General features: G+C 52.2%; 60 protein-coding genes (2 of these 60 cut by a window edge). 21 read left to right on the forward strand and 39 right to left on the reverse strand.

The genetic code is table 11. The features are described from left to right. The 4 genes from CGZ75_RS23050 to CGZ75_RS23065 form a co-directional block, all read left to right on the forward strand. On the forward strand, window positions 1-310 hold the 3' portion of the coding sequence (locus tag CGZ75_RS23050) for a hypothetical protein (protein ID WP_089526717.1). 203 nt of this gene lie to the left of the window's left edge; the window shows 310 of its 513 coding nt (coding positions 204-513); its start codon lies off the left edge, out of view; it ends in the stop codon at window positions 308-310. An 87-nt stretch (window positions 311-397) separates the two neighbouring features. After that, window positions 398-718, forward strand: coding sequence for a hypothetical protein (locus tag CGZ75_RS23055; protein WP_089526719.1), 321 nt, complete (start codon window positions 398-400; stop codon window positions 716-718). Window positions 719-892: 174 nt separating this feature from the next. Continuing rightward, complete coding sequence (locus CGZ75_RS23060) at window positions 893-1,264, forward strand: DMT family transporter (RefSeq protein WP_089526721.1); 372 nt, start codon at window positions 893-895, stop codon at window positions 1,262-1,264. Window positions 1,265-1,297: 33 nt separating this feature from the next. Then, the gene (locus tag CGZ75_RS23065; RefSeq protein ID WP_089526723.1) at window positions 1,298-1,612 is read left to right on the forward strand and encodes a DMT family transporter; all 315 of its coding nucleotides are present in this window, start codon (window positions 1,298-1,300) and stop codon (window positions 1,610-1,612) included. Between the two features lie 58 nt (window positions 1,613-1,670). On the opposite strand, the gene CGZ75_RS23070 is transcribed toward CGZ75_RS23065, so the two are convergent. Genes CGZ75_RS23070 through CGZ75_RS23095 form a run of 6 tightly spaced genes read right to left on the reverse strand, consistent with a single transcriptional unit; the run spans window position 1,671 to window position 7,196 of the window. Continuing rightward, window positions 1,671-2,552, reverse strand: a complete 882-nt coding sequence (locus CGZ75_RS23070; RefSeq protein WP_089526724.1) for a cytochrome D1 domain-containing protein — start codon at window positions 2,550-2,552, stop codon at window positions 1,671-1,673. A 28-nt stretch (window positions 2,553-2,580) separates the two neighbouring features. After that, window positions 2,581-3,492 (reverse strand): beta-propeller fold lactonase family protein, encoded by a 912-nt coding sequence (locus CGZ75_RS23075; RefSeq protein ID WP_089526726.1) that lies wholly within the window; start codon window positions 3,490-3,492, stop codon window positions 2,581-2,583. A 35-nt stretch (window positions 3,493-3,527) separates the two neighbouring features. After that, complete coding sequence (locus tag CGZ75_RS23080; RefSeq protein WP_089526728.1) at window positions 3,528-4,397, reverse strand: cytochrome D1 domain-containing protein; 870 nt, start codon at window positions 4,395-4,397, stop codon at window positions 3,528-3,530. A 29-nt stretch (window positions 4,398-4,426) separates the two neighbouring features. Further along, the gene (locus tag CGZ75_RS23085; protein ID WP_089526731.1) at window positions 4,427-5,338 is read right to left on the reverse strand and encodes a YVTN family beta-propeller repeat protein; all 912 of its coding nucleotides are present in this window, start codon (window positions 5,336-5,338) and stop codon (window positions 4,427-4,429) included. 12 nt (window positions 5,339-5,350) lie between these two features. Next, entirely contained in the window at window positions 5,351-6,250 is a 900-nt protein-coding gene (locus CGZ75_RS23090; RefSeq protein ID WP_089526732.1) for a YVTN family beta-propeller repeat protein, read from the reverse strand. Beyond that, the gene (locus CGZ75_RS23095; RefSeq protein ID WP_089526734.1) at window positions 6,243-7,196 is read right to left on the reverse strand and encodes a YVTN family beta-propeller repeat protein; all 954 of its coding nucleotides are present in this window, start codon (window positions 7,194-7,196) and stop codon (window positions 6,243-6,245) included. Before CGZ75_RS23095 ends, CGZ75_RS23090 begins: the two co-directional genes overlap by 8 nt. 785 nt (window positions 7,197-7,981) lie before the next feature. On the opposite strand from CGZ75_RS23095, the gene CGZ75_RS23105 reads away from it, so the two are divergent. Next, complete coding sequence (locus CGZ75_RS23105) at window positions 7,982-9,376, forward strand: TraB/GumN family protein (RefSeq protein ID WP_089526738.1); 1,395 nt, start codon at window positions 7,982-7,984, stop codon at window positions 9,374-9,376. A 156-nt stretch (window positions 9,377-9,532) separates the two neighbouring features. Then, entirely contained in the window at window positions 9,533-9,961 is a 429-nt protein-coding gene (locus CGZ75_RS23110) for a copper amine oxidase N-terminal domain-containing protein (protein ID WP_089526740.1), read from the forward strand. Between the two features lie 389 nt (window positions 9,962-10,350). Here the strand turns inward: CGZ75_RS23110 and erpA are convergent, their stop codons facing one another. Then, complete coding sequence (gene erpA / locus CGZ75_RS23115) at window positions 10,351-10,710, reverse strand: iron-sulfur cluster insertion protein ErpA (protein WP_089526742.1); 360 nt, start codon at window positions 10,708-10,710, stop codon at window positions 10,351-10,353. Window positions 10,711-11,301: 591 nt separating this feature from the next. On the opposite strand from erpA, the gene mqnE reads away from it, so the two are divergent. After that, window positions 11,302-12,405 (forward strand): aminofutalosine synthase MqnE, encoded by a 1,104-nt coding sequence (gene mqnE, locus CGZ75_RS23120; RefSeq protein WP_089526744.1) that lies wholly within the window; start codon window positions 11,302-11,304, stop codon window positions 12,403-12,405. Window positions 12,406-12,472: 67 nt separating this feature from the next. Continuing rightward, window positions 12,473-13,540 carry an NAD(P)/FAD-dependent oxidoreductase gene (locus CGZ75_RS23125; protein ID WP_089526746.1) on the forward strand — a complete coding sequence of 356 codons (1,068 nt, stop codon included), beginning with the start codon at window positions 12,473-12,475 and terminating at the stop codon, window positions 13,538-13,540. Window positions 13,541-13,550: 10 nt separating this feature from the next. Here the strand turns inward: CGZ75_RS23125 and CGZ75_RS23130 are convergent, their stop codons facing one another. Further along, window positions 13,551-13,823 carry a YuzB family protein gene (locus tag CGZ75_RS23130; protein WP_176444991.1) on the reverse strand — a complete coding sequence of 91 codons (273 nt, stop codon included), beginning with the start codon at window positions 13,821-13,823 and terminating at the stop codon, window positions 13,551-13,553. Window positions 13,824-13,944: 121 nt separating this feature from the next. Between CGZ75_RS23130 and CGZ75_RS23135 the strand changes: the two genes are divergently transcribed. Next, entirely contained in the window at window positions 13,945-14,190 is a 246-nt protein-coding gene (locus tag CGZ75_RS23135; RefSeq protein ID WP_089526748.1) for a NifU family protein, read from the forward strand. 99 nt (window positions 14,191-14,289) lie between these two features. On the opposite strand, the gene CGZ75_RS23140 is transcribed toward CGZ75_RS23135, so the two are convergent. From CGZ75_RS23140 to CGZ75_RS23215, 16 genes are all read right to left on the reverse strand, one after another. Continuing rightward, a complete protein-coding gene (locus tag CGZ75_RS23140; RefSeq protein WP_089526979.1) occupies window positions 14,290-15,075 on the reverse strand; it encodes an SDR family oxidoreductase in 786 nt (261 codons plus the stop codon). Window positions 15,076-15,099: 24 nt separating this feature from the next. Further along, the gene (locus tag CGZ75_RS23145) at window positions 15,100-15,822 is read right to left on the reverse strand and encodes a Cthe_2314 family HEPN domain-containing protein (RefSeq protein ID WP_089526750.1); all 723 of its coding nucleotides are present in this window, start codon (window positions 15,820-15,822) and stop codon (window positions 15,100-15,102) included. Window positions 15,823-15,854: 32 nt separating this feature from the next. After that, window positions 15,855-17,627 (reverse strand): UbiD family decarboxylase, encoded by a 1,773-nt coding sequence (locus CGZ75_RS23150; protein ID WP_089526752.1) that lies wholly within the window; start codon window positions 17,625-17,627, stop codon window positions 15,855-15,857. Beyond that, window positions 17,627-18,553, reverse strand: a complete 927-nt coding sequence (locus CGZ75_RS23155; protein ID WP_089526754.1) for a COX15/CtaA family protein — start codon at window positions 18,551-18,553, stop codon at window positions 17,627-17,629. The genes CGZ75_RS23150 and CGZ75_RS23155 overlap by 1 nt, the downstream gene beginning before the upstream one ends. A 496-nt stretch (window positions 18,554-19,049) precedes the next feature. Beyond that, on the reverse strand, window positions 19,050-19,397 hold the full coding sequence (locus CGZ75_RS23160) for a thioredoxin family protein (protein WP_089526755.1): 348 nt from the start codon (window positions 19,395-19,397) through the stop codon (window positions 19,050-19,052). A gap of 21 nt (window positions 19,398-19,418) precedes the next feature. After that, a complete protein-coding gene (locus CGZ75_RS23165; RefSeq protein WP_089526757.1) occupies window positions 19,419-21,026 on the reverse strand; it encodes a copper amine oxidase N-terminal domain-containing protein in 1,608 nt (535 codons plus the stop codon). A gap of 119 nt (window positions 21,027-21,145) precedes the next feature. Next, window positions 21,146-22,825, reverse strand: a complete 1,680-nt coding sequence (locus CGZ75_RS23170; RefSeq protein ID WP_089526759.1) for a putative polysaccharide biosynthesis protein — start codon at window positions 22,823-22,825, stop codon at window positions 21,146-21,148. Between the two features lie 275 nt (window positions 22,826-23,100). After that, window positions 23,101-23,829: a ThuA domain-containing protein gene (locus CGZ75_RS23175; protein WP_089526761.1), complete on the reverse strand. Its 729-nt coding sequence runs from the start codon at window positions 23,827-23,829 to the stop codon at window positions 23,101-23,103. Window positions 23,830-23,902: 73 nt separating this feature from the next. Continuing rightward, window positions 23,903-24,385 (reverse strand): DUF456 domain-containing protein, encoded by a 483-nt coding sequence (locus tag CGZ75_RS23180; protein ID WP_089526980.1) that lies wholly within the window; start codon window positions 24,383-24,385, stop codon window positions 23,903-23,905. 2 nt (window positions 24,386-24,387) lie between these two features. Then, complete coding sequence (locus CGZ75_RS23185; protein WP_245851096.1) at window positions 24,388-25,146, reverse strand: Cof-type HAD-IIB family hydrolase; 759 nt, start codon at window positions 25,144-25,146, stop codon at window positions 24,388-24,390. A gap of 221 nt (window positions 25,147-25,367) precedes the next feature. Further along, window positions 25,368-26,246 (reverse strand): metal ABC transporter permease, encoded by an 879-nt coding sequence (locus tag CGZ75_RS23190; protein ID WP_089526982.1) that lies wholly within the window; start codon window positions 26,244-26,246, stop codon window positions 25,368-25,370. 7 nt (window positions 26,247-26,253) lie between these two features. Then, window positions 26,254-27,195 carry a metal ABC transporter permease gene (locus CGZ75_RS23195; protein WP_245851098.1) on the reverse strand — a complete coding sequence of 314 codons (942 nt, stop codon included), beginning with the start codon at window positions 27,193-27,195 and terminating at the stop codon, window positions 26,254-26,256. Next, window positions 27,192-27,944, reverse strand: a complete 753-nt coding sequence (locus tag CGZ75_RS23200) for a metal ABC transporter ATP-binding protein (RefSeq protein WP_089526763.1) — start codon at window positions 27,942-27,944, stop codon at window positions 27,192-27,194. The genes CGZ75_RS23195 and CGZ75_RS23200 overlap by 4 nt, the downstream gene beginning before the upstream one ends. Beyond that, on the reverse strand, window positions 27,944-28,849 hold the full coding sequence (locus tag CGZ75_RS23205) for a metal ABC transporter solute-binding protein, Zn/Mn family (protein ID WP_089526984.1): 906 nt from the start codon (window positions 28,847-28,849) through the stop codon (window positions 27,944-27,946). Before CGZ75_RS23205 ends, CGZ75_RS23200 begins: the two co-directional genes overlap by 1 nt. Window positions 28,850-29,197: 348 nt before the next feature. Next, the gene (locus CGZ75_RS23210; protein WP_089526765.1) at window positions 29,198-30,424 is read right to left on the reverse strand and encodes a transglutaminase domain-containing protein; all 1,227 of its coding nucleotides are present in this window, start codon (window positions 30,422-30,424) and stop codon (window positions 29,198-29,200) included. A 31-nt stretch (window positions 30,425-30,455) separates the two neighbouring features. Next, window positions 30,456-30,884 carry a hypothetical protein gene (locus CGZ75_RS23215; RefSeq protein WP_089526767.1) on the reverse strand — a complete coding sequence of 143 codons (429 nt, stop codon included), beginning with the start codon at window positions 30,882-30,884 and terminating at the stop codon, window positions 30,456-30,458. A 202-nt stretch (window positions 30,885-31,086) separates the two neighbouring features. Here CGZ75_RS23215 and CGZ75_RS23220 point away from each other — a divergent pair, with 202 nt between their 5' ends. Then, complete coding sequence (locus CGZ75_RS23220; RefSeq protein ID WP_089526768.1) at window positions 31,087-32,340, forward strand: MFS transporter; 1,254 nt, start codon at window positions 31,087-31,089, stop codon at window positions 32,338-32,340. 663 nt (window positions 32,341-33,003) lie between these two features. Continuing rightward, entirely contained in the window at window positions 33,004-33,378 is a 375-nt protein-coding gene (locus CGZ75_RS23225) for a toprim domain-containing protein (protein WP_089526770.1), read from the forward strand. Window positions 33,379-33,489: 111 nt separating this feature from the next. Here the strand turns inward: CGZ75_RS23225 and CGZ75_RS23230 are convergent, their stop codons facing one another. From CGZ75_RS23230 to cyoE, 4 genes are all read right to left on the reverse strand, one after another. Further along, window positions 33,490-35,913 (reverse strand): bifunctional diguanylate cyclase/phosphodiesterase, encoded by a 2,424-nt coding sequence (locus CGZ75_RS23230; protein ID WP_176444993.1) that lies wholly within the window; start codon window positions 35,911-35,913, stop codon window positions 33,490-33,492. Window positions 35,914-36,065: 152 nt separating this feature from the next. Beyond that, window positions 36,066-36,998, reverse strand: coding sequence for an AEC family transporter (locus CGZ75_RS23235; RefSeq protein ID WP_089526774.1), 933 nt, complete (start codon window positions 36,996-36,998; stop codon window positions 36,066-36,068). Window positions 36,999-37,280: 282 nt separating this feature from the next. After that, on the reverse strand, window positions 37,281-37,916 hold the full coding sequence (locus CGZ75_RS23240) for an SCO family protein (RefSeq protein ID WP_089526776.1): 636 nt from the start codon (window positions 37,914-37,916) through the stop codon (window positions 37,281-37,283). Window positions 37,917-38,085: 169 nt separating this feature from the next. After that, window positions 38,086-38,988 (reverse strand): heme o synthase, encoded by a 903-nt coding sequence (cyoE, locus tag CGZ75_RS23245; protein WP_245851100.1) that lies wholly within the window; start codon window positions 38,986-38,988, stop codon window positions 38,086-38,088. A gap of 285 nt (window positions 38,989-39,273) precedes the next feature. Here cyoE and CGZ75_RS23250 point away from each other — a divergent pair, with 285 nt between their 5' ends. Then, window positions 39,274-39,693, forward strand: a complete 420-nt coding sequence (locus CGZ75_RS23250) for a cell wall hydrolase (protein WP_089526779.1) — start codon at window positions 39,274-39,276, stop codon at window positions 39,691-39,693. Window positions 39,694-39,729: 36 nt separating this feature from the next. Continuing rightward, window positions 39,730-40,212: a spore coat protein GerQ gene (gerQ, locus tag CGZ75_RS23255; RefSeq protein ID WP_245851102.1), complete on the forward strand. Its 483-nt coding sequence runs from the start codon at window positions 39,730-39,732 to the stop codon at window positions 40,210-40,212. A 2-nt stretch (window positions 40,213-40,214) separates the two neighbouring features. Here the strand turns inward: gerQ and CGZ75_RS23260 are convergent, their stop codons facing one another. Then, a complete protein-coding gene (locus CGZ75_RS23260; RefSeq protein WP_089526781.1) occupies window positions 40,215-40,511 on the reverse strand; it encodes a hypothetical protein in 297 nt (98 codons plus the stop codon). A 158-nt stretch (window positions 40,512-40,669) separates the two neighbouring features. On the opposite strand from CGZ75_RS23260, the gene CGZ75_RS23265 reads away from it, so the two are divergent. Then, window positions 40,670-41,656, forward strand: coding sequence for a metal-dependent hydrolase (locus CGZ75_RS23265; protein ID WP_089526783.1), 987 nt, complete (start codon window positions 40,670-40,672; stop codon window positions 41,654-41,656). Between the two features lie 187 nt (window positions 41,657-41,843). Here CGZ75_RS23265 and CGZ75_RS23270 read toward each other — a convergent pair whose 3' ends face one another. Beyond that, the gene (locus tag CGZ75_RS23270; RefSeq protein ID WP_089526785.1) at window positions 41,844-42,062 is read right to left on the reverse strand and encodes an alpha/beta-type small acid-soluble spore protein; all 219 of its coding nucleotides are present in this window, start codon (window positions 42,060-42,062) and stop codon (window positions 41,844-41,846) included. A gap of 126 nt (window positions 42,063-42,188) precedes the next feature. On the opposite strand from CGZ75_RS23270, the gene CGZ75_RS23275 reads away from it, so the two are divergent. Beyond that, window positions 42,189-42,371 carry a DUF5325 family protein gene (locus CGZ75_RS23275; protein WP_089526787.1) on the forward strand — a complete coding sequence of 61 codons (183 nt, stop codon included), beginning with the start codon at window positions 42,189-42,191 and terminating at the stop codon, window positions 42,369-42,371. Between the two features lie 162 nt (window positions 42,372-42,533). On the opposite strand, the gene trpS is transcribed toward CGZ75_RS23275, so the two are convergent. After that, the gene (gene trpS / locus CGZ75_RS23280) at window positions 42,534-43,517 is read right to left on the reverse strand and encodes a tryptophan--tRNA ligase (protein WP_089526986.1); all 984 of its coding nucleotides are present in this window, start codon (window positions 43,515-43,517) and stop codon (window positions 42,534-42,536) included. A gap of 468 nt (window positions 43,518-43,985) precedes the next feature. Between trpS and CGZ75_RS23285 the strand changes: the two genes are divergently transcribed. The 3 genes from CGZ75_RS23285 (at window position 43,986) to CGZ75_RS23295 (ending at window position 45,643) form a co-directional block, all read left to right on the forward strand. Continuing rightward, entirely contained in the window at window positions 43,986-44,987 is a 1,002-nt protein-coding gene (locus tag CGZ75_RS23285) for a permease (RefSeq protein WP_089526789.1), read from the forward strand. A 12-nt stretch (window positions 44,988-44,999) separates the two neighbouring features. Continuing rightward, the gene (locus CGZ75_RS23290; RefSeq protein ID WP_089526791.1) at window positions 45,000-45,326 is read left to right on the forward strand and encodes a DUF1980 domain-containing protein; all 327 of its coding nucleotides are present in this window, start codon (window positions 45,000-45,002) and stop codon (window positions 45,324-45,326) included. A gap of 92 nt (window positions 45,327-45,418) precedes the next feature. After that, on the forward strand, window positions 45,419-45,643 hold the full coding sequence (locus tag CGZ75_RS23295) for an alpha/beta-type small acid-soluble spore protein (protein WP_089526793.1): 225 nt from the start codon (window positions 45,419-45,421) through the stop codon (window positions 45,641-45,643). A 106-nt stretch (window positions 45,644-45,749) separates the two neighbouring features. Here CGZ75_RS23295 and CGZ75_RS23300 read toward each other — a convergent pair whose 3' ends face one another. Next, window positions 45,750-46,172, reverse strand: a complete 423-nt coding sequence (locus CGZ75_RS23300) for an O-methyltransferase (protein WP_089526795.1) — start codon at window positions 46,170-46,172, stop codon at window positions 45,750-45,752. A 302-nt stretch (window positions 46,173-46,474) separates the two neighbouring features. Here CGZ75_RS23300 and CGZ75_RS23305 point away from each other — a divergent pair, with 302 nt between their 5' ends. Both CGZ75_RS23305 and CGZ75_RS23310 read left to right on the forward strand, forming a co-directional pair. Further along, the gene (locus CGZ75_RS23305; RefSeq protein ID WP_089526797.1) at window positions 46,475-47,731 is read left to right on the forward strand and encodes a methyl-accepting chemotaxis protein; all 1,257 of its coding nucleotides are present in this window, start codon (window positions 46,475-46,477) and stop codon (window positions 47,729-47,731) included. A 156-nt stretch (window positions 47,732-47,887) separates the two neighbouring features. Continuing rightward, the gene (locus CGZ75_RS23310; protein ID WP_245851104.1) at window positions 47,888-48,775 is read left to right on the forward strand and encodes a polysaccharide deacetylase family protein; all 888 of its coding nucleotides are present in this window, start codon (window positions 47,888-47,890) and stop codon (window positions 48,773-48,775) included. A gap of 44 nt (window positions 48,776-48,819) precedes the next feature. On the opposite strand, the gene CGZ75_RS23315 is transcribed toward CGZ75_RS23310, so the two are convergent. The 3 genes from CGZ75_RS23315 to CGZ75_RS23325 all read right to left on the reverse strand — a co-directional run bounded on the left by CGZ75_RS23315 (window position 48,820) and on the right by CGZ75_RS23325 (window position 51,867). Further along, window positions 48,820-49,515 (reverse strand): 3D domain-containing protein, encoded by a 696-nt coding sequence (locus CGZ75_RS23315; protein ID WP_089526799.1) that lies wholly within the window; start codon window positions 49,513-49,515, stop codon window positions 48,820-48,822. A 304-nt stretch (window positions 49,516-49,819) separates the two neighbouring features. Further along, window positions 49,820-50,653: a CAP domain-containing protein gene (locus tag CGZ75_RS23320; RefSeq protein ID WP_245851106.1), complete on the reverse strand. Its 834-nt coding sequence runs from the start codon at window positions 50,651-50,653 to the stop codon at window positions 49,820-49,822. A 356-nt stretch (window positions 50,654-51,009) separates the two neighbouring features. Further along, window positions 51,010-51,867: an HNH endonuclease gene (locus CGZ75_RS23325; protein ID WP_176444994.1), complete on the reverse strand. Its 858-nt coding sequence runs from the start codon at window positions 51,865-51,867 to the stop codon at window positions 51,010-51,012. 374 nt (window positions 51,868-52,241) lie between these two features. On the opposite strand from CGZ75_RS23325, the gene CGZ75_RS23330 reads away from it, so the two are divergent. Next, the gene (locus CGZ75_RS23330) at window positions 52,242-52,607 is read left to right on the forward strand and encodes a helix-turn-helix domain-containing protein (protein ID WP_089526802.1); all 366 of its coding nucleotides are present in this window, start codon (window positions 52,242-52,244) and stop codon (window positions 52,605-52,607) included. Window positions 52,608-52,693: 86 nt separating this feature from the next. Here CGZ75_RS23330 and CGZ75_RS23335 read toward each other — a convergent pair whose 3' ends face one another. The 4 genes in view from CGZ75_RS23335 to CGZ75_RS24900 are tightly spaced (at most 51 nt apart) and all read right to left on the reverse strand, a layout consistent with a single transcriptional unit that may run on beyond the window. Next, a complete protein-coding gene (locus tag CGZ75_RS23335) occupies window positions 52,694-53,578 on the reverse strand; it encodes a hypothetical protein (RefSeq protein WP_141136880.1) in 885 nt (294 codons plus the stop codon). A gap of 42 nt (window positions 53,579-53,620) precedes the next feature. Next, the gene (locus CGZ75_RS23340) at window positions 53,621-54,880 is read right to left on the reverse strand and encodes a stalk domain-containing protein (RefSeq protein WP_176444995.1); all 1,260 of its coding nucleotides are present in this window, start codon (window positions 54,878-54,880) and stop codon (window positions 53,621-53,623) included. A 35-nt stretch (window positions 54,881-54,915) separates the two neighbouring features. Then, entirely contained in the window at window positions 54,916-55,575 is a 660-nt protein-coding gene (locus tag CGZ75_RS23345) for a hypothetical protein (protein WP_089526808.1), read from the reverse strand. A gap of 51 nt (window positions 55,576-55,626) precedes the next feature. Next, on the reverse strand, window positions 55,627-56,065 hold the 3' portion of the coding sequence (locus CGZ75_RS24900; protein WP_141136882.1) for an S-layer homology domain-containing protein. 2,228 nt of this gene lie beyond the right edge of the window; 439 of the gene's 2,667 nt are visible here — the last part of the coding sequence; its start codon lies beyond the right edge, outside the window — the gene reads right to left on this strand; it ends in the stop codon at window positions 55,627-55,629.

Genomic DNA, 56,065 nt, shown 5'->3' on the forward strand with positions numbered 1-56,065 from the left:
CGGCGGCATTTTACTCGTAAACGGCCTCCTCTTCCAGATCGCTATGCTGCTGGATAACTGGGAATATATTTGGCCTGGCTTCATCTTCGCCGTTGCCTTCGGCCTGTGGGAGTTTTATTGGTTCGGCACTCGCAACCGCTGGTTGCTTATCCCGATCAACATTTTGCTCGTGCTCAGCTTGCTGTTCGGCGCCGTTTTCTCCATCAGCGCTTTATCGAACGGGCTGGACTCACTCTTTCCTTATGCCGCTCTCGCCCTTATTGTTGGCGGCTCCTTCTTGCTGCTGTCGCGCAACCGTTCGGAGCATTAAGCGAATGCATATGGAACTTCTTCCGGAATGTGTCGTATCCTTTACTAAGGGTAATTTGTTAGAACCAACCTCAGGAGGTTATGTCCCATGTCATTGGCCAAAGCATTACGTATTATTAGCGGCATTTGCGAAGGACTTCTCGCAATTCCGTTTCTAGGCGGCCTTTTCGTCATCTCGAGCGGTTACTCTGCTCTAGGCTTCATGTTTATTTTCCACCTTATCGTCCTGTTTATCTCCCGCTCACAGCGCGAGCCGATCTACGGCAGTGCCGCAGGTATCGCAGCCTCCTTACTTGGCTGGATTCCGTTCCTCGGCTTTATTTTGCACGCTGCTTCAGCGGCCCTTCTGCTGTTCTCGGCCTTTCAAGGCCCAAGAGTGAATCGCAGCGGTCCTCCACCAAGATATTAAACTCGGAAGAAGCCTCCAATCCACCCGGATTGGGGGCTTTTTTACATGCGACAGTTTGACTTAAACGGAGGAACGGAGTACACTATATAGAAATGACTGACGTTCATTCATGAATAATGAAGGGGCTTTATTGGCACAATTTCTATTATTTCCTCAACAAAAGGAGCATCCGTTATGCAAAATCAAGCGACTATAAACAATAAGCCTAGGGGCCTTAGCAAAGGCTGGCTTTTCGTCATTCTTACATGCACGGCTGAATTAGTATGGGTATACGGTTTCCTCACGGCCTCGCTGCCATGGCATTTCGTGCTGATTGCCGCCTTAATCGTTCTCGACTTCTACTTTTTGTTCAAGGCCTGTGAGCTGATCCCGACCGGAACCGTGTACGCACTGTTCGCGGCATCCGGAACAGCCGGCACTGCGCTCATGGACTTGTTTTTGTTCAATGGCTCCTTCAGCTTCGCCAAAACCTTTTTCATGTCGCTGCTGCTCATCGGTGTGATCATGCTAAAGCTTGCTGACGGAAAAAGTTCTAGGAAATCTTAATGGAATTTCATCACAACATGGAGGTAACTTAACATGGGTTGGATTTATGTCATTGCGGCGGCATGCTTCGAGATTGTCGGCGTCGTTGGATTGAGCCGCTTCAGCAAGCGCAAAACTTGGCTGAACGGGTTTTTGTTCGTAAGCGGATTCGCCGCTTCTTTTATCTTGCTATATGCTTCTCTTCAATATCTGCAGCTTAGCATCGCCTACACCGTATGGGTTGGCCTCGGCACCTCGCTAGCTGTTGTCATCAATATGCTCTTCTTCGGGGAGTCCAAAAGCGTTATGCGCATCGCCAGCCTAGTCCTAATTGTAGTAGGTGTGACTGGACTAAAGGCAGTGTCCTAATCGTGCTCATTAAAGCCAAAAAGCCCTGAACGAGACGCCTCGTTCAGGGCTTTTCACATTAACTAGAAACTATTCCCCTAGGACCAGCCCCGACAGGAATCGTTTTGATTACGCTTAATGACTGCGCGTCGATAACGGAAACGGTGTTGCTGTCATAATTAGTCACGTACACCGTTTGCTTGTTAGGGGTGACCGTTACTCCATATGGAATTGTGCCTACAGGTATCGTTTTTATTACGCGTTTACTAACCAAATCAATGACCGAAACGGATCGGCTTCTCGAATTCGCTACATATGCACGCAGCCCACTGCTTGAAATAGCAAGCCCCAGAGGAGCGAGGCCTACCGGTATTTGTGCAATAGGTTTATTGGTACTGGCCGAATAAATCGTGATTTGGTTTGTATCAAAATTAGTTACAATAAAGCTTTTTCCGCTTGGAGTAAAAACAAGCCCCCAGATTGGACCGGACGGTAGCGTTTGGACCACCTTATTTTGCGGGATATTAATGATAAAAATGTCTTGTGCCAATGTCGTCACATATAGCTGCTGTCCACTTGGAGCTGCTGTAATCGTTACTGGACCGTTCGCAACTTGAAACCGCTCGATAACATGGAATGAACGCGCATTAATAACCGCTACCTCACCCGAGTACTGACCCGGAACATAAACCTTGTTTGACACTGCGGCGATCCCGAATGGCTCCGGAAGTACATTTTGAATAGTCTGAATGACTGTATTCGTTTTTCTAGAGATAACTGATACTGATCTAGACCCTACATTTGACGTATATAATCGGGATTTATCTGGAGAAAAATTAATGGCGTTGGGGTTCTTGTTTACGGGAATCGTTTTGACCACTTTATTCGTGACCGTATCGATAACGGAGACGCTGCTGCCATTTTGATTGCTCACATAGGCCAAAGATCTCTTGCGATCCATAGTTCATTTCCTCCCACATTAGAATGGATTAAGAGGTAATCGCGATTCCACGAGGGTTATTCCCCGTCGGGATGGTTTCAATAACGCTATTCGTAGTTGTGTCGATGATAGAAATGGTATTGTCGCCAAAATTGGTGACATAAGCTCTGCGATTAAGTGGAGTTAGGGCAATTCCAAACGGCACGAATCCGACCGGAATCGTTTTAATTACTCCATTCGTAGAGGTATCGATGACCGATACCGAGCTGCCGCGAGAGTTGGTCACATAAACGCGTTGTCCATTTTTTGAGACTATAACTCCAAGCGGAGCCGCACCGACAGGTATTCGTTTAATCAAGGCATTGTTGCCGGCATTATAAACAGATACCAGATTCGTCCCGTAGTTATTCACGTAGTACCTTGTTCCATTTGGTAAAAAGCGAACGCTCCAGCTGCCCGTTGCCGGGATTGTCTCAATAACTTTATTCGTATTCGCGTCAATAATCGAAATGCCCGTCCCAAGAGAAGTGACATACACCTTGCTCTCGTCCGGGGAAACGGCAATTCCGACAAGCCCATTGCCAATCGGTATTTCTTGCAAGACATTATTCGTAACCGAGTCCAGCACAAATACAGAACCTGTATACAATGTAGGAACATAAATCCGCCCTCTATTTGGAGCAAAAGCAGTAGCAAAAGGCTCTGAACCTACTCCGCGAACCGTTTGAATCAATGTATTCGTACTTGTTGAAATGACCGAAAGAGTATTGCTGCCCCGATTCGTCGTATACACCCGTGCTCCGTCGGGAGAAATAACTGCTGAATTAGGAAGCTGGCCTACCCGGATTGTTTTTATCGTTCGATTGCTAGGAATTGCAAGGACCGATAGAGAGTCGTCATTTTGGTTGCTCACATAAGCAAACAGCGATTGTGTTGCTTGTGTACCGGTTGCTGTCCCCATTTTTCCACTCCTAAATTTAAATTAAAAAACCAAGTTCATATAATTGAGATCCCTCTTGGACCAGCCCCGACAGAAATCGTTGTAATGACTCTTAGCGACTTGGAGTCGATTACAGAAACCGTTGTGCCTCCATAATTCGTTACATAGATTTTTCGATTGTCGGGAGATAGGGCTACTTCGTAGGGTACTCTGCCCACAGGGATCGTTTTGATGACACGCTTGGCAGCAATCTCAATGACCGAAACAGAGCCGCTTCGAGAGTTGGTTACGTAGGCACGTTCCCCGTTACTTGATATTGCCACCCCGATGGGAGCAATACCGACCGGTATTTTACCGATCAGCCGATTGGTACAGGTTGAATAAATAGCAGCGAAGTTTGATAAATAATGATTGGCAATAAATCTTTTTCCGTCTGGCGTAAAAGCCAGCCCCCAAATTGCTTCCTTCGGAATCGATTGGATGAGTTGATTCGTTGTGACATCAATGATCCAGATATTGTGCACTAAAGAGGTCACGTATAACTTCTGATTATTTGGGTGCAAAACGGCGGATAAAATTCGAGTCACGACCGGAATTCGCTTGATTAGCGTTCCACTCCCGGCATCCAGTACGGTAACGTTTCCCGTGAACTGATCGGGAACAAACAGCTTTCCATCGGCATGGACGGCGCCAAACGGCTCTGGGGTTACATTGCGAATGATTTCGATGACTTGGTTCGTTCTCGTCGAGATGACCGAAATCGATCTTTCTCCTCCATTAGCCGTCAATACCTCCGTTCTGTCGAATGAGGTATCCACTTGGACTGGATTTCTGCCTACAGGAATCGTCTTAACAATTTCATCCCCATCCGTATTAATGACGGTGAGCGTACTACTATTCTGGTTACCTACATACGCCAAGCCCATCGCGATTTACTTCTCCTTTGTGATCCTATTCATGGTGTAATTGTGATTCCACGCGGATTAGGTCCTGCCGGAATCGTTTGAATCACCTGATTGGTCCTTATATCAATAACCGAAACGGTGTCGCTGCCAAAATTGGTGACATACACCCTTTGATCTGTGTAATCGATGGAAAGTAAAAAAGGAGTATCACCAACAGCTATCGTTTGAATGACCTCATTCGCTTCCATGTTTATGACGGAAACCGTATTGCTGACGGAGTTCGTAACATAAGCGAGCTTGCCATCCTTCGAGATGGCTGTTGCTAGAGGAGCAATCCCAACGGGTATTCTTGCGAGCCGATTATTAGTGCGAGTCCCATAAACAGATAGTTGATTGCTCGCTTCATTAATGACGTAATACCGCCCTCCACTTGGCGAAAAAGTAAGGCTCCAGCTATCCGGTTCCGCTATAACTTTAATGACCTTATTGGTTGCTGCGTCAATAATTGAGATACCTTTTTCCAGGGAAGTAATATAGATTTTGCTTTCATCCGGTGTCACCGCTCCACCTGCAACACCGTTCCCGATCGGTATTTCCTTGATCAATCTGTAGGTGAGGGCATTCAATACCAATATCGTCCCCGTAAAAAGAGAAGGCACATACAAACGATTCCTGCTCGCAGAAAGGGCAATGCCAAACGGCTCTACACTTACGCCAGTTATCGTGTGGATCACTTCATTCGTCTCTGTGGACACGATGGATATGGAATTATCTCCCCCATTAGGCACATACACGCGAGTTCCATCCGGGGAAATTGTAATGGCATTGGGAAGCTGACCCACCTGAATTGTTTTTATAATTCGATTGGTTGCAAGATCTATGACAGAAAGAGAAGCACCATCATGATTGCTCACGTAAACAAACCGAGGCTGTGTTGCTTGTTGTCGGATTGCTGTTTCCATTTGTCGCTCCTCTCACACAATTGCTACCCCTCTGGGGCCGAGTCCTACCGGTATTGTTAGGAGCACTTTAAGCGTTCCGGCATCAATGACGGAAACGGTATTGCTCCCATTATTGGTCACATAGATGCTCCGATCATCCGGGGTAATGGCAAGATTGTAAGGCACGTCGCCAACCTGAATCGTTTTGATGACGCGTTGTGATTTCAGATCGATTACCGATACGGACCGGCTCCGTGAGTTGGTAACATAAGCCCGCCTCCCATCACGAGAGACATTGATGTCGATAGGAGCGACTCCTACCGGAATTGAATTTATGATCTTGTTCGTGCGCACGCAGTAAATCAACGTCTCATTCGTTCCAAAGCTGTTCACGACAAATTTTTTGCCATCCGGAGTGAAGTCTAGCCCCCAGGTCGCTCCTGTAGGAATCGAATTCACGACCCTTTTCAGACGAGTATCAATGATCCATATATTGCGTGCTTGAGTCGTCACATATAACTTTTTGCCATCCGGCAATGAAGCGATTGCCAAGGGCAGATTGGCAACTGGAAAACGCGCGATTGATTCGTTCGTCAGCGCATTAAACACCGTCACTCCACCCGTATACAGGTCCGACACATAAAATCTGTTTCCAACCGATACCGCCGCAAAAGGCTCCGGGCTTACATTTCGAAGCGTTCTGGTCACTTGATTCGTTCGCGTGGAGAGAATGGAGATCGACCGATCACCGCTATTGATCGCGTAAATCTGCCTCCCATCGGGGGATGCGTTAACCTGACCGGGATTTTTGCCCACTGGAATCGTCTTGATGACCCGATTGGAAGCCGAATTAATGACCGATACGGTGCTGTTATTTTGATTGCCCACATAAACCAGGACGCTTCTTTTGAGCAATCTTTTCGGTTCAGCCATTGACTCCCTCCTCCAGGCGCGGCGGTGTGATCGCGATTCCGCGCGGGTTGACTCCGGTCCTAATCGTATCGATGACCCGGTTCGCAGCCGTATCAATAACCGAGACTGTGTTGCTGCCAAAATTGGTCACGTATACCCTCCGATTGCCCGGCGTAATCGCGATCCCAAACGGAACGGAGCCGACGGCAATCGTATTCAGCACTCGAAAGCTTGCGGCGTCCAAAACCGAGACGGATTTGCTGCGCGAGTTGGCTACATAAACGCGCCGCCCGTCACCTGACGCAACAATTCCAAGAGGAGCCAGGCCGACCGCTGTTTTTTGGAGCAGCTTATTCGAGCTTGCATCGTAAACGGATACCGAATTTGATCCTGCATTATTGACATAATATCTGGCGCCGTCCGGTGAAAAGTCAATTCCCCAGCTGTCCAGATTAGGAATTGTCGCCATAACCTGATTGGTTTTGGGATTAATAATCGTGATGCCCGCTCCTACGGAGGTGACATAAACCTTGCTCTGGTCCGGGGAAACACCGACTCCGACTAGGCCGTTCCCAACCGGAATCTCGTCCAGCACTTTATTCGTATCGAGATCCAGCACAAACAAGGAGCCGCTGTAAAAAGAAGGAACATAGTAGCGGTTTCGACTTATGGAGAAGTCAGCTGCAAAAGGCTCCGTACCGACTCCTTTAACAGTCTCAATAACCCGGTTCGTTTGAGCCGAAATAACCGTTATGCTATTGCCCGCCCCGTTGGTCGTATAAATTCTCTTCCCGTCGGGAGAGATGGCAGCCGAGTTGGGCAGCTGGCCTACGCGGATCGTCCCAATGATTCGGTTCGTCCCAATGTCCAGCACAGAAAGCGAATCATTATCTTGATTGGTGATATACGCAAACAGCCGTCGTTGCGCCAGCTCAGTCTGCTTATCCTGATTATCCTGCTTAAACAATGATCAATCCCCTCGCTCCTGCTCCGATCCTTCCTCTTATTGAGCCCAGACCGGCTCGAAGGTTCGTCATATTTTATGACGCTAATCTGTTTGTGGTGACATTTGCCCAGTCGAATGTAATTACCGGCTCCACGGGCTCACATTAATGAAAAAAAAAGACAAAACCCTGGACGAGAATAGCTCGTTCATGGCTTTGTCAAGCAAAGCGAGACTCGCGTTTGGTGTAGGGCACACAGAAGGTTTCCGAGAGTTTTCGAACGACGGGAGGAGCCCGGAAATTCGCTCGAAGCGCAGTGTTTGTTTCGACGATCATGAAGCAGTAGCTGGAGCTGCTCCCTTCGCTTGTCTGGGCCTTGTCGGGGCAACTGCGGCTTAGACAGGCCTAAGTCGTACCACCAAATCAGTCTCGTATGGATGCCGTCATGCACAATTTGTATGATTTTCCACTCAAAGTGCCTTCGGGCCGTGCTGATATTGAGGACATTGTACGATAAATCATTCAAAATGGCTGGGTGTAGTCGACGAAAGCCGGGCTTTGTATGTTTTATCACACAAAGTGTTGAAAAGCGGCGGTTATAAACCGAATTTTATACGATAAATCGTATAAAAAAAGTTGCGTTGCCCACGAAAGCCGAGTTCAAACCCTATTCCATTGGATAAACCAATTTATTTAATCACTTTATCATTAAATGGGATTATAAATACATTATTGGTTATTGACCAACCACCATAGAACATCTAATATTACTGATGTTCCATATTATTCTATCTAGAGGGGTCGTCCTATGGTATTCATGTTAAAAAAGAAGAACCTGCGCCTCACCGCAGGCGCATTGCTTGCAAGCTCGCTTTTGCTCGCCAACTTACCCGTTACCTATGCGAACGAGGCGACGCCGCCCCTCCCGGACATTAGCGCCTGGTCGATCCCCGCACTTCACGAAGGCGAAAAGTACGGCATCTATCCGCTTCAATGGTATTATGACGGCACCTTCCGCAAGCCGCTGCCCGCAGATAAGTTCGCTTCGCTGATTGAGGCAACCGGCCAAAAGCTCGCCGGGCTCGGCTTTGCGAAAACTGGAACACTTGACGACGATGTCAGCTCCTCCAAAATCACGAGAGGCCAAGTCGTTGAAGCGCTCTATAACGCTCTGACACAGTACGAGCTGCCTGCCGAGCTTAAATCTTCCTCCGCAAATGCAGCGTTATATTTTCAACAAATCGGGGTGCTAAAAGGCAGCGATAAAGGCCTTGGCCTGGAGCAGCCGGCAACCGTTGAGCAGGCGGCCGTTCTGGCAAGCCGTCTTGTAGAGTACGCCTTCGCGGCCGCCGATAAAGGCGCCAAAGGTTTGATGTGGAAAGTGACAAGCGGCGGCAATACGCTGTACCTGCTTGGATCGATTCATCTTGGCTCGCCGGTCATGTACCCGATGCACCCGAGCGTCAAGAAAGCATTCAACAGCTCCGATTCCTTGTGGGTTGAAGCCAATCTGCAGTCCGATCCTGCAGCTATGCAATATTTTATTCAAAAAATGACCTTTAACGATAGCAGTACGATCAAGGATCACATTGCTCCAGGAACCTATAAGAAGCTGGTTGACGTTTACAAACAGATGAGTCTGCCTGAAGGCGCTTACGACAGCTACAGGCCATGGGCGGTAACGAATAATCTGTCGCTGGCTTCCATGGTGGAGTCTCCAGAACAGGCCGTTCAAGCTTCGGCGTCCGGTGTCGATCTGTATTTTACGACCAACGCCTTGCTCAAGGGGCTTCCGATCAAAGAGCTGGAAGGCATCAGATTCCAGGCGGATCTGCTTAGCCAGGCTCCGCCTGCCGACCAGGAGAAAGAGCTGAGCGGCCTGCTCGACGTGCTGCTATCCCCTGAAGCAATCAAGAAAAATGCGGAGCAGTTCAAGCTGATGCAGCAGCAATGGGCTGATGGGAACTTGACTAATTTTTCGGATATTTTCAACGGGACATCAGGCTCCAACTCTAGTGAGCAGTCCAGCCGTATATTTGGCGAACGCGACAAAAAAATGGCTGCCAAGCTGGACGAGCTGTTGAAGCAACCGGGCCAATCCACATCATTTGTCGTTGTCGGTGCGGGACACTTCGCCCAAAAGGGCATGGTCATCGACTTGCTCAAGGAGAAAGGCTACAACGTAGAGTTTTTAGGCGAATAGTCTTATCAAACACAAAAACCGCGAATCCGGCAGCCGGATTCGCGGTTTTTTTGGCGAGCACTTCGTTGTCATACCTGCATAAATTCTTCTAAATTAACCACAACATTTTCCAACTGTTTACGTCTTATATATAAATTCAATCAAAAGGAGATAAAATTGAAAAAGATTATAGCAACTCTCATACTTACTCTTTTATTGGTTCCCATTACCGTTGTTTATGGTGCACAGAAGCGTGTTGAGGGCATCATCGTGGTGAATGGAGTTACTCTAAAGGAGAAAGCTACCGTCATCAACGGAAATGCCATGATACCCTTCCGAGAATTGTTTGAAGTTCTTGGTATGACGGTAGAGTGGAATCAAAAAACAAAAACGGTTACCGCAAAAAACTCGGATATTGAAATCTATATGACAAATGCTGATTTATCGGCAACCATAAATGATCAGTCGGTTCCGCTTACCCAAGCACCATTTCTCGAAGAAACAAATAACAAATTTTATATCAATACGCGCGTTGTTTCTGAAGCTGCAGGAGCTGTTGTGAATTGGGATAATAAAAATAAAATAGCGACAATTACTAAAAATTAATTGGCACCAAACAAAAAGAGGGGTCCCAAAAGTCCCCCCTTAAATCTAAGGGAACTCAGAGAGCTTATTTCCCATCAAACAAGGGTTCGAGGCAGCTAACAAAACTGAGAAGCGTTATTTGGGTCAGAAATGACGATAGCCCCAAGATAATGCCGAAATAACTTCTCTCAGTTCCGTTACGCCTCGAAATCCTTCGGTTTTACCGGAATAGGGCTTCTCAGTTTCGTTACGCTATTAAAACCGTTAAGGCAGATATAAACGAAGACAGGAGGAGACTGAGCTTGGCTCAGTCTCCTCCTGTCTTGCTGACGCGCAGTATTCATTTGTGTTGTAGGAGCTTTTGAGACAGCCCCTTTTCTTATTATTCTCTAATTATTAACTACTGCTACTCAGCACTCATCCGGCTTAGGCTTACCCGCATCGCTCGCCGTGCGGAAGCTCGATCCGCAGCCGCAAGTTACCGTTGCGTTCGGATTGTTAATGGTAAACCCGCCGCCCATGGCGCCTTCTTTCCAGTCAATCTCCAGGCCGCGGAGGTACTTGGAGCTCTCACTGTCGACGACAACCTTGACGCCGTTCACAGCCAGCTCCTGGTCGTCTTCCTTCTGCTCGTCGTCGAAGCCCATTCCGTAGGAGAAACCGCTGCAGCCGCCCTCTTTGACGCCTACGCGCAGGAATAAGCCCTGGCCTTCCTCCGCCGACAGCATTTCTCTTATTTTATCCGAGGCCGTTTCACTGATCTCGATCATGAATTTCATCCTCCTGTTCAAAAGCGATAATCAACTACTTGCTTACATAATTCAAGTATACTCCTCTTCCTCCGCAGGCTCAAGGGATGAACGCGCAACATACCGGCAAGCGACAAATCGATGGCTTGCTCCCGGCAGCTTATTTTTGAGTTAGTTAATGCACGGTTAGCGCTGGCCGCATTCTTTCCGTCAAAGCAGCCACATCAGCCCCACAATCCGCTCCAGGCAAACAATCCACCTTCCAAGCACCGCTTTATCCCTTTCCCGCGTCCTCTTAGAGAGGACATCAAGGTACAATTGGCATCGCTGCATTCGCTTCCCAAATGCGGTTTTACTGTTGAAGCTTTAGAGCCTTAGGTTTATAATGAATACGATTTGTTTGCAATAGACGCGCGGGAAAGTTCTTTTTTTCACAAAGGTAGATAAGGATAAGCCGTCTATCCGTCCATTTTTCTATTTGAACCACGGTTCATAGTCCAATTATTCTATCGCTGCACAGTTCCACTGCTCTGCCGAACACCATTCTATCATACTGCCCGCCTCGGCCAGCCGGACGGGCGCAGGATACCCGGACAAGGAGGTCCTTTTTAAATGAACATCATTACCCCGACGGAAGCTTCCGTCATGCAAGGCATCCGCGAGAAAGTCAGCGCGGGCGAGCGGCTCAGCCTCGAAGACGGTGTATTCCTGTACCGGTCCGACGATCTGCTCAGCATCGGGCAAATGGCTAATGAGGTCAATCTGCGCAAGAACGGCAAAAAGGTTTATTTTATCGATACGATGACACTCTATTTCACCAATGTGTGCGAAGCTCACTGTGCGTTCTGCAGCTTCCGCAAGGACCAGGGAGACGAGGGCGCTTATACGCTGTCGCCGCAAGAGATGATCGACTATGTCGATAAGCATATTACGCCAACGGTGCGTGAGTTCCATATCGTCGGAGGGCATAACCAGCATGTTCCCTTCCAATACTATGTGGATTCGATCGCCGCGCTCAAAAAGCAGTATCCGCATGTGACGCTCAAGACGTATACGGCGGCTGAGATCGATTTCTTCTCTCGCATTAGCGGACTGAGCTATCGTGAGGTGCTTCAAGAGCTGCAGAAGGCAGGTCTGGAGTCGCTTACAGGCGGCGGTGCAGAAATTCTATCCGATCAATACCGCAAAAAAATGCGCGTTGAAAAAGCCGACGTGAATCAATACCTGGATGTGCATCGCACAGCGCATGAGCTCGGCATCAAAACGCATACAACGATGCTCTACGGCGCCGTTGAAACTCATGAGCAGCGTATTCAACATATGCTGTCGATCCGCGAGCTTCAAGACGAGACGAACGGATTCCTCGTGTTCATCCCGTTGTCCATGCAGCCGCATAGCCCGAAGGCGGGCATCCGCCGTCGCAACTCGGCCTATGAAGATCTCAAAACCATTGCGATCAGCCGCCTGATGCTGGACAACTTTAATCATATCAAGGCTTACTTCATTAATATCGGCCCTCAGCTGACTCAGGTTTCCCTGACGATGGGCGCTTCTGACGTGCACGGCACACTCGTTCGCGAGCGGATCAGCCATGCTGCAGGCGCATTGACTCCGGAAGGATTGTCACGAGAAGACCTGATCTGGTTAATAAAAGGTGCAGGCCGCATTCCGGTTGAGCGCGATACATTCTACAATGAGATCAAGGTCTTTGAGTAAAGAGCGTCTGCTGCGAGCATATTAGGTTCATCCATCAGCTGAAATGTGAAGCAAGGGTTGGGATACAATGAAACGTTTTGTCATTCTGGGCGGCGGATACGGCGGTATGGCTCTTGCCCAGGAGCTTCTGGACGGAGAAATTCCATCGGACACGATTATTGTCCTTATTGACCGCATGCCTTTTCAAGGGCTCAAAACAGAATATTACGCACTAGCTGCGGGAACGTCCCCAGAGATTGATCTTCGGGTACCTTTCCCGAGCGATTCGCGGCTGCTGATCACCTACGGCGAAGTATCTGGCATCGATCTGGACAACAAGCGCATTTTGCTCGAAGGTCAAGACCCGGTGTCCTACGACTGGCTGACGATCGGACTTGGCTGCACCGATAATTATCATGGCATCCCTGGTGCTGAAAAATACTCCAGCAGCATCCAGACCTTCTCTTCCACACGTCAAACGTATCAGATGCTTGGGGACGTAAAACCTTACGGCCAAGTATCGATTATCGGCGGAGGATTGAGCGGCGTGGAAATCGCAGCCGAGCTGCGCGAAGCACGCAAGGATCTGAACATCCGCATCATCGATCGCGGACCGAGCATTCTGTCGGCTTTCCCGCCGAAGCTCAAGACGTATGTAGCAGCTTGGTTCCTGGAGCATCATGTGGAAATGCGCGGACATGTTTCGCTGAAGCTGCTGGAAGGCAGCATCCTGCATGACAGCAATTCGCCGGAGCCCATTTACACCGACGCTACGGTGTGGACGGCCGGCATCCAGCCGGTTGAGGTTGTGCGTGAATTGAATGTTGCCAAGGACAATCAGGGCCGGCTGGTACTGAACAAGCTGCATCAATTGCCCGATCATCCAGAGGTGTTCGTCATTGGTGACTGTGCTTCCGTACCCTTCTCGCCGAGCGGTCAGCTGGCCGGAGCGATGGGTAAACAAGTCGCTGACATTATGGGAGCAGTTTGGAAAGGCCGCACACCAAAGCTCGGCAAAATTAAGCTCAAGGGAACTCTCGGATCTCTCGGCAAAAAAGCCGGTTTTGGCCTCATGGGCAAAACGGCCATAATGGGCCGTGTGCCGCGAGTACTCAAAACCGGCGTGCTCTGGCGTTCCAAAAATCACTCAGGCTAAATCAATCGATCTATAAATCGTCGATCAGCTTGTCCAACGCTTCGCGCTGAGCGGCCTTGCGGATAATCCCCTCCTGCAAGGCCGTTTCCAATTGCTCCACCGACTCGGCGCTAATGATCTCGCCGTCAACCATCGCAAACGGCGAAAGATAACATTCGCCGCAATTACCAAGGCATCCGTATTCAATGACCTCATATCGGTCATCCTGTTCTAGAGCGTTCATCAGCCGGTCCGTACCATGATGCATGTTGCCGGAGCAGAATTCGATGACGGGCTTCAGCATCCTTTTACCACCTTTGACTGGAAGCAATTGTCTCGGACTAACCGGCAGCCCGGACGGTACTCGCCTCCATTTTCAATTACGTTGCTTTGTATTATAATAGGTAAGAAAGGAGTTGATTGCAATGAGCGAAAACGCACAAAGCACGATGTATGATGAAGTACTGGATGTTCTTGACAAACTTCGTCCCTTCCTGCAACGCGACGGCGGCGACGTAGAGCTCGTGGATGTTGAAGACGGCATCATCAAGCTCCGTCTCGTAGGCGCATGCGGTAGCTGCCCTAGCTCCACGATCACGCTGAAAGCGGGCATCGAACGCGCCCTGCTGGAAGAAGTTGAAGGCGTACAAGAGGTTGTCCAAGTATTCTAATCAAGCTTTAATATCCGCTTGAACGGAATTGAAACGGCTGGCTCCCTGCATCAGGGAAGCCAGCCGTTTTTTGCTGCGTCTCGCTTTAATCGCGTCGTTTCAGCCTTGAGTAGAGGGCTTGATGCTCGTACGAATCGGATCGAAACCGCCTGTCACATCAATGATGTTGCCGGTCAGGAAGTCCGATTGCGGCAAGCAGAGGAAAGCTATGACACGCGCTACATCCTCACCTGTACCCGGACGGCTTAGCGGCGATTCCTCGTCGGAGATGCCCCTTACGTCGGCAATAGACTTCTCTTTGAAGTCTCCGCGAATATCACCTGGACAGACCATATTAACGGTAATGCCATACTGCCCTTCCTCTACCGCAAGCGTCTTTGTAAAGGAAACGAGACCCGTCTTCGCTGCCGCATAAACGGCTCGATGAGGCCACGCACGCCCCTCCATAGCATGGCCGAAGCCGAAGTGGATGACACGTCCCCAGCCCCGCTCTCTCATGCCTGAGAGCAGATGTCGATCAAGCAGCATTGAACCAAGCAAGTTGCCATGCAGCAAGGCGATGATCTCTTCTTCTTCGTATTCGGCGAACACTCTCCGCTCGCGAATGAACGGGCCGGCATTATTGACCAGAATGTCCACCTGTCCGGTCAGCTCCAGCGCCTGGCGAGCCAGCTTGCCGGTATCACTTGGCACAGCGACATCCGCTTGAATCGCACAAGAGCGTACGCCATAGCGCTTAGCAAGTTCATTTGCCAGTTCATTGGCATCATCGCCGCTAGAACGATAGTTAAGCACGATGTCACAGCCAAAACGGGCCAGCTCTTCAGCCGCCCGTTTGCCCAAGCCTTTAGCGCTTCCGGTAATTAGCGCCGTTTTCCCTTTCAGCTCCACATTGGTCCTCCTTGCGATTTACCCGCCAGCAGGGCTCGGGTTGTGAATCAGGCTTCCCATATACGCAAAAGCCAGCTGCAGGGACGCAGCCACCATGGCTAAGCCGCTTTCCAAATCATCCATCTGGGCACGGATATTTTCCAGAGCGATTTCGTCGCCAAAATTAAGATGCATTTGCAGCAGATCATCCTGCAGCTCGGAATTAAGATTATGAATTTCCTCATTGCGCCGTTTGCGCATGCGAACGACTGGCTTGTCATGCTTGACCTTCAGCTCTGTGAGGGGTCCAGCAAGCGCGGGATGCAGCCCCTTCTCCCTCATCCGGCGTAGTACGGTAAAGTAGGAAAAGCGCTCTTTGAATTCCTCCGTGTGCAGCCCTAAAACATCGTTGAGCAGCATGCCCAGCTTATCCAGCAGGGAGAAGAGACGAATGAAAGCATTTTTGTCAAAATAAACATAGCGTCTGTAGTTCAAGCGCTCTTCTTGGAACATGTCATCCCATGAATCACTCGTGACCATTGCCCCGAATCGGGAGGCGGCATAACAGCTTTGTTCCAGCTCATCCAGAGAAGCGATGAGACCAAGCGTCATGATTTCGCGGGTACGCGCTTTATGATCCCGGTCGCGGCCTTGGAGGGCAAAATCATGAAGGATGGAGGCATAGGTTCCCATAACCCGCGTCGCCTCAGCAATTACGCCTTGCGGTTCAGCAGGCGCTTCACCAAACAATATGCGGAGCATGTTGCCTTACCTCCTCTGCCCTATTTTGTAATTCAAGCTCCAGGGAAGTATTCCTTCCAGCGCTTGTCGACCAACTGCACAATATCTTCACGTGGGAATAACTCGTCTGGATAACCTGGCTTCATACGAGCGTCAATGACAATCGGAAGATGATAAGCAAGATGATGGCGGCGTGCATCGGCAAGAGCGTAAATATCATCCGCCGGGTTAAAACGAGTAAATACCGTCCACAGGAAAGGCGTCTGAGCCGAAGCAACTTCGCTGGCATCGTCAACAAGCACAATTAGCGGCCATTCCGTACCGCGAGCAGCGACGCGTTCCAGCACCTTGGTTGCAAGCTCAGGGTCGGACGCGTAAGCCGCGCCGGAGACGACCAGACAGCCCCTGCAATAAACGGCGATATCGTTAATCTCCGCAATTGGCCCCTCCGTATATTCATAGGGCAGAGTTCGTACAGGATCGCCGACGCCCATCAACAGCGCTTTGCTGCCATGGTTCAGCTTGCCGCTTGTATAGTCCAATGTATCATGGGATGTGTTATCAAAAACAAACAGATCCGTTTCCGGCTGGAAGCGCTCAAGGATCGTTTCCAACAATACATCGAATTTAGAAAGATCGACCGGTTGATCGGTCAACATGAGGAACTTGGTCAGCGTCAGCTGGCCTTCGCCTAGAATGCGGAAGCCAGTTGCCAACGCTTCGCGCGAGTAGCTTTCGCGTACAACGGCTGCTGCCAGTGCGTGAACGCCAGTTTCTGCGTAAGCCCATAGATCCTTAACACCAGGCATAGCCATTGGAAAAGCAGGGCTGAGCAGGCGTTGCAAGTATTCGCCGAGATAGTAGTCCTCCTGGCGCGGCTTGCCAACAATCGTCGCCGGATAAATCGCGTCCTTGCGATGATAAACATGTTTCACATTGAACACCGGGAAATCATGCTGCAACGAATAATAACCGAAATGATCTCCGAACGGCCCTTCTGGACGACGAAGATGCGGCGGCACGGTACCGTGAATTGAGAACTCTGCTTCTGCCGGGATGCGGTGGCTTCCAAGCGGGTCCTGCGTTACGGGCAGCTTGCTGCCGAGAATGAGCGAAGCGATCATCAGCTCTGGCAAATGCTCCGGCACCGGAGCGATTGCAGCCGCGATGAGCGCGGGCGGTCCGCCGAGGAACACGCTGACCGGCAGCTCTTGATTCAGCTGTTCAGCCTCATGATAATGGAAGCCGCCGCCTTTATGAATTTGCCAGTGCATGCCTGTCGTATAATCATCAAAAATCTGCATGCGATACATGCCCAGATTATGCTTTTTGGGATGGTTTGGATGCTCCGTATACACAAGCGGAAGAGTCACGAATGGACCGCCATCCTCCTGCCAGCTAGTTAGGAACGGCAGTCCCTTCAGGGGAGCCTCGCGCCGAACATGCTGAAGGATTGGCGCAGCGCTGTTTGGAACATCTTTCAGCCCGACCTTAAGCAGGTCAAACATCATGCCGCGTTCGCCCCAGATCGCGCTCATTGTCGGTGGAAGCAGTCGTTCGGCGGCGCCGACGACTGTTTTCATCAGCTGCTCCGGCTTCGTGCCGAAGGCTAGATCGACGCGGCGCGCCGTGCCGAACATATTGGTCAGCACAGGGAATGTGCTTCCTTTCACATTCGTGAACAGAAGAGCTGGACCTTCCTGCTCAATAACTCGGCGATGAATCTCAGCGAGCTCCAGATTAGGATCAACCGGCGCATCGATGATCGCCAGATCACCATCGGCGCGTAGCGCTTCCGTGAATTGCTTCAAGTTCGCAAAATTCATTACATTCGTCCTTCCTGCCTTTTCCAAGCCTGGACACCAAGATCAACCAGTATGGAAAACAGTATCGTTACTATCAGATTGTGCACCATATTGGCAAAAATGAACCATTCTTCATTACCGATTGTCAACGTCAGCCATGCACCGCTAAAAATCTGGCATATGACTAAAATAAGGACCCATTTGGCAGAGCGCGTCATCCCGTCACTTGCTCCAGCATACTTGCGCACATGGAGAAATAGCCAGAGGAACAGGAAGAATAACAGCATAGCTCCTATGCGATGAATAAACACATAGCCTGCAGCGCCATTGATTTCGGGAACGACTTGTCCATTGCAAAGCGGCCAGCCAAGGCAACCGCCTCCAGAGTCGGTGTGACGGATAAAAGCGCCAATATAAACAACGACATAACAATAAATACATGCTGTTATCACCAGGGTATAAACGGATCGCGGCACCTTCGAAGCTACAGATGAATCATACCCTTTGCGCATTCGCGCCACCCATATGAGAAGCAATACGGTGGAAGCAACCGCAAGCAGCGAAATTCCGAAGTGCAGCGCCATGACAGGAGGACTTTGGTACCACACAACTGCGGCAGCCCCCATCAAAGCTTGGACAACAGTGAAAAACAGCGATGCGCCCGCATACCAGAGCGGTTCTTTCAAAGAATACCGACGGTAAAGCTTAACAGTAAGCACAAATGTCACGACGACAATAATGCCGACTAAGCCGCTAACGGCACGATGGGAATATTCAATGGCGGTCTCGAGCGTGAAAGCGGGAATAAACTCGCCGTTGCAAAGCGGCCAGTCATCGCCGCAGCCCCGACCGGAGCCAGTATTGGTTACAAGTGCGCCAGCCATAAGTACAGCGAACATGCCGATACAGGACATCCATGCAAGCAGGCGGTAAGCTCGGGAGATCATAATTGTTGGTTGTCACCCCTTCTTCCTATGGATACAACCCTCATTATAGCGGCAAAAAAATGCAAAAGCCATGTTGAAAATGTGACGATACTGTCAGCATTCCAAGGCATAATGGGGGCGTCCAGACATTGTTCTGATGCGGCTTTTCCGGGTTTAGTTTGCCCCATTCCGGGACATCCTCTGCGCCGATTTTTTTGGCAAAAGCTGCGAGTTGTATGGAAGCCTTCTGAGCGTATGAGTTGGTCATGAAATCGGCCGAAAACTGCACACGAGCCGCTGAGTTATGTATGCTGCTGTAAAGGTAAAAAAAGAGGCCGGAGCCAATGGCCCGGCCTCAACATTTGCAATGCTTGGGCGCTTCGCTAGCCCGGCAGCACATGCAGCTGCACCTAAGAGCTAAGCTCCACTGCCGCGCGGTTCGCTTACAGCATACGGGAGCTTGCTCGTCAGAGAGTGCAGCCGCACTTAAGAGCTAAGCTGCCACTGCCGCGCAGCGTCAGTTGTTCGGAAGCGCGTCTGCTACTTCAAGTGCGCGCTCCACAAACTGCTCAATCTCTTCGCGGGATTTGCGCAGCTTGTTTACAAAGCGAATTAGCTCTTTGCCATCGCGGAAAGCGATAAAGCTTGGTATGCCCAAAATATTTAGCTCGGAGCAGAGATCCGGCATATCATCGCGGTCAATTTCTACGAATGAGACGCGGCCTGCGTACTTTTGCTCCAGCTCAGGCATGAATGGATCGATAAAATGGCAATCGGCGCACCAGGTCGTTTTGAACACGGCCATGGTTACACCGCTCTCTCCCGCCAGGCTGCGGAATTGTTCTACTGTGGTCAGCTTCTGCATCCAGCATCTCCCTTTCTTTTTCTACCCTACCTCGCGAGCAATTTCGACGGAGTAGTAATAGGAATCTTTTTCCACGCTTACGGACGCCTTGAGCAACTTGGCAAAATCACGAGCGGGTACAAAAAGCGTTCCATCAACAACCGTCGGCGGGAAGCTCAGCTGTGATTTGACTCCACCTACGTAAGCCACTTTGCTGCCCGTGGCGATCCAGATGGTGTTACCTTTCGCCTCATCGTATATCTTCCACTTCTTGCGTGCTCCGTCATACGTGACAGAAGCATCCAGGCTCGACGTCAAGCTTCTCAGAGGAACGAGCGTTTGGCCGGAAGGCATCGAGATTAGCGATTGGTAACCGTCCGAGTAGAAAACGGCGGACTGTTTGCCAGCCTGCAGTTCGTTTTTGAGCAGCTTATAGGCGTCGGAGTTTTTGTCAAAATCACGAAGCAGGCGGGAAGGACCGGATTCCATCCAGCGCGTTAGATCCCAGCTATCCGAAGCGACCTCTGGACGATCTGCACGAACTGGTCCATCCACGTTCCAGCTGTCCATTTGCACGCGCAGCGACACGGAGCGGATTGGGAATTCATCTTCTTCAGCCATGGCTGGACCAGGCTGCCAGGTCAGCGAGGCATCCAGCTTGCGGATGTCAAGGCTGCCGTCAAGCATCAGATGGACTTTTAGAGCGGATGCTGGAGTGAACATCTCTTCCAGTCCTCCCTCTTCCCGCACTTCCTGCATGGATTCAGCAGCATCCTGCAGGATTTCGTTGAGTGTTTCATTGCCATCGGCGATGAAGCTTTCCTTATCCCCATCCTGCAGAGGCTCGCCGTCCTCATTTAAAGCGTTCATCTCCGGATGCTCCTGCAGCGCCTCGAACAGGCCGTCAAGCATAGCGTTCAGCCCTTGAGAATCAGCCAGAAGCGCCTTGACGTAAGCATGAGCCCAATCAAACATTTCCATGCCGTTCCATCCGGCATCTACTTGCCACATAGCTTTGCCGCCGCCGTAAACATCCTCCGACACAGGTTTCACGTCGAGCCCGCTAGCGTTAGGCAGATTGGAGATCAAGTAACCGCCAACACGATCGACCAGCTTGCGTCCGAACTGGGCCTGCTGCTCCGCTGTGGCAGCAGGAGTTTCTCCGCTTACCACGAGTTCAGATGCCTCACTCGCCAGATCTTCGAGAGAAGCGCCACTTGCCACGTCGCTGCCGAGGTTGAGCAACGATGCTTCGTCCAGCGACAACACGATTGGACGTTTAAGACCGTCCACCCGCATGACCGCTTTGAGCTCATCCTGTTGGATCGAGAAACCGATCCCCTTGCCGCCGATCAGCAGCGCGCCGTTTACCGAGCTGCGCGTAGCACTCTCAACTTTGGCGGAATCGATGCGCAGTCGCAAGTCACGCAGCAGATCCATCTGCTGGCGCTCGCGATCCGTCATGCCTTCATAAGCTTCAGGAGCAAAATCGACGTTCAGCGCAATGCTGCCTCGGCTTTCTTTTGTTTCTGCCTTCAAAGCTTTGCTGATCATAGAATTCAGCTCAAGTCCACCAACGGACTGGCAGCCTGCTGCCACAACCATCAAGAGACAAAGCATACTAATTCCTAAGCGAAACTTCCCCTTCATAGAACCACGTCCCTCTCTCTTCTCTACTTAAATCCTATCTATTCTACCATGGTAGGAAACAGTTGGGAAATGCTAGAGAGAGAGAATGCCTGCGAAATGCGGAGGCCTATAGCCGTGTATCAAGCACTGGCAGCGGATTCCGGAGAGCGACGGCCGAAACGTCTTACGAATGGCAGCAACAGCTTACGCAGTGGACCCGGGAAGCTTTTTGCATCCGCTTCGCGGATTACGCCGAGCGCAATGAGTAAGAAAAGATAGAAGAGGCCGGTGACAATTCCGGTCGCCAATGAACCAGCCAAGAAGACGAGCTTGGCGTTCATCATCGAACCTAACACGCCGCGCACAGTCATATCTGTGCCGAAGCCGGCAACTGCCGTAATGACAGTAGAGATAAGATAAGGCGCCCAACGTTTGCCAAGCACCTGCAGCTTAACTTTTTTACGGATTGCGAGCAGGTTGAGGCCGGTAATGATCATAAAACAAAGCATAGATGCCAGTACAAAACCATAACCACCCATGACTGGTCCCAACAGCATGCTGCCGAAAACCTTAACGGCATAACCGATCAGCGTACTGATCATCGCCGGGCGGGGTGTGCCGATTCCGAACAAGATCGAATTTGTCGTCAGCATTGTAATTTGGAAAATCGTTCCGATCGTCAACGCAGCGACCATGCCGCTTGCATTGGGGTCGGCAAACAGCAGCCCGTTGACGCTATGTGCAGCCACAGTCAGCAGCAGCGCCATCGGCACGCCGGTAAACACAACGATGCGCATAACGAGCGAAGCTTGGCGCTGTACCTCGTCATGCTTGCCGACCGAATATGCTGCGGAGAGCACAGGTAAGATCGACTGAGCGAGCGCGATGGCGAGAATCGGCGGGAGGCCGGCAATCGATTGGCCATTGTAGATCAAGTAGTTCCGAATCTTCTCTGCCGTTTCGCCGTTGACGTAAAAACCTTCAGTCCAACGAATGAAAAAGGACGAGTCGATCAAATAAATGAACTGAACCGTCATCGCCGTAACAACGACCGGAATCGACATCTTGAATATTTCCCTGTAAATGCCGCCCAGCTTAAGCTGGGATGCTGCAGCTCGGGCAGTTCGTGCAGCAGAGATTGCCTCCGCGCCGGCAGCAAGCTGCTCCTCCATATCCGCCTTTTTGAGCTTGCGTGCATAATAGAGCATGACGAGGAAGGCGCCAAGGCTGCCGAATACGCTGCCGAAAGTCGCTGCTGCTGATACCCAAGTATCGCCCCAGCCCCAATTAAATACAGTCACAGCCAGCGCAATACCAAGCAACACACGGGCAATCTGCTCAACAATCTGGGAGATGCCGCCGGCACTCATCATCTGGCGGCCCTGGAAGTAACCGCGCATCATGGCGATGATCGGGAACAGAATTAATGCGGGCGCAATTGCTCGAATAGAGCCTGTCGCTGCCGGTGACTTGACCAAATGCTCCGCATACCACGGGGCAATTATATACAGCACTACGGCTAATAGAACACCGGTAACAGCGCCAAATAACAGGCCTGCACGGTAAATGCGCTGCGCCTCTTCTGGTCGGCCAAGCGCGTAACGCTCCGACACCATCTTGCTGATAGCGCTCGGAATACCGGCGGTAGCAATGACGAGCAGGTACAGGTAGACGTTATTAGCAACCGCCAGGTAACCGGAGCCGCCCCCTGTGAATAAATAGTCCAAAGGAACGCGCTGGAACAGCCCGAGCGCCCGGGCGATGAGTGCCGCCGCCGCGAGGATCAGGGTGCCCCGGATTAGGGAATCTTTTTTGGTCATGGTGAGGTAATCCTTCTTCCTTGCAGATCATCCGATCTGAGAATATCTGAGATCATAACTTCTGACAGTGTATCACAAAAGCCTAGCCTGGCCCAACGGGCGACGCAAAAGGCTCAGGGGATAGAGTTCCCTCCATTCTCATAGTGGTAGATGCTAGCTGTTAAATTAGAGAAGCAGCTCTATTGTCCCAATGAGGCTAGTCCAACTAGCAAAAAAAGCCCGTTCCACCAGCCCAACGGGGCTTGGCGAAACGGGCTTTCAGGCAGGAAAATGGATTAACCTTTAGCGCTGATTGGTTCCAGTGACGGCTCGCTATGGCCGCGTACCGGAGTTGCTGCGCCGGATGGAGCAGCCCATTGAACAGCGTTGGAGATAACCTTCAGCACGTTCGCGTCGTAGTAGGTCGGATGAGTTTCATGACCTGGACGGAAGTAGAAGATTTTTCCTTGGCCGCGATAGAAGGTGCAGCCGCTGCGGAATACGTTGCCGCCTTCGAACCAGCTAAGGAAAACGAGCTCGTCTGGAGCTGGGATGTCGAAGTGCTCGCCGTACATTTCTTCCTGTTCAAGTACAAATTGCTCAGGCAGACCAGAAGCAATCGGATGCGCCGGATTAACGACCCAGATACGCTCGCGCTCGCCAGCTTCACGCCATTTCAGGTCGCAGCCTGTGCCCATGAGCTTTTTGAAGATTTTGGAGAAGTGGCCGGAGTGCAGTACGATCAAGCCCATGCCTTCCATGACGCGTTTATGTACGCGCTCCACGATTGCATCCTCAACGCGATCATGAGCCATATGTCCCCACCAGATGAGCACATCCGTATCGTTAAGCACCTCTTCGCTCAGACCATGCTCTGCATCTTGCAGCGTAGCGGTACGGATTTGCAGATCCGCGCCTGCAAGACCTTTGGCCAATGCGTTGTGGATTCCATCCGGGTATACCTGGCGAACTTCCTCTTGCTCTTGCTCGTGAACGAACTCATTCCAGATCGTAAGTTTTTTCATGGGTCTATCTCCTTCTATGTTCCGAATGTTCCGTAAGCTTAGCTTCCGGTATTTTAGTTATGATTCAAGAAAGCTACATGAGAATCCAAATGACGAACAGGATGATCATCGTCAGTTGGAGAATGATTTTGACCAGCGTGCTGGACAGCAAACCGATTATGGCTCCGAAGCCAACTTTAAGCGACTTGTCGAAGCTCGATCCAACGATCAGTTCACCGATGACAGCGCCCGCCAGCGGTCCGATCAACAGGCCAAAACCGGGAATGACAAACGGTCCGATGATGATACCTATCGTGCTGCCGATAACCGATGCCCGCGAGCCGCCGAACTTTTTGACACCCCAGGCGTTAACGACATAATCGGCGATAAATAGCGCGGCAACGATGATCGTTTGGAGCGTCCAGAATACGAAGCCGAACGGCTTGAAGCTGATGAAAAAGCCATATACGAAAAAAGCCGCATAAATAGCCAATGCTCCCGGCAGAATGGGATAAACCGCCCCTGCCATGCCGACGATGAACAAAACGACAACGAGAATCCAGCCGATGATGTCCATCGTCATCTCACTGTAGCTCCCTTCAGCACGAACTCACGGATGGCATGCGCCACACCATGCTCGTTATTGCTCAAAGTGACGGCATCCGCCGCTTCTTTGACCTCGTCCTGCGCGTTGCCCATTGCGATACCAAGGCCGCATTCGCGGATTGCAGCGATATCGTTCAGGCTGTCGCCGATGGCAACCGCCTCATCCATTGCAATGCCAAGCACACCGCATAACTCGCGAACGGCCGAGGCCTTATTTACGCCAAGCGGGTTAAGCTCCAGATTCCATGGTGATGAATTAGTAATTTCCATCGAGCCCCAGCTTTCGATCTCACGGCGAATCTCCGCACGGATAGCGTCATTTTCAGTGTGATAGCCGAATTTGAGCCAATGCAGATTTTCGTAGTCATTTGCTGGTTCGATCCACTTCTCTTTGTTGAAAATACCTTCCACCGCGTAGCCCCAATACCACGGTTCAACATGGTGCAGAGCAAGCTCATGCAGCCTCCGAAGCTCTCCGGCATTCATGAGCGTTCTCCGGTAAAGCACATGGGGCTTGCTCCAAATCTCGCTGCCATTAACCGTAATGAGCGGCGTCTCCAGCCCCAACTGCTCCGCGAAGGGAAGAGCGCCTTGAAAGCCGCGCCCGGTCGAAAAACATACCGTCACCCCTGCGTCCATAGCTCGGCGAATCCATTCTGCGTTCTCATCGCTTATCGTCTGCTCGTCCGTAAGCAGCGTTCCGTCCATATCTAGCGCAAGCAACTTGTACATGTCGAGCTTTCCTCCCAGCCAAATAAATGGTTTCTGCCATTTTATCATAGCAGGAGAGCATCTCAAAAGCGGATTGGCTTTGCTACAGTTCAAACGTTTGAACTTGCCGGCTCTTTCATTATAGGGCAGCGCTCGCTCCACTTCTCCATTCGATCTTGGCTAATCCTCGTTCGATTTTGGCGTGTCTTTCGGCGGACTGTAAGTTTTGCTTCTAATTTCGGTCAAGCCGTTGAGCGGCTAAGGCGAGTCCGGCGCAATCTGGCGAACAACAGCCCATGCTTCGGCGAGAGCAGGAAGGTGACTGCGAATAATATCGCAGCGGCCGCGACGATACAGCCCGCGATTGATGCGTCCAGCCAAACGGCGAGCGCGAAGCCGAGTACAGTTGAAGCTACGCCGCAAGCAGCGCTGATGAGGATCATGGCGCCGAGTCGGTCCGTCAGTAAATAAGCCGTTGAAGGCGGGATAACGAGTAGGCCGACCACAAGAATCGCGCCGACGCTCTCAAATGAGCTGACCGTGGCGACGGAAACGAGTCCCATAAGCAAATAATGGAACAATGCCGCCGGGATGCCGAGAGCGAGGGCCAACATCGGATCGAATGCGCAGAGCTTGAATTGCTTGTAGAACAGTCCGATGACTGTAAGCACGAGCAGCAGCGTCCCGCCGAGCAGCCAGACGGAGCGCGGTCCGAGATCCATGCCACCAATTTGCAGCGTATTCCAGGCCGTATAGGCAATCTCTCCATAAAGGACGCAGTCCAGGTCGAGATCGACCTGTCTGGCGTTGAGGCTGACAAGTACAACTCCGATTGCAAACAGAGATGTAAAAATAACCCCGATGGAAGCATCACTCTGAATACCGCGATTGTTGAACCATTGAATGAGGAACACGCATAACAGTCCCATGATCGCAGCGGCGACTAGCATGAGGATGGAGTCGCGGGAGCCGCTGATCATGTAAGCGACGACGATGCCGGGCAGCACGGAGTGGCTAATCGCATCACCCATCAGCGCCATCCGGCGCAATATAAGGAAACAACCCAGCACCGCACAGCTGACAGCCGCCAATGAACCAGTCAAAAGAATCCAGAAATCCATGCTCACCTTATCCCGCCTCCTTCACCGATGCCGTTGAGCCTTGCAGAGCTTGCAGTTGCTGGCGGGCGCGGCTACGCGTCAGCCGCATCGTCAGCAGGCCGCGCTTGGTTCCGAACAGCACGGACACGAGGAATACAAAGGCTGCGGCCAGCACGCTGACCGGTCCGGTCGGCAGCTGAAACACCTGAGAGCTGATCCATGCACCGAGCAATCCGCTGATCATGCCGAAAGCACCGGATAACATGATCATCCGATCCAGCCGCTCCGTCCAGAAGCGCGCGGACACCGCAGGTGTGATCAACAGAGCAGCGACCAGAACGACGCCGACTGCCTGAATTCCGGCGACTACGGCTGTTACGACCAGCGCCTGCATGATGAAGTCGAGCAGCGAGGTCGAGAAGCCGGAGCCTTTGGCGAAAGCCGGGTCGAATGCGAGCAGCTTGAATTCTTTGAACAACAAAGTGCAAACGAACGTTAACAGCAAGCTTACGCCGGCCATCAGCTGCACATCAGAACCGACCATCGAAGCAGCCTGGCCGAACAGAAACTTGTCGAGTCCGCTTTGGCTGCCATCTCCGCTATGCTGAATCATCGTGAGCAGGACGATACCGATGCCAAAAAAAGATGAGAGTACAATGCCCATAGCTGCATCCGCTTTGATGCGTGATCTCGCCGTAATGACGCGAATAGCCAAAGTTCCCGCGATGCCTGCAACAATTGCTCCAAGCATGAATACCGGCAGCGACTTAACGCCGGTCAGCAGAAAAGCGACGCAAATACCGGGCAGTGCGGTATGCGCGATCGTATCGCCCATCAAGCTCTGCCGCCGCAGGTACGCGAAACAACCGATCATGCCGCTGCTCAAGCCGAGCAGCATGCAACCGAGCGCGATCCAGCGAAGATTAGGATCCGTTGCTAGCGCGGCTAGAGAATCCCATAGCTGCATCATGCTTCCGCCCCCTTTGCCTGGCCGGTTGCCGCGACCGCGAATGCCACTCGCCCGCCATAAGTGCGCTGTAGATTCGTCTCGGTAAACACTTCAGCGGTAGGACCGAAGGCCTGAACCGTCACATTGAGCAGCAGCACGCTGTCAAAATACTCCGGGACAGTCGCCAAATCATGGTGGACAACGATAACCGTTTTGCCCTCCGAGCGCAGGCGGCGCAGCAGCTCAACGATCGCCTTTTCGGTGGCGGCGTCCACTCCGGCGAACGGCTCATCCATGAAATAAAGATCTGCATCTTGCGCCAGCGCACGAGCGAGAAATACCCGCTGCTGCTGGCCGCCGGACAGCTGACTGATCTGCCGCTCGGCGAATGCCTCCATCCCCACACCAGCCAGGCATTCCATTGCTATCGCTTTCTCCTTGCGCCCCGGCCGGCGGAACCAGCCAAGACGTCCGTATCGTCCCATCATCACGACATCGAGTGCATGTGTCGGAAAATCCCAATCGACCGACTCCCGCTGCGGCACATAACCGATGCGGGTGCGCACATCGCCAATCGGTCGGCCAAAGACGCTCACGCTCCCGCCGAGAGACGGAGTCAGACCTAGAATTGTTTTGATCAGCGTCGATTTGCCGGCGCCGTTAGGGCCAACGATAGCAATCAGCTCGCCCTCTGGCGCTGAGAAGCTGACATCCCGCAGCACCGCCTGGCTGCGGTAAGCGGTGCTCAAGCCTGCCACCTCTAGTATCATCACTGTTTTTCCCCCTTCAATGCTTTCGCGATCGTATCGACGTTATGCCGGAACATGCCGACATACGTTCCTTCCGGCGTTCCTTCCTCACCCATTGCATCCGAGAACAGCTCACCGCCAATGATGACCTCATGGCCGAGCTTGCCTGCGCCCTCCAGAACCGACTCAATAGACTTGCGCGGAATGCTGGATTCCACGAACACGGCCGGAATTTCTCGCTGCACAAGGAAGTCCCGAAGTGCTGAAACATCCTTTGATCCGTATTCTGAGGCCGTGCTCATGCCTTGCAGACCAATGACCTCAAGCCCGTAGGCGCGGCCAAAATAACCGAATGCATCATGCGCTGTCACCAGCACCCTGTACTTTTCCGGCACGGAACCAAGCTGCTCCTGAGCATAATGATGAAGTTGCTGCAGCTCCCGGATATAGGCGTCTGCTCGTTGCCGATACTGGGACTCGTGGGCGGCATCCTCGCTAATGAGCGTGTCACGCACCATCTCCACGGTGAAAGTCCATAAGCTGGCGTCGAACCAGACGTGAGGATCAGGTATGCCGGAGCCCGGCTCACCCTCATACAGCCTCCCCTTGGGCATCGTGTCCGTGACGGCGGCTACTGTTTTCACTTGGCCGAGCTTTTTCAGCACCTCCGTCATCTTCCCCTCCAGATGCAGTCCGCCATAAAAAACGACATCCGCCTCGTCAAGCTTCACCATGTCTCCATAAGAGGCTTTGTAAAGATGGGGATCCACGCCAGGCCCCATAAGCGTCTCCACCTTCACCCGATCTCCACCGACCACCTTGGCGGCATCGGCGATCATGCCTGTCGTTGCCGTAATCGCGATTACGCCGCCCGGCTCCCCAACGCTCTCCCCCTCATTTTTGCCGCAGGCCTGAACGATCAGCATCACGCCAAGCAGCAACAAGCTGCCGATAAACCTCTCCCAACCCTTGCTCCAATGATGCAAATCCCATCGCTCCTATCCCCTATGCGCCACACCAGTCCACTAAACTGCATGGCGTTGCTTTTGTATGTTTATATTACACAAGATTGTTTCTTATGTGCAACATATTTATATTGAGTGAACATATATGCCCTCGAACAACTTTTATTGTACGTTTTACAAAAGAGAGCGCATCGCTCGGACACCACTACGCGCTCCCTTATGCATGCAAAAAGCCGCTTCCGAATGCTGTCTGGAAGCGGCTTTAAAGTTGTCGAATGAAAAAAACACGCCTCGGAAGGCGTGTTTGAGTTAGGCTTTTGCAATATGCGTCTTGTCAAAATCAGGCGAGTCAAACCAATCCCCCGACTGAGCCCAGGTCGCGTCAAGCGGAATCCACTTCGCATTCTCATCGGCAAGCTTGACCTCGTTCCAAGCATGGGAACCAAAGCCCCCTTTTCCATCAGCGCCAAGTCCCGTCACAATTCTGACCTCCAGGCCGACCGAACGAGCCATGATGGCATAAAGCCGGGAAGTGTCGATGCAAACGCCCTTGCGACTGCTGAATGTGTCCTCTGGAGATTGCTCCTTCCACACCCCACGCTCGGTATAGTTGTTGGCCTTGTCCCAATCATAGGCAATTCGCGTGCCCAGCCAGTCGTATAACTTCTCCGCGCGTTCGCGGTCGCCTCCGGCTCCTGCAGTAACCTGCTTTGCCGCCTCGTCGATTTCCTCTGGAATGTAGTTGTCGACGATATCATACTTCCGCTGCATGATCTGCTGCAGTTCACTGCCGACGGCTTCGCTAATAACCGGTCCGCTTTCCGCCAGTAACCCGCCGGCTACCGGCTGTAGCAGTTTGTCAGCCGCTTGGCGATATACTGGCGAACTCTCGATGCCTGACGTCAGCGGAGCTGTTGGAAACAGCGAGACATACAAGAAAAGGACAACCAGCAGCACAAGAGCGCGGCCGATGCCATGCAATCCTCCCAGCAACGCACCAGCGGCATGACTGACGATTCGACCGCCCCCGCCCCAGCGCTCGCTCCGACTCTCTGTCGCGTACTCCTCATCATGCTCTTCCACTCTCTCATCTCTATAATCAGCCTCGCTCCGCCGCGGACGTGATGCGCTCGCGAACAGCCTCCATGCCAGCGGTGTCAATCCAGACAGCAGCAAGCGCAGCAGAATATAAGCTAGCAGGAACAAGACCCCCATGCGCAGTAGAGGCAGATCGCGCACGCTCGTAAGGAATGTATACCAAGCCTGCTCCAGTGTCCCCAGCTCTTGCTGTGGCACTACCACAGTCCGTTGCAACCATGCTGCCGCCGGTTCACTAAAGAGCTGCGCTAGACGGGCTGCGCCGAGCAGCGAGACTACGAGCAGCATCCCTTCCCACAAAAACGAGAATAACCGCATGGAAGAACCTCTTGCCCCACGACGCAATCCTTGCAGCAACGAAAATAAAATCAGCAACAATACAACGAGAGTTACCGGCTCCAGGTTAAGGAGCGTTTGCAGCCATCCCGTGTTGTCCATTCGTTGCTCCTCCCCCTTTTCACACTCTGGCTTAGCTTCCTTGCTTCGCTCCGTCGATCAAAGCACGGATTGTTCCATCAATGCTCCAGGTGCCGAGCGGTGCTCCTTTAAAAGAAACACTCACTTTGTCCTCACCCTTCGTGCCGGTAAGTTCCAAATTGCGAGTCGACACGGTATATGTGCCATCTCCGTTGTCCTTGTACATCGCTCCTGCCGCTTCGCCGGCCATCGCCGTGACGGCCTGATCGCGGACTTTGCCTCCAAGATCGCGGAGATCCTGTAAGTTATACCCACTGTAGAGCACAAGACCGACGACGATTACGGCAGCTAAAGCCCATTTGGCTACGGTTTTCACAATACCGATGACGAGTAGCAGTACAACCAGTCCCGCCGCCAGCACCAGCCAGTTTTCTTCAAAAAATACCTTCCATGTATCCAAATCATATCCAAGAGCATCCATAAGCAAATTCCTCCTGTAATAGCGCGGCCAATCGGCCCTGCACCATGTTCATCCCCAGTCCCCATTATAACCGACCCCTTAGGGAGCGTAAACGCGGCCCGAGACTGGTCAGCGGCATATCCTGTCCAACATGGGCGTACAAGTAGTAGAGCCATGCTTGATCACATCTCAACTGAAGACAGCTGCAAAGGAGGTTTCCGCCGTGAAAACAGCCATCTGGCTGTACCTGTTTCTTTTCGTGGCGATGTTTGACCTGCATGCCCAGTATCCAATTCTGACTCCCTTTGCCGTTTCCCTTGGAGCGGCGCCGTCCTTCATTGGTCTGATGATGGGGCTCTATTCGATCACGCATCTGCCCGGCAACCTGATTGCCGGCTTCAGCATCGACCGCTTTGGCAGCCGCATCTTCATTGCGCTTAGCCTGCTTGGCGCCGGCCTGATCCTGCTGCTGCAGGCGCAGGTTACGAATCCATGGCAGTTGCTCGTGCTACGCTCAATCAGCGGCTTCGTGCTGGCTTTCCTGTCTCCTGCCTGCAGCGCACTGCTGGCAAGGATGGCAACCAATGCGGTGCAACAAGGCCGCCTCATGTCCGGCAGCGGTTTCGTTCATACGCTCGCCTCCGTCGTCTCTCCAGCAGCAGGTGCATTCCTAGTCGCGAGCATCGGCTTCACCAGTGCCTTTTATTTGCTCGGCTGGGTGTTGATCGTCACCGCCATCTGCGCCATCCTGTTCGTGCGGGATCCGCAGACAGACGGTATGGCGAACCCAGCGAGCCCGCCGGGTTCGGCGGGTTCCGTGAGTTCGGAGAATTCGGCGGGTTCGGCGAATTCAGCTCCACAGGGGGCGGGGCAGCAAGGATCGTCTCCAGGCTCAGCCGGATTTGCCGAAGAGGAGCAGGAGCAAGACCGCTTCCCTTGGCTTCTCTATGCTCTACCGGTCGCAATTAGCTGCTCGCAAGGCATCCTTTCCTTCGAGCTGCCACTGATGTCTACCAGCACGGAGGGAATGATGCGTACCGGCCTGCTGTTCTCGGTCGTCAGCCTGGGCGGACTGATCACGCTTAGCATGTTATTTCTGAATCGTGTGCCCGCCTTTACCCGCACGTTATGGGGTGCTCTCATGCTTGCGGCTGTCTACTATGGCATTGCAACAGAAGCTCCACTGCCGCTCGTGTACATGCTGCTTGGAGTCGGTATGGCCAAGGGCATTATTTTCCCCGCATTGTCCACCTTGCTGATTGAGCTCAGCTCGAGAGCTCGTTACGGGCGCACCTTCTCACTGCTGTCAATTGCCTTCTCGGTTGGAGCCTTTCTCGGCCCGATGATCGCGGGGCAAGTACGGGACTTTATATCCCCTTACTTTATCTCTTTCTTCGTGCTCATGCTGGCTGCAGCGATTTTGCCCCTCCACGGCGGCCGCAGAAGAGCTGGCTCCGCAACCGCCCAATTGCGCTGAATCTGGGTGAATGCACAGGGCATAGGCTAACTCGCTACATATACTGCACCATGTCTGACGGAACAGGTGGCCGCGGCGAGCGTGGCCGCCTTCCTAATGACCCCAACAAGTAGCGAAGGGGTGACCAACAAGATGTCTTATGGTGGCGAGTGTAATCAAGGCTGTAATTCTGGCGGCAGCGTGTGGACTTCCACAGGCGCAATTCTGGTATTATTTATTCTGCTAGTCATTATCATCAGCAGCTTCTGCAACTAAACCCAGCAGATACTGCCCCGAACCCCGCTCTCATAAGAAACTTGAAGGCCCGCAGTCTGCGGGCCTTCCTTTTTGTGCTCCGGGCTGGTTTTAGTCGACACATGGCCCTGGCGGGCTGGCAGGTATTGGGCGGCATCTAGAAGAACCAGGAATATGCTGGAAGGTCCTTGCTGAGTACTCGTCTAGCCTAGCTGCTCTGACCGCTTCTAAGGCTATAACGATTCGTTAGCGGATGGAGTTTCACCTCCTCCACTTCCCGATGGCCTGCTTGATCAGTCTTACTTGTGGAACCTGTTACCCTTGAGATTCTTCCGATAGACAAGGTAAAGTTAAGGAATAGCGAATGGGCAATAAGCCGAAGGTAAATCAAAAAAGCTGCGCAAGGCGCAGCTTGAAAGGAGGTCCCCCATGAATACGGTTATTATCGTGGAGGGTAAAAACGATCGCAGTCGGCTGCGCAAGGTACTCAGCGAGGAAGTCACGATTCTGTGCACCTACGGTACGCCGGGATCGATCCAGCTGGAAACGCTGACTAAGCAGGCCGGAGACAGCCAGGTGTTCATCTTCACCGACAACGACTCCTCCGGCAAGCGCATCCGTGGCCTTCTCCGCGACCAATTCCCTGACGCCGAACATATCTATACCCGACGCGGCTATCCCGGAGTGGAAAAGACACCTCCAGAGTATTTACTGGAGCAGCTCCAGAAGGCCGGTTTCGACGAGGAGCTGATATTTCCGGATGCGTCACCAGAACCACGCTGGAATAAAGAGGACGGGCTATGAAGCTCTGAACTTCATGTCCCTGTGCCTCATTGCTCAGAACCTCATGCTAAACCGCCGCATCGCCGACTCAGGATAAGACCCTTCCGTCTCCTCATCTCCCGCATCACTAACTCACGATGAGGCCCGTCCCGTCCCTACTCTTTTCCAGTCCTCACCTTCCAGATCCTCATCCTCCATATCCTCACTCGCCCGACTATCCCGGCTCTCCCCTGGCAAACTGTCCCGCAGCACTTTTCCTATGTGTTCCGCAGACTGCGGCTTGAAAAATAGATACCCCTGAATCTCATCGCAGTTATGCTCTTCGAGGAAACCGAACTGAGGCTCTGTTTCCACCCCTTCGGCGACAACGGACAGATGGAGCCGACGAGCGATCACCAGCATCGCATGAATGATCGCCTCGTCCCGCTCGTCCACACCGATGCCGCTCACGAACGAGCGGTCAATCTTGATTCGGCTGACTGGCAGCCGCTTCAGGTAGCTTAGCGAGGAATGCTGCGTGCCGAAGTCGTCGATCGACAGCAGGATGCCCATATCCTTCAGTTGCTCAAGCGTAGTGAGATTCTCATTTTTCATCGCCATATTCTCGGTAATCTCCAGCTCCAGGAAGCGGGCATCCAGCCCCGTCTGCTCCAGCACATTCCGCACAGTTCCAACCAAATCCGGAGCCGCGAACTGGCGGGCCGACAGATTGACAGCTATCCGCAGTTTAGGACAGCCTGCATCATGCCAAGCCTTGTTCTGAGCGCACGCTGTGTGCAGCACCCACTCCCCTATTTCCACGATCAGGCCTGTTTCCTCCGCAAGCGGAATGAACTGCTGGGGTGAAATTTGTCCGAGCCGTGGATGTTTCCAGCGCAGCAGCGCCTCCAGCCCCGACAGCTTGCCTGTTGCCGTCTCAATTTGCGGCTGGTAGTAAACTTCGAACTCTCCTCGCTCCATCGCGCGCCGCAGCCCGTTACGCAGCTCCATCAATCTTGCTGACTCGGGAGCGACAGTGCCGTCGAACCATCTGTAGTGGTTTTTGCCTTCCTCCTTCGCCCTGTACATGGCGAGATCGGCATGTTGCGTCAGAGCCGGAGCATCCCCTCCATGATCTGGATAAAGTGCGATGCCGATGCTTGTCGTCAGAAAATATTCAGCACCTTGAATAAAGAATGGAGAGCGGAACCGCTCGATGATGGCGGCTGCCAGCCCCTCCGCTTCTTCCCTATCCGGGACAGAAGGAAGCACCACCGTGAATTCATCCCCGCCGATACGGAAATAGGCAGGTCCGTTGTCTGGCAACGGCTCCGGCTGCCCTTCCTTCCGGCCGGTGAGCCGCTCGGCAGCTTCCCGCAACAGCCCATCGCCGCGAATATGTCCGAATGTATCATTGACCAGCTTGAACTGGTCCAAATCCAAATACAGCAGCGTAATTTGGGTTCCAGTACGCTCCGCCTCAGCGATGCTCTCCTTCAAATGCAAGTTGAAGAAGGAACGATTGTACAGCCCTGTAAGCGGATCATGGTAAGCCAGATAGCGAAGATCCCGCTCCTTGCTCTCCAGCATGCGGTTTTGTGCGCGCAATTCCTCCTCAATGGCAAGCAGTTCCTCGTTGGAGGCTTCAATCTCTTCATTCGCCTCCTGAAGCTCCCGAGTGCGCTGGGATACCTTCTCCGCAAGCTTGGTCCGGCTCGTCAGCTGTACATAGACCTGATAAAGGACAAGTGCCATGCATAACAGGGCAAACAGCCTGATCAGCCACAGCTTCATCGCAATCATCTGATGTTTCTCTTGTTTAAGCGCGCCAGCCAGCTCCCACTTGCCATCCGGAACCGAGACAACCTCGCTAAGCTGGTTTTGCTTGAATAACTTCGGATCACCGAGCAGCACTTGGCCGTTTACTCGGAGCGCAACATCGAACAGATCGTTTCGAAAACCTTTTGATATCCCGTCCAGCATCTCTGGCAGATCAATGACAACCGAGACAAATCCCCAAAACTTGTCCTCCGTATAAACAGATTGCCGGGTTACCAAGCCGCTGCCGCCCTGCAGCAGATCGACCGGTCCGATCAGCGTTACGGTCCTGAGTTCTTTGGCTCGCAATGCGTTCTCACGCACCTCTGGGCGTTTGTCCTTGAACAAGTCCGAACCAATTACATGCTCGTTGCCGGTCTGAGGATAAACATACCAAGCCACTCCTTTTGGATAGAGGGAAAGATTGCGGACATCAGGCAGCAGCGGCACAAAATGTCCCGAGAACTGCTCAAATCTTTCATGGTCGACATAACCGTTGGAGCGCAGCTCCATTCCCACAAAAGCCACGAGACTTTCGGACAATAACAGCCGCCGCTCCACTCCGAGCTTCAGCTCATTGGCCTTTGAGGAAAGCTGCACGGAAGCTTCCTTGTAAGCCTCGTTAATAAGTTGCTCCTTATAGAGAGAAGTGCTCCAAGAGATCAACAGGGCAAGCAGAATAAATACTGAACCTAGCAATGACCATTGGGTCAGCTGGTTTTTACGATAGGCCGTGAATCGGCGAATGGCAGCTCTCACATCCGAACTCCCTCCGGGCTCCGCCTCAAGCTGATAGGCGGGCACAATCATGATGTACTTTTACCATTATCGGCATAGCTTGCTAACAAGCGAAGAATGGTCGCACATTTTTTTCTGATTTGGCTAAAAAAGCCCTTTGAGGGTTCATTACGTCAAATGTCGAGCAGCGCAATAACTGCGGTAACCGTTGCAATGCTAAGCACCGTCGAGAGTAGAACTGCCTGAGATGAGAATTCAGGCTCATTATCGAATTCAACCGCGAGCAGCACACTGCTCAGCGAGGTCGGCACCGCCGAGCTGACGATAAGTGCCTTGGCGGCCATGCCTTCGATGCCAAGCATCCACACGGCTAATACTGCCAGCAGCGGGCCGGCAACCAGACGCATTGCAAGCGACAAACTCAGGTCAATCCCCCGCCTCTTGTTCATACCACCACCGCGCTTCATGCTTCCGAGCTGCACGCCAAGCGTCAGCAGAGCTGTGCCGATAAAGGCATTAGCCACATAATCGAGCGGCGTGGATAGATAAATAGGCATCGACACACCCGTCCAATTGAGCGCAAATGCCAGCGGAATTACGTAAATAACAGGCTGGGAAATGATTTGCCGCCGGATGTCAGCGAAGCTGCTTTTATGAGCGTTGACGCTGTAGATGCCGTATGTATTAGGAAGCAGCGACTGCATCATCATAATCAGCACCTGGATGGAGAGCGTGAACGGATTGGCCGCAAAAGCAAGCTGGTTGAGCGGGATGCCATAGTTAGCGCTATTGTAGAAAAGCACGCTGTTGCGCATGGCGGCACGCATGCCTCCCTTGTAACCCCGCAGTCGAATGACTAGCTCCGCAAGCCCGTACTGCATTCCCATGAACAGGGCAAAAAATAGCAGCACCTGACCGATCAGCGCTACCGGAATATCTGTCATATACAACAGCTTGAAAATTACAGCCGGCGAGAACAAGTAAAAGTTCAGCTTGGACAACGTCCGAATATCAAGTGTGAAGATGCGCTGCATGAGCACACCGATCAGAATCATAATACATAGCGGGATAATGTTATTCAGCAGAATGGAGCCTAATAAAGCCATGATGGAAGTACCCTTCTTTCTTTTGACGATAAAGGTTGTTCAAAAAGGCCACCATTGATCACGATGTAAACCAGGAAGCGAACTCGACATCGAATCTTGTGTTCACCTTCGAAGTCCGGTGCTCATGTAGGTTTGCCTACACTCCGCTCCTCCTTCTTCTGGTTCATACAACCTTCTCGGTGCTGAATGGCACCCTTTTTGAACTCGCACTATATAGATAAAAATAAAAAGCCGGCGCGCTCCCGCCTCCCCACAGGGAGACGGCGGCGCTGACCAGCCTATCTAGGTTAGTGCTTTGACCGCTTCGACGATGGAAGCAGCGATCTCATCCGGTGTCAACTCCACGTTCATGCCACCGGTAATGTACTTGCGGATTTTGCCCTTCTTGTCTACAACCGAGATCGTATCATTATGGCTGTAGTTTTTGTTCTCGTCCACCATCAGCGAGAGCCCGAAGTCCTTAACAAGCTTCTCCGAAACAGCGGCGTCTGGATTGCGCAGGAACTTCCAGCCTGTTGTGTCCGCATTGAATTTGGCGGCGAATGCTTGGATCTTCTCTGGTGTGTCCCGCTCTGGATCAAACGTCACCGAGTTAATCTCCACCTTGCTTCCAAACAGCCCAGCCTCTTTGAGCTGATCCTGCACCTTTGACAGAATGAACGTCGTCGCCGGGCAAACATCTGGACAGTTGGCCCAATAGAAGTAATACAAGCGAACCTTACCGTCCGAATCCGCAAGGGAAACTTCCTTATTGTTATCATGCACATTTTGCAGCGTAAAGGCCGGTGCAGGCTTGTCAATCGGCATAGACACTGCGCTGCGGCTCTCGGAGTAGTTGGTATAAAGCAGATAAGCTCCCATTAGCGCGCATAGCGCGAAGAGGGCAATTTTGAACGCATGCTTACGAACGAATGGCATTGAATTCTCTCCTTTGGCCCCTATGGCCCCTATGTAAGCGCAAGCAATAAAAATGAAGAAAAACGAGCTGTCGTTCTAATAAAAACAAACGCTCAGCTCGCATCGGCAAGCTCCGCAAACTGCGGAGCCACACCCTTGTAAAACTTGTCCGATCCGAAATAATAATCCATCACGGGAATAAACTTGTAATCCAGCCCGAAGCATTCGCATCACGCTGAGTATCCACAATCATGAGCAGAAAAACGACGAGCAAATAGTTGACCGAGATAAGGAAGTTCGTCTTGGCCCACTTCTCCGTCTTCTCCTCCGACTTGGCGTTCATGCCGAAGAGCGTATGGACGAACCAGACGATAGTCAGAATGCCGCCAACCCACAGGAACCACTGTCCGGTGTAGCCATACGCGTACATTAGAATTACGGTTGGAATCAACAGCAGCACGTAAGGAATCATTTGCAGCTTCGTCCGCTTGATGCCCTTGACGACGGGGAGTAGCGGGTAGCCGGCTGCACGGTACTCTTCCACCCTGCGGATGGCGAGTGACCAGAAATGTGCAGGCTGCCATAGGAAAAGCAGTGCAAACAAAATCCAGGCACCAGCATCCACAGTTCCGGTTACGGCACAGTAACCGATGACTGGAGGCATCGCCCCGGAGATGCCTCCGATGGACGTGCTCCAAGTGGAGCTGCGTTTCAACCAGATCGTGTAAACCACGATATAAACGAACCAGCCCAACAGGCCGAGCCAGCCGGCCAGCGAGTTAACCATTAGAAAAAGCAAAACGAGACCGGCAGCCCCCAGCAGCAAGCCGTAGGCGATGACAAACCCGGGAGAGATGCGCCCCGTGGGCAGAGCGCGATTTTTGGTACGTTCCATTCTCGTATCCAGTTCGCGGTCCCAGTAATTATTGATGACGCAGGCCGAAGCCATAGTTAAGGAAGTTCCGATCAACATCCAGATCAGCAGCATCCAATCGATACTCCAGCGGGATGCTACCCAAAAACCGCCAAAAGCTGCAAAAGCGTTCATCCGAACGATTCCCGGCTTTGTAAGTGCAATCAGGTCTTTCAGCACAGTCGTGCGCCTCCTGTTTTTGGAGCGGCAAAAGCGCATCGCGGCGCTAAGGGCTTCAGTATTCAACTTTACTAATGATACCGAAAATAAAACCTGGTGACAACGCAACGGTTGACTTGTTCAAGATTTCGACATGCCAGTGTCAATATTTCGACCTTTTTTTGGCATAAAGAAGGCACACCTGGCATTTGCCCGCATAGATTATACATGTGGTCATAAGCCCACGCGGGAGGGCATCCGGTTAAATGTGCCAGAACCCCGCAGGAGGAGCGTGATTCCAGAGAGATGGCGATCAAAACGAACTCCGCGGACACTAAGTTACTTGCCCGGCTGATGCGGGCGGAGGCAGAGGGCGAAGGCGAGCTCGGTATGCTCATGGTCGGTAATGTAAGCGTCAATCGCGTGCTCAGCAATTGCCTCGACTTTCGCAATATCCGTTCCATACCGGATATGGTGTATCAAAGTCCCGGTGGATATGAAGCCGTGCAAAAAAGCTATTTTTACCAGAAGGCCAGAGACAAAGAAATTCGGCTTGCAGAGCGGGTTATCAAAGGTGAACGGCAGCATCCGGCCAGCAATGCATTATGGTTCTTCCGTCCTTCCGGCGGCTGCCCAGGAACATGGTATGACCAGGCCAACACAGGCCGCTATAAAGCGCATTGCTTCTTTGCTCCAACAGCATCAGACTGCCCGAATGTTTATTGATTGCGAACGATAAATCAGAGAGAGCGGGGAATTCTAATGTCGAATACTTATGACTATCGCATGTACGCCCAAGGTGGCTATCCCGGAATGCCAATGCCTTACAACCCTCCAATGTGGGCCAACAACAGTGCCATGATGCCTTCAACGATGACGATGCCTAGCAGCGTCGTTGCTATGCCTCCAGCTGTACCAAACGGAGCTGTCGTTACGCCGCAGGGCGGCACGATTCAGGCCATTCCTACCGAGGAATCCTATGTTGAGAACATCCTGCGGTTGAACCGCGGCAAGATGGCTACATTCTATATGACTTATGAAAACAACAAAGAATGGAACGCCAAAATCTTCCGCGGCATCATTGAAGCTGCCGGCCGTGACCACATCATCATCAGCGATCCCGCTACAGGAATGCGTTACCTTTTGCTCACGCTCAACTTGGATTACGTTACCTTCGACGGCCCAATCAACTATGAGTACGCATTCCAAGGTCAAATGATCACTAACACGACTCCAGCAATGTAAGCCTAATTTAGCGGCAATATCGGCTTGAAAGTCCAGGCGTGAATGCGATCGGGACCGCCAACTGTCCAGCCGCTTATCGGCTTCCAAGGAGAGCGCCCATCAAGGCGCTCTTCTTTGCATGCTGCCGCTTCCTCTTCGGAAGCGACTGGCCATATTTCAACAAACAGCCCGGGCTGCTCGTTTCCCTCGTACAACTGTAGGCCTGAATTAAGCAGGCGCAGCTGCCCCAGCAGCTTTAAATATTCCTCCCGGTGTTTTTCTTCTATTTTGTATTCCACCATCAGAGCGAAATTTTGCATTTTTGTAAGGCTCCTTCCTGTGCTCAGCTTGTCCGATTTCAACATTTCCTTATCCTAGCATCCCCAGCTGGCTCTGTCCAAGCAGCGTTGGGATAGCGCCAATTGCCCGGGGGAATGCTACTTTCAAAACAAACTCAGCTTAAAAAGGAGGGGTTCAGCTGGATACGGGCACGCATCTGGTATTTGGTCTTGGACTTGCCGGCCTAGCCACCGTAGATCCGGCTGTGGCCGCCAGTCCAGCGCTATTCGGCGCCGTTATGACGGGCACAATCATCGGCTCCCAAGCGCCAGATCTCGACAGCTTTCTAAGACTGAAAAGCAATGCTCTTTACATTAAAAATCACCGTGGCGCTTCCCATTCTCTCCCGGCTGTACTGGGCTGGACTGCGATTATAACAGCTGCTATTGCGTGGGCATGGCAAGGAAACATCGCTTGGACGAACTTAGTCTTCTGGGTATTGCTGGCCGTCTCCGTTCATGTGTTCAGCGATTGCTTCAATACCTACGGAACACAAGCGGCACGGCCAATCTCGCCAAAGTGGATCTCGTGGAACATCATTCACATTTTTGATCCCTTTCTGTTCATTAGCCATACCGCAGCCTTGCTGCTCTGGGCGTTTGGGGCGGCTGCTCCACAGATTATCTTTCCGATTCTTTATTTGTTCATTGTGCTTTATTATGTTTGGCGAACGCTCGAGCATAAACGTGTAGCACGCTCACTGCCAACGCTTGATCCATTGGCATCGGAAGGCGAAAGTTACATTTTGATCCCGACGCTTCGCCCTAACAGTTGGAATATCGTTAAGCAGCTACAAGATGGTGCTTTTCGGATAGGTGATCTTCGCAAAGGAAAACTTACCTGGAACGGCTTCGCCCGCTGCCAAGAGCATCCCGCCATTGAGCAATCCAAATTTGATGCTTCCGTGAAGGCTTTCCTCTATTTCACATCGTTCTCTTGCTCGGAGGTTACGGAGCATTCATGGGGCTACGAGGTTAGATGGTTTGATGTTCGCTATCGCTACCGCAAGCAGTATCCTTTCGTCGCCGTCGTTGTCATGGACCTTGATTATAAAACGCTTGGCTCCTATGTGGGCTGGCTTAGCGACGAGAGACTGCAAAAAAGGCTGCGCATGAACACCTATTGATCCTTCCGCCAGCAGATTTGGCGGTGATTGGATGGTTGACCAATTGGGCCCCCTTGATTCACAATAGAGGGGGCCTTTTGCATGCGGCAAGCATGTTCTTATGAACAAAAAAAAGCCCAAGGTTTCCCTTGGACTTTTTCCGGCAACACGGTCAGACTGACCGTGCAGCCATTGCTTTGTATTTCGCTTAGCGTTGGTTTCCAGACAGTTGTTGCTCGGCGATTTGCACCAGTTTCTTGGTGATGTAGCCGCCCAGCGAACCTGCGTCGCGAGTTGCGATGTTGCCGTAGTATCCGTCAGCAGGAATTTGTACACCTAGGCTTTGTGCTGCTTCGAATTTCATTTGCTCCAGAGCTTGTTTTGCACCTGGTACGACCAGTCTGTTGCTGCCGCTTTTGCTTGCCATTGTGAATTGCTCCTTTCGAAGATCGCACTGTGATGTGTGTTGCAAACTTATTATGTTCCGAATCAACAGTTCTATTCTACGCTTAGAGATTTTTTTTCAACTTCATTCCGGGAGGCACTCAACCCTATGTCCAAGCCCCTTGCTTTGATCTATTCGTTACTGTCCATCGCCCTTATGACCGGGACAGCGATCGCCATCAGCTACAACGCCTGGTTGGCTATCGCACTGGGAGTCGCTACATGCCTCTTCATTGGCGGCGGCTTCATGTTGAAGTCGCGACTGAAGCACAATAAACCAGCAGAACGCTGATTTGTGCATAGGCTAGACTTATTTCTGGCCTCATAATACGAAAAGAGCGTCAGCCCCATTGTCGGCTAGACGCTCTTTTTCTACTTGATGGAATGGTCAAAGGCCAACTCATCAGCTGCTTCTAATGAAATGATCCCTGCAGTAACCTGATCTACGAGTTGATTATCCCTTCAGGAAGCCCATCTTCTCTTTAACACCCTCAACAGTGCGGTCAGCGACCCCTGCAGCTTTGGCTGCTCCTTCGCGCAGTACATCCTCCAACATTCCCGAGCTGCGGATTTCGTGATAGCGCTGCTGAAGCGGCTCAAGCACGTCTACGACCCGCTCGGCCAATTCTTTCTTGAATGGTCCGTAACCCTGTCCTTCAAATTTAGCTTCAACCTCGGCAAGAGACAATCCCGACATTTGCGCATAAATGCCCATCAGATTGCTTACCTCAGGCTTGTTCGCCTGGTCAAATCTGATTTCACGGCCGGAGTCCGTCGTGGCGCGGCTAATTTTTTTACGGATCACATCCGGTGAATCCAGCAAAGCGATGAAGCTGCCGGGATTCGGATTGCTCTTGCTCATTTTTTTGGAGGCGTCATCAAGCGACATGATGCGAGCGCCTACCTCTGGGATATATGGCTGCGGAATGGTGAAAAAATCGCCATAGCGACTATTGAAGCGTCCAGCCAGATCGCGAGTAAGCTCCAAATGCTGCTTCTGATCGTCACCGACAGGTACCAGGTCCGCATTATAGACCAGAATATCAGCCGCCATAAGCGACGGATAGATAAATAGGCCGGCCCCTACCGAATCTTTGCCGGCGGACTTGTCTTTGAACTGTGTCATTCGCTCCAGCTCACCGATCGACGTCATCGTTGTCATCAACCATCCCAGCTCGGCATGTGCTCGCACATGTGATTGCATGTAGACTGCCGAGCGCTGCGGGTCGATCCCCGCCGCCAAATAGAGCGCCGCTATTGCTTGAGACTGCTCGCGAAGCGAAGACGGCTCCTGTGGTACCGTTACGGCATGCAGATCAACAACCATAAAGTAGCACTCATGGGTTTCCTGCAGTTTGACAAAATTTTTAATCGCTCCGATGTAGTTGCCTAGTGTAAGCTGGCCGCTCGGCTGGATGCCGGATAGCACTTTTTTCATCATGCATCACGCCTTTTCTCGATATTTGTAAACCTAAAATTTGGTCAAAAAAAAACGCAAAAAAGGCCTCTCGCCGTAAGGGACGAGAGACCGTGGTGCCACCCTAATTCACCGGCGATGCTCATAGAGCTGGCCAGTCTTGGAATCCGTTAACGAGGATCAGTCGGGGCAATCGCCCGGCTCCAGAGTCCATTCCGCACCTGCCCATCCCGCCGGCTTCACAGCTACCGCCAGCTCTCTGATGAATGGCCGTTATAAGCGCGTACTCCATTCTGTTCAATGCCTTTAGCCCGATTATAGCGATCCCGCTAAAAATGTCAAGCCAACCCAGCCTTACTATTCTGGTGGAGAATTGGAGAAGACGGTGCTTCTAGAAGCCCCCACTCCCGAATAAACTGGCTTCAAGCTCCTTCTGCGAGCTTAATCCAGGCCGGACAAGCCTGTAGAAAGGTTGGCGAACTTCATCCTATGCAAAAACCGATCCTCCCGTTACTGACGGCTGCTTCGGCAATCGGGAGTGGCATTGTCGCCTTGCTCATTATTCGCCGGGATTCCGGCATTACAATTGAAGAAGTTAAACGCTTTAATGTTGTGTTTACAGGTATTTTACTTGAGGCGCTGCCCTTTGTTTTATTAGGGGTCATACTCTCGGCAATTTTGCAGGTATTTGTATCGGATCGCCTCATCCGGCGGCTCATGCCGCGCCATCCGCTGCTCGCTGTAACGGTTGCGGGTCTCCTTGGCATCCTGTTTCCGCTTTGTGAATGCGGCATGATTCCTGTCGTTCGGCGGCTTATCCGCAAAGGAATGCCTGCCTACGCGGGCATTGTCTATATTCTTGCTGGACCGGTGGTCAATCCGGTTGTATTCATTTCGACCTGGACGGCCTTCAGCGGCACGCCGCAAATGGCCTTCGCCCGTGTCGGACTCGCCTTTGCCGTAGCAACGTTAACGGGACTTATGCTCTGGAAATTGCTGAAGAGCGATCCGCTCAAAGTTGATCTCGCTTCCCTGTATGCCTCGCTTCCGGAGCAGGTGAACCAGCCGGCGCAATCCAGGGGCAAGGAGGTACAATCGGCCGTTCTGCACGCCTCAGATGAATTTTTCGATATGGGCAAGTACCTGGTAATGGGAGCCGTTCTCGCCGCTCTTTTTCAAACGACTGTGAGTCGGGCTTTTCTTGAAGAGCTTGGGGGCAATCAGTTGCTCTCCCATCTATTCCTGATGGGACTGGCCTTCCTGCTGTCTCTCTGCTCCACCTCGGATGCGTTCGTCGCCGCTTCTTTCAGCGGCAGCTTCGAGAATGGGGCTCTGCTCGCCTTCCTCGTATTCGGTCCCATGATCGATTTGAAAAGCACGTTGCTGCTGCTGGCCTCCTTCCGTACGCGGGTCGTCCTGGGCATCATTGGGCTCGCAGCAACGCTCGCCTTGAGTGGTTCCTGGTTGTTGGAAGCCATTTATCTTCCTTAGGAGGTTATTCCCATGTTAACTGAGCGCAGCATACTCGCGCTGCATCATCTTGCAAGAGCTGTTGTACTAGGCATACTTTCCCTTACCGCTACTTTTATGGCGAGAGCCGGCAAACTTAAGCTTTATGTTGAACCACAGATGATCCTCGTCCTTAAGCTATCTCTGTTGGCACTGTTTGTGCTCTCCTTGTTCCAGCTATTTAGCGCTGTGCAGGCTTGGAAGGGAAACAACGTACAAGCGGATTGCAACTGTGGAGGGCATTCACCACCGGCTGGAATTTCGCAGTCGTTGTTTCTGTACGCCTTGTTTCTTCTTCCCGTTTTGCTCGGCCTCATCTAGGTGCAAACAATTCGATAAAATTCCTTTTTCCAAAATGAGTATAGAATGGAAATCCGTAAGCATACTACCTCTTACAAGAGGAGGTGACACATATGGCAGGATCCCGCAGCAACAGACTGGTTGTCCCTGGCTGCCAAGCCGCTCTCGAGCAAATGAAATACGAAGCCGCTCAAGCGCTGGGCATTCAGATTCCACAAGATGGATACTACGGCAACATGGCGACTCGTGACGCCGGTTCCCTGGGCGGATACATAACCAAACGCCTGGTTGAAATCGCTGAGCAACAGCTCTCCGGAAACGCAGGACGCATGCGCTAATTGCAGCGTCAATACGCTCCAAACAAAAACAAATTAGCCCTAGAATTAAAAAAACAGCCCCAGTCCATTTAAAAATGGACAGGGGCTGTTTTTTGGGGAACATCAATTAGTCTTCCGATACACCGCGATCCCAAATAGTCGGATGTTTCGGCTCGTAGCGAAAATGAGAGCTGGCCATATTGTAATTCGACTCACAAAGCATACTTGCCGACCAACTGGATGCAGCGCCTTGACGGACTGAAAAATCAAACAAAATTTCGCCATGTGTCCAATCCCATTTGTGCTTCAGTGCATCAACGGCCATCTGTCTAAATTCCTTTACTTGATCGGCGGTCAGCCCTTTTAGCGATTGGGAGGAGTTTTGATTTTTTAGCTCGATGGGGTTATGACGGATTCCATATTTGCCAACTGTATTGTTCCTAATATGAATAAGAACTGTACCAGCAGAAGCATGGGTAAGTTCCGATTCAAGCTGGCGGAATACAAAGTCCACTTGGCGAGCTAGCGGCGAAGAGCTGTTGCTTGGCATAAATTTCACCTCCGATCTCGATAGATTAGGCGACGAAACCTCTGGATGCACGAAGCACAGCTGTAGCGACATTATAGGACAAGCTTATTTCCCCATCAACTAAAAATTTACAAAATATGATATTATTCTACCTACAACTAGGACTTTATGATCTGTTTAGCAATAAAATCTGCCCTAAAAAACGGACTTTAGAACTAGTTATTTGGGAATTCCTTTCCCTGGACCTACATATTTTCCCTCTGAATGCCGATTAAAAGATAACGCTTACTTATGTCTATTTTGAAGCGATAGGGGTCGATAACATGGAATGGTATCATGCTCTTTCAATCAAACAAAAAGTCCGCGTTGGCATTTATGCCTCGTTGGCCGTATCCGTTTTGTTCTTCCTAATTTTGAGCTTAATTGCAGGATCACCGCTTTGGCCAGTCGCTGTGGCGTTAGTCGTTGGCGCCGCTGCATCCTATCCCCTCGCTTCAGTTGTGGAGAAGTCGCTAACGGGCTCGATTGAGGATATGACCTTGGTCGCTTACCGAATTGCCAAAGGCGACTTTACACAGCGCGTCGACACTTCCAGTTCTTCCTTGGGACAGCTCGCTCATTCCTTCAACAGCATGATCGATAAGCTGCGCGAAATTCTCGCTGACACGTCCCGGATCAGCCGTCTCGTCAATGACACAAGTACCAGCATCTACGACAAGAACAGCGAGGTAAAAAGCGTCATGGAGCAGGTCGCCCTTTCTGCGGGAGAGCTCGCCACCGGAGCAAATGAGATTTCCGAAGAAGTCGGAGATATGAGTGAATCCATCCGTGAGATCGAGAACAAGGTATCCTCCTACGCCGATTCCAGCCGACAAATGAACGAGCGCTCCGAAGCTGCCCTGCAGCTCGTACAGCGCGGACAGCAATCCGTAGAAACCCAAGCAGAGGGTACTCGCCGTACAGCAGAGGCCGCCTCCCATGTGTCCTCGGCTATCGCCCGTTTGTCCGAAGCGGCAAGCGGCATCTCCGCCATCACGCGTACGATCTCCGACTTGGCTGAGCAGACCAACCTCCTCTCCCTCAACGCTTCCATAGAAGCAGCACGAGCGGGTGAACATGGCAAGGGCTTCGCCGTAGTCGCGCAGGAAGTGCGTAAGCTGGCAGAGGAATCAACTGCCTCGACCAAGGAAGTATTCAACCTCGTCAAAGGCATTGAGTCGGGGCTTAAGGACGCAACTGCTAATATGAAGATCAACGAGAAGGCGGTAGAAATGCAGTCCGAGATGCTTCAAGAGACTGAGGCCGTATTCAGCGAAATCGTATCCAGCATGCATTTTATCTCAGAGCAGATCCAATTGTTCGCCCGAGAAAGCGAGAGCATGCAGGACAACGCTCGCACCATCTCCTTGGCCATCGGCAATATCTCTGCCATCACTCAACAATCGGCAGCCGGTACGCAGCAGGTATCCTCTTCCATGAATGGGCAGATCGACTCCATTCAGAGCGTCGTGGAGGAGACGGCCCGCATGCAACAGATGGCCTCCCAGCTTCAGCGGACGATTCAAATTTTCAAAATATAAGCCTTAATCCATTCAACTTGAAAGGCTCCCACGCATTTTGTGTCAAAGCTTTGTACATCAAGAATGAGTGCAGCCTGCACAGGGAATAGCTAATCGGCAAGCCTCAGAGCCATCTCGTCAGCCACGCGGCATTTTAACAAGCAAGGGGGTGGAGTGGTGAACTTCGCATGCAAGCGCGACAACAACATACGCATGATTCGAACCATTATCGGTCTTGTATGGCTGCTTCTGCTCGTAGCAGGAGTAGCTGGATGCGGACGTTTTGCCGCTCTGCAGCAAAAAGATCCCCCTCAAGGTGACCTTTACACTGCACACAACGGCTCGATTTCAGTATCAGCCAATGCCGTCACTCAATCTAAGCCGCGCCGAGTTTCCTGGATTACACTGGCTCGCAAATACCCAGGTGCTTTCGCCACTCGTGGACCGACTTCATCCAAACGGGTCGCGCTGACCTTTGATGATGTGCCGGATCTGGAATATACCCCCCAGGTGCTGGACATTCTGGCTCGCGAAAAGGTGAAGGCAACCTTCTTTGTTGTTGGGGAGCGTGCCGCGAAACATCCCGAGATGGTTCGCCGCATAATCACTGAGGGTCATTCCGTCGGTAATCATTCCTATGACCATACCTCTTACGCCCTGCTCTCCATGAGAAAGTTCGAGGATCAGATCGAGCGGACAGGCAACATCCTGCATAGTCAGATTGGATATACGCCGCGCTTCCTTCGCCCGCCATACGGCGAGATCACACCAGCACAGCTGATGTGGACGCAGAGCAGGGGATATTTTGTAGCCAACTGGAATGTCGACACAGAGGATTGGAAAGGACTCAGTGCCGGGCGAATTCTCCGCAACGTACGGAGGACGCTCGGCCCCGGCAGCATTATCCTTCAACACGCTGGAGGCGGCGTCGGAGAGGATCTGAGCGGCACGGTTAAGGCGCTGCCAAGTTTGATCCGCATCCTCAAGCAGAAGGGCTACGAGCTCGTCACGATTCCAGAGATGTTTAGCGAGTCGCAAGAGTTGGAAAGCATGCGCCTATATTGAAAAAACCCGGCCCCTTTATTCGGGGACCGGGCTTTTTCATCGCTTTATTTCAATACATGTACCTTAACCCACTGGTAACCAAAAACCTTGGCCTGTGAAGTTGTGCCTGGCACGAATAGATCGATTCGTTCGCCCTTGATGGCGCCGCCAACATCAGAAGCTGTGGCAATCATGCCGCCATCAGGCAGACCATTGTAATCGTAGCCTGTAATGTACAGCTTCGTGCCGAGTGGTATTTCCTTTGGATCAACAGCGACCGTTCCAACTTTCAACGTATTGCCGAAGTAATCCACCGCTCCCCATTTACCGTTTTCCGAAGCAGCTGATGTGTAGGCGCTCGCTTTGATGTTCAACGTACGGCCGATCTTGTACGAAGTACCGGAAGGAGCAATGATATGTTTCGCTCCATCTTCCTTGGTGAGCATCTGGATGTTTTTAGTCGAAGCCGCCTTCATGCTGTTGTTCTTGTTGCTGGCGACGTTGTTGTTGCTCTTGGCACTGGCAGGAATGGATAGCGTCAGTCCAGGGTAAATATTAGTTGGCTTCACGTCTTTATTAAAAGACATCAGCTTTTCGAGCGGCACATCGAAGCTGCGGGACAGCTCCCAGAATGTATCGCCGACTTTAGCCGTATAATCCGTCGCGGCAAATGCCTGAGCGGGAGCAGTTAAAATAATAAGGCCAGCCAGAGCGGCGGCGGCAGGTTTAACGATTGGGCGGAGCATGGACTTGATTTTCATCAGTTTGGTTCCTCCTGGTTGCTTTGCTGTTTGGAACAAAGCTCGTGTTGTTGTTATCGGTATGACTTGATTGCTACAGGTGCCAGAATAACACAGGCTCAGCGGCAATTGGACATCCAAAAAACACCAGTAAGAATTTATGAAAGGCTCTCATTTTTGCTTTATAGCGGTTATGTTAAGCCTGGCAAGGGTTATTCGACTTTACTCGAAACGCGGCTGTGAGTAGGATGAAAAAATTCTAATCGCGTTTTCTAAATAAAAAAAGCTTGCCGGCAGCGCCGGCAAGCAGAAGATTATAAGGGCATTAACCTTTAAACATTTGAACCCAGACGCCGTTATGGTAAGCAACTCCGATACTCGTATAGCTGCTCTTCATGATGTTGGCCTTGTGTCCAGGGCTTTCCATCCAAGCTTTCATAACCTCTTCAGGAGTACGTTGACCTTTAGCGATGTTCTCACCTGCCGTGTTGTACTTGATTCCATTAGCTGCCATCATGTCGAACGGCGAACCGTACGTAGGCGAAGTATGGGAGAAGTAGTTGTTTACATACATATCCTTGGCTTTGTCCATAGCTACTTTAGACAGCGCCGCATCACTGGCTAGCGCACCAAGACCTTGTTTTGCACGCTCTTGGTTAACGATGCTGACTACCTGCTGAGCGAAGGCCGTGCTGCTCTCCCCCTGTCCGCCTCCAGGTGCCGCCGTCGGAGCTGGAGTTGCGGTTGGCTTCGGCGTTACTATCGGAGCTGCGGTTGGTTTTGGTGTTGCCGTTGGAGCTGCGGTTGGTTTTGGCGTTGCCGTTGGAGCTGCCGTTGGTTTTGGCGTTGCCGTCGGCTTCGGCGTTGTCGTTGGTTTTGCCGTTGGTTTTGGCGTTGCTTCTGGCTTTTGCGTAGGTTTTGCTGTTGGCAATGGCTTAATGATGATGAAACCGCCGGACCAATTGAAGCTGTTCTGCTTCAGTTTATTCAGCACTTCCTCGAAGTTTAAGCCATAAGCGCTATAAAATTGCTGCTGGAGCTTGGAAACAGATTTCTCCGAAGGGGCTGTCGCGCTGGCAGTTCCGACTGCCGCTGTTCCCGAAAAGGCTACTCCTACAGCAAGTGCAAGAGACAATGTTGTGCGTTTCTTATTATTCAATTTAATTTCTCCTCCTGTTATTCTCCGCCTTGGCGAAGAAGCAAGTTGATGATGCCGTACAAGCCGGCCTTGCAACTATCCTAGCATGACAATTGAGCTGAAAAGGTAAGAATATTATGGTACTGCAAGGGTCCAGAGCAAAAATGAGAAACGCTTAACCATAAATAAACAGTGGCGGCGCGGATTGTAAAGCGAGTCTGGAGCCGCATGAGAAATCTCTCATAGGGAGGCTTAGTCAGTCCTCCAAGAAGAAAATGTCTAACAGACAGTCTCTAAGCTCTCCTGAAATGTTCCGAACAACGTAAAAAAGCCGGAATCATCCGGCTTGAGGTAAAACCAGGCAATCAGCCTGGCGCTTATAGATAGTCTGGCAACGTATCCGCCTTTTTGAGATTGCAGGCCGAGCACGCACATACACAGTTTGCGGGCGTGCTCAGTCCTCCCTTGGATTTAGGGAACACATGGTCGATCGTATCGCCGAAACGGCCGCAATAATGGCAGATATAATTGTCACGCTGCAAGATCAGCAGCCGGAAATCGCTCTTGGTATACAACTTATGAATAAGCCGCGGATGAAGAATGCCGGCTGCACCCTCTTGAACCATCCGTATCGCAATATCGCGCTCGATCTCCGTGTGCCAGCGCTTGCCGCTCTCTCGGCGACCCCGTAGCTGAATCATGCCTGTGCCACGATCATTAAGCACCGTCGGGTCGTAAGTAAATAACCCCTTAAACGGCTTGATCGGTTTGAAAGGAAGCCTCGTACCGGGCGTATGGGAATGCCCCGCGAGGGAGACCTTGCGGGATTTCCGACGACGGCGGCGCTTACGCTTGCGCTTCGCTGGCCCCGTCTCCTCATGGCTCGCCCCATCCATATCATCACGAGAATGCTGCTGGGCTAAGGTAGTTGGAAGCTCATCCGTTCTCTCCATAACATGGGCCGAAACGATGGCTGACGTAAGCGGCGGAACCTGAGGCCGACCTTCCGGCGGGGAAGTGGTCAACTGCGGCGTTATGGCCGCCGGCCGCGTTGCCGCCCGGCGCGTAGCCGGTGAAGGCTGCAGGTGAACTTCTGCTCCGCCATCGCCAGAATCCCTCTTCCTTCGGCGTTGGCAAGCTCGACATGTGCCCCTGCGCCCTTTGCGACCGGTGCGCTTGGGAAATGCTCCCTCTGGTTTGTCGCGGCCGCATACGGCGCATTGTTTGGTATCCATGAATGAGTACGCTCCGTTCGCCGAATGTTCTCCCCAAAGCATACCATAAACAGCGCCTGTCGTTAAATATGCCGAACAGATTCAAAGGGGTATCTCTAGGAGCCAAGCACTGCCCAAAATGGAAGCTGTGGAATTGTATCCTTCAACCTGTTGGAATATTTTCCCTTACAATATTATCCTGTGGAAATAAGCAGCGACTATAGTCATGAAATTCTGCTACTATCGTCCTATATTTGAGGGTGCAACTTACTAAGGCCCATGCTATAATATGGTTAGTTAAATACATATATCATTATTTTTTGTCGACATAGTCCCGCTCCTGGTAAACTCCGGACAGGCTCAGGGTGTCTATGTCCGCAGGAGGACGGTGAGGGATGTTCGCGAAACGACTCAAAGCGCTGCGCAAAAAAAGAAAGCTCACCATGCAGGAAGTAGCCGATTTTGTAGGAGTTGCTAAAAGCACTTACGCCGGCTATGAGTCGGGATACCGCCAACCCACTCTGGAATCCATCCAGACGATTGCCCGCAGGCTGAATACAACGTCGGACTATTTGCTCGGTCTCACCGAGTATGCCGAGCCCGTTGAGCCTAGCAGCAACGCCAGGGAATGGCTAAACCTTCAGCAACTGCACTGGGACGGCATTCCACTCGAAGTAGAGGATGTCGAACTCATTCGTTTACTATTGGAGCGCGTCGTAAGAGAAAGAGTGGTTCGCAAAGACGAAACCGGCAATGGCTGATGGGGCCATTCCGGTTTTTTTGTTGTCCGGATTATCCGGGGGAATGCTGGATCGAACCAACTTCCATGACGAAGGGCTGAGCATCATCAGCCCCCTGCTGAAGAGAGCGTCTGGAGCTGCTCCGTGAGCTTCGCGCGAAGAACATCCCGCGATTGTTCATAGCTGAGCTGCCAATTCTCGCGATCGCTCGCGGAAATATCCGCCTTCTCCGCTTCAGCCAGCAAGCTGTCGAAGCTGCCCTTGCAGCCGGCTTCCGCACTTTCCATCCCCTGTGAGAGCTCCGCTCCAACCTGCTTGAGGCTATCCTCCGATAGCTCCCCGCGCCGCGCTTCATTCATCCGCGTCTCACCTTGTTTCAACACAACGGCAGCATCACGAACGCATTGCTCCTGCACCGTTTCCAAGCGGCGCTCATATCCTTCAACCGTGTCCGTCCCGCTGTTACCATCTGACTTGCTATCAGCAGTTGCAGTTGGCTTGTCTGTTGGGGACGAACCGTCATCCCTTCCCTTTGGGTTAGCTGGCGTCGTTGTAGCCGTCCCGGTTGCTTTCTCTTCCGATTTCGCTGAGCCTGGACCTCTAGACGACTGAGTCTCAAAATCCTTCTGCGAACCTCCTTCTGCTATGCCTTGCGATCCGCCTTTTGCGGCTCCATCAGCATCAGCTTCGGTGTCGGTGTCGGTGTCGGTGTCGGTGTCGGTGTCACTTCCAGTACCCGCTTTGACTGAGGATTCGCCAGTTGGCTTGTTCGTTGAGATGTTGGTAGACATGTTGTTGGTTGGCTCAGGTAAAACGCCGATAGCGGTATCTGTCGCTCCAGCCACCTGCTCCCTATGGTGCAAGTACCCCAGCCCAGCCGGTACAAGAGCGCCAGCCATAAGCAGCACCAGCAACGCTTTCCGCCAACCTTGACGAATCAGCCGCCGCTTTAAGCTGCCAGACTTTTTTCTCCGTTTGATTCGATCGCTCATGATGCCCTCCTTATCCTGCACCTGCTGCCTCCGGCATTAACTTTAACCCAGCAGTCCCTCAAGCATAGCTTTACCTTCCGCCAGCTCTCTTTCGTATTCAGCACGGTACACATCCAGCTTTGTGATCGAATACCCTCCAGCCTCAAGCTGCTGCTTCGTATCGGTCATGATGCGCTCGAAGGAAGCATTGCAAGAAGCAAACACAGCGCTTCCTTCTTGCCTAGCTTTTGCTTTTTGTGCATCCGTAGTGGCTGCCGCGTAAGTAAGCGCCAGCGTTACGAGGTCCTGCCGACACTTGTTGCGCAGCGCATCAGCAGCTTCGCGCGCCTGCTGATGAATCTTTTCCTCCGTTGGGCCTACTGGAATCGGAGGAGTTGGTGTTGGAGCAGTCGGCGGTGCCGTTGGTGGTGCAGGTGTAGGTGGAACAGGTCCAGGTGGGGCTGGTGGGGGTGGATTAACTGGTCCCGGCAGTTGCGGCAGACCGCCTCCTCCCGGCGGAGTGCCAACACCGCCCGACGCAGGCGGGGTGCTTGGCGATGGAGTCGGTTGGCCTTCACTATTGTCGCCGCCGGAGCCGCCATTTCCGGCTTCTCCGCCGCCGCTCAAGCCGCTCTCACCGCCAGCCCCGCTGCCGGCAGACACTGCCCCTTCAATTACAATTCTCGCTTTTTTAGCATCCCATTGCACCGAAGCTCCGGTCAGCTCAGCCGCGAAGCGCAGCGGCACATACAGCGTTCCGGATGCGGTAAACACTTGCTGACCAGAAGGTAACACTACTGCTTTTCCCTCCATGAAAAACTTGACCGGTGTAGGAATCAGCCCCAGCTTCGCTCCACCATTAGAGGAAAGTCCGCTGTCCTTCAGGCGATCCGCCAGCTTCGCAGCCAAAGCTTCCCGCTGCGCCGCCTTCGGCTCCCAAAGCGAAAGTGTTTTGTGTTTGTTCTCCCATACCGCATGCAGTCCGAGTGCTTCAGCCGCTGCTCTTAGCGGCAAGTAAGCTCTCCCCTGATGCAGAAATACCGAGGTTCCTTTGTCGAGACCAAGCACCTTACCTTCGATGATAATCGACGCAGCGGCAGTTGTTGCGTTTACTGGCTTAACTGACACAGAGGTGCCAGCCGACTTGCCTGACGTAGTTAAGGCGAATGCTGCTGGCTTTGACGCTGCTCCTTTTGCTGCCGCGAATGCGGATTCCGGCGTTTTGCCAGTCGCCGCTGAAGCTACTCCTCCTGCTGCCGGCACCGACAGCAGTGCTGCCAGTAAGAGCAAAGCCGCTTTGTTTGTTCGAGTCTGATCGTTCAAAATCATTTCCTCCTCCATGCTTGTATTAACAGGCTTCATTCCTTTGTTGCAGCACTGTCGCTGCCCTGGGCTTTGCGAGCCAGCTCGGTCAGCCGCTCATAGTCGGCTTCGTCCAACTGCTCGCGCAGTTTAGTCTTGAGCTCCTGCTTCTCCCCAGCGTCGAGGCCTCCTTCTGCGAGCCCTTTGAGCTCGCGGATCTCGCCAGCATCCAGGCCTTTTACAATGATCCCAAGCGCTTCGCTCTTCTCTGCCAGTGACAGCCGCTCTGCGGCAGTCTTGGCTTCCTCTTCGGAAATCTCCGCGCCGGATTTCCCAGACGAATTCTGACCGGCGGAGCCGGACTCCGTCTGGCCGCCGTCGGATTTTGCTCCTGTGCCATTTCCAGGGGATCCGCCGTCCGCTTTATCGCTGGCCCCATTGTTCGCTCCACTGTTTGAGCCACCGCCGCTGGAAGCTCCGCCCCCATGCGACTTTGCTTGGTCCGCGACTGCCGTCTCCGAGGCGGACGGCAGTTCAGCCAGCATGCCGGCTAACGCCTTCTCGGTCGCGTAATTGGCACCATAAAGGCCAACTCCCGTGAGCACCGCGATGGCTCCCAGTGCGGAAAGAGTCATTTTGCTCCACAATTTCAAGCCACGCTCCTCCTCCCGCTTCCGAATGATAGAAAGCGGCAGCCCGAGCAGATAAATCTGCATTCGGGCAGCCGCCCTGCCGTTTCGTTGCTTCAATTAAAGTTGCTTGATCTCTTAAAGCTTCTTCATCGCGCGATACAGCATCGCAGACGCTTCTGCGCGGGAAGCTGATTTAGTCGGCTGCAGCGTGCCGCCGCTGCCAACAATGCCGAGCTGTGCAGCTACTGCCACCGCTGGTTTCAACGCAGCGTTGATTGACGCTTTGTCCTTGTATCCAGCCAGCGCTTGCTCCGTTTGGAATGCCACCGGGTATCCACCGGCCTGCTGCAGAGCACGGGCAATCATCGCCGCCATTTCCTGGCGGCTAATCGCTGCTTGAGGCGCGAAGCTATTCGCGCTCTTGCCGCTCGTTATGCCGCTTGCGACAGCCGTTGCTACATAAGGAGCGAACCAATCCGACTCCTTCACATCCTTAAACGAAAGCGTGCCCTTCTCGCCGCCCAAATTGAATGCGCGAACGAGCATTTTAGTGAATTCCGCCCGCGTCACATTG

Origin of the sequence: Paenibacillus herberti, from assembly GCF_002233675.1 — a bacterium.
GTDB classification, from domain to species: domain Bacteria; phylum Bacillota; class Bacilli; order Paenibacillales; family Paenibacillaceae; genus Paenibacillus_O; species Paenibacillus_O herberti.

Coding starts and splice junctions, on each gene's coding strand:
- CGZ75_RS23055 (WP_089526719.1), top strand. CDS start 398: ATGTCATTGGCCAAAGCATTACGTATTATTAGCGGCATTTGCGAAGGA.
- CGZ75_RS23060 (WP_089526721.1), top strand. CDS start 893: ATGCAAAATCAAGCGACTATAAACAATAAGCCTAGGGGCCTTAGCAAA.
- CGZ75_RS23065 (WP_089526723.1), top strand. CDS start 1,298: ATGGGTTGGATTTATGTCATTGCGGCGGCATGCTTCGAGATTGTCGGC.
- CGZ75_RS23070 (WP_089526724.1), bottom strand. CDS start 2,552: ATGGATCGCAAGAGATCTTTGGCCTATGTGAGCAATCAAAATGGCAGC.
- CGZ75_RS23075 (WP_089526726.1), bottom strand. CDS start 3,492: ATGGGGACAGCAACCGGTACACAAGCAACACAATCGCTGTTTGCTTAT.
- CGZ75_RS23080 (WP_089526728.1), bottom strand. CDS start 4,397: ATGGGCTTGGCGTATGTAGGTAACCAGAATAGTAGTACGCTCACCGTC.
- CGZ75_RS23085 (WP_089526731.1), bottom strand. CDS start 5,338: ATGGAAACAGCAATCCGACAACAAGCAACACAGCCTCGGTTTGTTTAC.
- CGZ75_RS23090 (WP_089526732.1), bottom strand. CDS start 6,250: ATGGCTGAACCGAAAAGATTGCTCAAAAGAAGCGTCCTGGTTTATGTG.
- CGZ75_RS23105 (WP_089526738.1), top strand. CDS start 7,982: ATGGTATTCATGTTAAAAAAGAAGAACCTGCGCCTCACCGCAGGCGCA.
- erpA (WP_089526742.1), bottom strand. CDS start 10,710: ATGATCGAGATCAGTGAAACGGCCTCGGATAAAATAAGAGAAATGCTG.
- mqnE (WP_089526744.1), top strand. CDS start 11,302: ATGAACATCATTACCCCGACGGAAGCTTCCGTCATGCAAGGCATCCGC.
- CGZ75_RS23125 (WP_089526746.1), top strand. CDS start 12,473: ATGAAACGTTTTGTCATTCTGGGCGGCGGATACGGCGGTATGGCTCTT.
- CGZ75_RS23130 (WP_176444991.1), bottom strand. CDS start 13,823: ATGCTGAAGCCCGTCATCGAATTCTGCTCCGGCAACATGCATCATGGT.
- CGZ75_RS23135 (WP_089526748.1), top strand. CDS start 13,945: ATGAGCGAAAACGCACAAAGCACGATGTATGATGAAGTACTGGATGTT.
- CGZ75_RS23145 (WP_089526750.1), bottom strand. CDS start 15,822: ATGCTCCGCATATTGTTTGGTGAAGCGCCTGCTGAACCGCAAGGCGTA.
- CGZ75_RS23150 (WP_089526752.1), bottom strand. CDS start 17,627: ATGAATTTTGCGAACTTGAAGCAATTCACGGAAGCGCTACGCGCCGAT.
- CGZ75_RS23155 (WP_089526754.1), bottom strand. CDS start 18,553: ATGATCTCCCGAGCTTACCGCCTGCTTGCATGGATGTCCTGTATCGGC.
- CGZ75_RS23160 (WP_089526755.1), bottom strand. CDS start 19,397: ATGCAGAAGCTGACCACAGTAGAACAATTCCGCAGCCTGGCGGGAGAG.
- CGZ75_RS23165 (WP_089526757.1), bottom strand. CDS start 21,026: ATGAAGGGGAAGTTTCGCTTAGGAATTAGTATGCTTTGTCTCTTGATG.
- CGZ75_RS23170 (WP_089526759.1), bottom strand. CDS start 22,825: ATGACCAAAAAAGATTCCCTAATCCGGGGCACCCTGATCCTCGCGGCG.
- CGZ75_RS23175 (WP_089526761.1), bottom strand. CDS start 23,829: ATGAAAAAACTTACGATCTGGAATGAGTTCGTTCACGAGCAAGAGCAA.
- CGZ75_RS23180 (WP_089526980.1), bottom strand. CDS start 24,385: ATGGACATCATCGGCTGGATTCTCGTTGTCGTTTTGTTCATCGTCGGC.
- CGZ75_RS23185 (WP_245851096.1), bottom strand. CDS start 25,146: ATGTACAAGTTGCTTGCGCTAGATATGGACGGAACGCTGCTTACGGAC.
- CGZ75_RS23190 (WP_089526982.1), bottom strand. CDS start 26,246: ATGGATTTCTGGATTCTTTTGACTGGTTCATTGGCGGCTGTCAGCTGT.
- CGZ75_RS23195 (WP_245851098.1), bottom strand. CDS start 27,195: ATGATGCAGCTATGGGATTCTCTAGCCGCGCTAGCAACGGATCCTAAT.
- CGZ75_RS23200 (WP_089526763.1), bottom strand. CDS start 27,944: ATGATACTAGAGGTGGCAGGCTTGAGCACCGCTTACCGCAGCCAGGCG.
- CGZ75_RS23205 (WP_089526984.1), bottom strand. CDS start 28,849: ATGCTGATCGTTCAGGCCTGCGGCAAAAATGAGGGGGAGAGCGTTGGG.
- CGZ75_RS23210 (WP_089526765.1), bottom strand. CDS start 30,424: ATGGACAACACGGGATGGCTGCAAACGCTCCTTAACCTGGAGCCGGTA.
- CGZ75_RS23215 (WP_089526767.1), bottom strand. CDS start 30,884: ATGGATGCTCTTGGATATGATTTGGATACATGGAAGGTATTTTTTGAA.
- CGZ75_RS23225 (WP_089526770.1), top strand. CDS start 33,004: ATGAATACGGTTATTATCGTGGAGGGTAAAAACGATCGCAGTCGGCTG.
- CGZ75_RS23235 (WP_089526774.1), bottom strand. CDS start 36,998: ATGGCTTTATTAGGCTCCATTCTGCTGAATAACATTATCCCGCTATGT.
- CGZ75_RS23240 (WP_089526776.1), bottom strand. CDS start 37,916: ATGCCATTCGTTCGTAAGCATGCGTTCAAAATTGCCCTCTTCGCGCTA.
- CGZ75_RS23250 (WP_089526779.1), top strand. CDS start 39,274: ATGGCGATCAAAACGAACTCCGCGGACACTAAGTTACTTGCCCGGCTG.
- gerQ (WP_245851102.1), top strand. CDS start 39,730: ATGTCGAATACTTATGACTATCGCATGTACGCCCAAGGTGGCTATCCC.
- CGZ75_RS23260 (WP_089526781.1), bottom strand. CDS start 40,511: ATGCAAAATTTCGCTCTGATGGTGGAATACAAAATAGAAGAAAAACAC.
- CGZ75_RS23270 (WP_089526785.1), bottom strand. CDS start 42,062: ATGGCAAGCAAAAGCGGCAGCAACAGACTGGTCGTACCAGGTGCAAAA.
- CGZ75_RS23275 (WP_089526787.1), top strand. CDS start 42,189: ATGTCCAAGCCCCTTGCTTTGATCTATTCGTTACTGTCCATCGCCCTT.
- trpS (WP_089526986.1), bottom strand. CDS start 43,517: ATGAAAAAAGTGCTATCCGGCATCCAGCCGAGCGGCCAGCTTACACTA.
- CGZ75_RS23285 (WP_089526789.1), top strand. CDS start 43,986: ATGCAAAAACCGATCCTCCCGTTACTGACGGCTGCTTCGGCAATCGGG.
- CGZ75_RS23290 (WP_089526791.1), top strand. CDS start 45,000: ATGTTAACTGAGCGCAGCATACTCGCGCTGCATCATCTTGCAAGAGCT.
- CGZ75_RS23295 (WP_089526793.1), top strand. CDS start 45,419: ATGGCAGGATCCCGCAGCAACAGACTGGTTGTCCCTGGCTGCCAAGCC.
- CGZ75_RS23300 (WP_089526795.1), bottom strand. CDS start 46,172: ATGCCAAGCAACAGCTCTTCGCCGCTAGCTCGCCAAGTGGACTTTGTA.
- CGZ75_RS23305 (WP_089526797.1), top strand. CDS start 46,475: ATGGAATGGTATCATGCTCTTTCAATCAAACAAAAAGTCCGCGTTGGC.
- CGZ75_RS23315 (WP_089526799.1), bottom strand. CDS start 49,515: ATGAAAATCAAGTCCATGCTCCGCCCAATCGTTAAACCTGCCGCCGCC.
- CGZ75_RS23325 (WP_176444994.1), bottom strand. CDS start 51,867: ATGGATACCAAACAATGCGCCGTATGCGGCCGCGACAAACCAGAGGGA.
- CGZ75_RS23330 (WP_089526802.1), top strand. CDS start 52,242: ATGTTCGCGAAACGACTCAAAGCGCTGCGCAAAAAAAGAAAGCTCACC.
- CGZ75_RS23335 (WP_141136880.1), bottom strand. CDS start 53,578: ATGAGCGATCGAATCAAACGGAGAAAAAAGTCTGGCAGCTTAAAGCGG.
- CGZ75_RS23345 (WP_089526808.1), bottom strand. CDS start 55,575: ATGCAGATTTATCTGCTCGGGCTGCCGCTTTCTATCATTCGGAAGCGG.